The organism is Streptococcus mitis, from assembly GCF_000722705.1.
Lineage (GTDB): Bacteria > Bacillota > Bacilli > Lactobacillales > Streptococcaceae > Streptococcus > Streptococcus mitis_P.
The window spans coordinates 1-57,201 of record NZ_JPFW01000007.1 but is presented as its reverse complement, the minus strand read 5'-3'; the positions used below and the strand labels follow the sequence as shown (position 1 = coordinate 57,201).

Genomic DNA, 57,201 nt, shown 5'->3' with positions numbered 1-57,201 from the left:
ACTGGGACAGGTAGTTTATGGAAATGGAAACAACGAAGAAAAGGTCGGCGAAGGGGTTCATTACAAAAATGTCTTTGGTTCCTACTTCCACGGACCTATCCTCTCTCGTAATGCCAATCTGGCCTATCGCCTAGTCACTACTGCTCTCAAGAAGAAATATGGTCAGGACATCCAACTCCCTGCCTATGAGGACATTCTCAGTCAAGAAATCGCTGAAGAATACAGCGACGTGAAAAGCAAGGCTGACTTTTCTTAAACCAAGTAAAACTCTATCAAAAAACTCCGCTATCTTGTCGGAGTTTTTTTGTCTTTTCTTTTACCCTTCTCCCTTGCATTTTCTCTCTTTTTTTGCCAAAATAGAGGGGTAGAAAGAAGGTAGCATATGTCTAAATTACAACAAATCGTAACATATCTTGAATCAGAAAAACTAGACGTCGCTGTCGTATCTGACCCCGTCACAATCAATTACCTCACTGGCTTTTACAGTGACCCCCATGAACGCCAAATGTTCCTTTTTGTCCTAACGGATCAGGAACCCCTCCTCTTTGTCCCAGCCCTTGAAGTAGAACGTGCAAGCAGCACTGTCTCTTTCCAAGTTGTAGGCTATGTGGATTCTGAAAATCCATGGCAAAAAATGAAACATGCTCTTCCACAGCTTGACTTCAAACGCGTTGCTGTTGAGTTTGACAATCTCATCTTGACCAAATACCATGGCTTGAAAACTGTCTTTGAAACTGCTGAGTTTGAAAACCTCACTCCTCGTATCCAACGTATGCGCCTCATCAAATCAGCTGATGAAGTGCAAAAAATGATGGTTGCAGGTCTCTATGCGGACAAGGCTGTCAATGTTGGTTTTGACAATATTTCTCTTGATAAGACAGAGACAGATATCATCGCCCAAATCGACTTTGCTATGAAACGTGAAGGCTATGAAATGAGCTTTGATACCATGGTCTTGACTGGCGATAATGCTGCAAATCCACACGGCATTCCAGCAGCGAATAAGGTTGAAAATGATGCTCTTCTCCTCTTTGACCTTGGTGTTCTAGTCAACGGTTATGCATCAGACATGACTCGTACAGTCGCTGTCGGCAAACCTGACCAATTCAAGAAAGACATTTACAACTTGACTCTTGAAGCCCAACAAGCTGCTCTTGACTTTATCAAGCCAGGTGTGACTGCCCATGAAGTGGACCGCGCTGCCCGTGAAGTCATCGAAAAAGCTGGTTACGGCGAATACTTCAACCACCGTCTCGGTCATGGTATCGGTATGGATGTCCACGAATTCCCATCTATCATGGAAGGAAACGACTTGGTCATCGAAGAAGGCATGTGCTTCTCTGTTGAACCAGGTATCTATATCCCTGGTAAAGTCGGTGTCCGTATCGAAGACTGCGGTGTTGTTACCAAGAATAGCTTTGACCTCTTTACAAGCACCAGCAAAGACTTGCTTTATTTTGATTAATATTCATCTAATACTCAATGAAAATCAAAGAGCAAACTAGGAAACTAGCTGCAGGTTGCTCAAAACACTGTTTTGAGATTGTAGATAAGACTGATGAAATCAGTAACCATATCTACAGCAAGGCGACGTTGACGCGGTTTGAAGAGATTTTCGAAGAGTATAAAATCTTCCCACAATAAAACGCATAATATCAAGGGTTTTATATCAACACCTGATACTATGCGTTTTTTCTGATTTTTAAGACTTTTGACTCAGCATCTTTACTTAATCTTTTTAATACTTTGACTAAGAATAAATCCTACAATCATCCCTACAATATTTTGCATAAAATTTGGTAGGATTTCTGGTAGAGCTGCTGCCCAGCCATTCATCAAAGTAGAACCCAAGGCATAGCCCCCTACCATGGCAATAGTTGCCAAAATAAGGCCTAACCACTGAGTTTTTCCTTTAAATCCTGCAAAAAATCCCTGCAAGCCATGGTTGACCAAGCTAAAGAACATCCATTGAGGGTAGCCTGATAAGAGGTCAATCAAGAAACCTGCTAGTCCTCCGACTACAGCCCCTTCACGACTACCAAAGTAGAAGGCCGCAAAGAAGACACCAGCATCTAAAAGAGTTAAAATGCCTGTTGGTGTTGGAATTTTTAGGAAATAACCTAGAACCACAGAAAGGGCGGTTAAGAAGGATACAAGGGCGATTTTAGTTGTTTTGGTTTGCTTCATATTGTCTTACTCCATACTGATCTGCTTGTGCAATGGCACGGTAAACGAAAGCCTTAGAGCTTTCTACTGCTGGTAAAAGTTCATCACCTTTAACCAAGTGACTGGCAATGCTAGAGGCAAAGGTACAACCTGCACCAGCATTTTGGCCTTGGATAACGGGATTTTCTAGGACTGTAACGGTTTGTCCGTCATAAAAGACATCTACAGCCTTGTCCTGACTAAGGCGATTGCCTCCCTTGATAATGACTGCTGGCGCGCCTAAGTCATGCAATTTCTGCGCTGCAGTTTTCATGTCTTCCAAGGTTTTGATCTCTTGACCAGCCAATAATTCTGCTTCTGGGAGATTAGGCGTAATCACACTGACATGAGGGAAAAAGCGAATCAACTCTTGGCAGAGTTCACTGACAGCCACGTCGTGCGTTTCCTTGCAGACCAAGACAGGATCCAGAACCACAGGCACTCCTGGGCGTTGCTTAATAAAATCCAATGCCTTCTCAGCCACACTAACAGTAGGAAGAAGACCAATCTTAATCCCTGCAAATTTCACATCACGCAAGCTATCTAATTCATGTTGAAAAATGGCATCGTCAGTTGGAAAGACTTCAAAGCCCTTCTCTGTCAAGGCTGTCAAACAAGTCACTGCTACAAAGCCATGCAAGCCGTTCAAAGTATAAGTGGCTAAATCAGCCGATAATCCACCGCCACTAAAAATATCATTTCCAGAAAGTGCTAAAATACGATTATTCTTCATAACGAATCTCCTTTAAATACAAGCCATTAGGTGCTGCTGTTGGACCCGCTAGTTGCCTGTCCTTCTTCTCCAAAATCAAGTCAATCTGCCCTACTGGCATACGATTATTTCCGATTTTGAGCAGCGTCCCCACCATATTGCGGATCTGTTTATACAAGAAACCATTTCCTGAAAAGGTGAAGGTCAAAAATTGTCCTGTCTCATCAACCCTGAGACTAGCTTCTGTAATGGTACGAACCTTATCCTCCACACTGGTTCCAGAGGCTGTAAAACCTGTAAAATCATGGGTTCCCTCAAGCTTTTTGATTGCCATCTGCATCCGTTCCACGTCAAGCGAATAAGGAAAGTGAGTAGCATAGTGACGGCGCATCGGATTTTTAGGACGGCCTCTATCCACGATAAACTCATAGGTCTTGCTGTGCTTGGCATAACGACAATGAAAATCATCCGCCACAAGCTCAATTGAAATCACATCAATATCTTCAGGAGACTGGGTATCCAGAGCAAAGCGAAGTTTTTCCTCATCCATTTGATAGGGGAGGTCAAAATGAATCACCTGTCCCAAAGCATGAACCCCACTATCAGTCCTACCAGCACCGTGAACAGTGATTGCTTGGCCCTTATTCAATCTAGTCAAGGTTTTTTCAATTTCTTCCTGAACGCTGCGCGCATGAGGCTGGCGCTGAAAACCAGCAAAGGCATAACCATCATAGGAAATAGTTGCTTTATATCTTGTCATAATTTCTATTTTACCAAGAAAATAATCCAGTAACAAGCTATAAAACCCAAAACTGTCCGGGTACAATGTTTCCAAAAAGAAAAACTTAGGAATCAATCCTAAGCTCTCCTTTGAAGTAGGTACATGACAAAGATAGAGGTTACAATCAACCATGATCCTAAAATGGTGAAGACCAACATTCCATTGTGAGTTAGTAACCCAATCGTAGCTAGAACGAATGGAGTCGTAAAGGCTCCGAAACTACAGCCTAAAACTGCAAATGAAGTTGCTTGATTGAGGAGTTTAGCTGGAATTCTTTCAGAGACAAGTTGAAAGACCGTCGTCAAGGCTACACTGTAGGCAAAGCCAGCCAGAACGATTCCTGCCACCACCACCCACAAGGACGGAGACAGGGCAATCACAATTTGACCTAAGCCAAAGGTAATACCCGACCAGAGGAGCAATTTTTCCTTAAAAATCGAAATCAAGAAAGAAAAACTCACACCAGCCACAATCCCGATCAACTGCATAACACTAAGGACAAAACTAGATAACTGGGCATCCCCAAGCCCTCTTTCCACCATCAAACTTGGAATACGAATAGTAATAGCCGTATTGGTACAAACTACAACTGCCGCTTCAATAGCTAGGGTAAAAATCAAGCCTTTCATTTCTCGACTTAAACGACTTGCATCCTTCGCTTTTTTCTTGACTTCTTTCTTTGATTTTCCATAAGGGACAAAGAGTAGATAAAGAGTCAGCACCAAAAATCCAGCACTATAGGCTAAGAAAGTAGCTGTCCAACCAAAGGCCAACAACTGACCGACGGCCAAGGTAATGAGAGAAGCTCCAACGACCTCTGCAGAGCCACGTAGCCCTAACATCTGAATTCGCGTTTTCCCTTGATAACGTTCACTGATAATGGAAATGGCCTTGGCATTGATCATCCCAACACCCAAACCAAAGAGAATCCGTGTTCCAAATACAAAAGGATAGGCTTGATACCAGAAGGGAGCCGTCCCGCTCAGGGATAAAATCAACAAGCCCAAACTAATCTGTAAGCGCTCAGGAAATATTTTTTCTAAGAAACCATTTAGTAATAACATAATCATGATTCCAAAGGATGGCAAGCTCGCCAAAAGTTCAATTTGTTCCTTAGGATAGCCTTGATAATAGTCAAACATGGCTGGTAGGGCACTCGAGATGGAAAAGGAGGTAATCAAAACGAGGGAGAGAGCCAAAATACTGGCCCGTTCTAAAAATTGTTTCATGAAATCTCTTTCTATATTTCTCTTAATCTTCTATTTTTTTGATAGTTATCAAAAAAGTAAGAAAAGAAGAAGTCTCATTGGTTTGTAGACTCCTTCTTAAACTAGAAAATGAATCCCTTGTATCTTAGGATGATTTTCTCTTGATTTGCTTAATAAAGTAGAAGATAAATCCTGCCACCATATAGGCAACAAAGATAATCAGACACCACTTGAACACGACATCCCAACCCTTATTCACATTCAAAAAGAAGTAAGGGAAAGGACTGACCTTAGAATTGGGGATGTCTAATTTCAGTACCAAGCCATTAAAAAGAGCAAAAATCATATACAGCAAGGGTAAAATCGTCCACACAACTGGATCCCAAATCTTGTATTGACCCTGTTTGTCAAAAAAGAGGGTATCCGCTAAAAACCAAAGGGGAACGATATAGTGGCAAAGGAAATTTTCTAGAGTATAGAAATTAGTCGCAATAGGCGCTAAGAGGAAATGGTAAATCACACAGGTAATCATGATACTCATGGTGACCCCACCTTTTAGGCGCAAGAGACTTGGCCTTTGCCAGTTTTCACCTAAATGGCTCATAACCTTTAGGAGATAGAGCGTAAAAATCGCTACTAAAAGATTTGACAGAACCGTATAATAGAGAAGCATCCCAAATCCGCCATGCTTGGCGATTTCAAGATAAACTCCCGTAAAAGCCGCTAGAAACAAGAAGATACGGCTATAAAATACAAGTTTATAGTGCTTTGACATGTTTAAATTTTCTTCACAAACTCTGATTTAAGTTTCATAGCGCCAAAGCCATCGATTTTACAGTCGATATTGTGGTCGCCTTCTACGATGCGGATATTTTTCACGCGCGTCCCTTGTTTCAAATCTTTTGGCGCACCTTTTACTTTCAAGTCCTTGATGAGGGTTACTGTATCACCATCAGCCAATTTATTTCCGTTGGCATCGATAGCGACAAGGCCTTCTTCTACTTCTGCAACTTCAGCAGGATTCCACTCATGAGCACACTCTGGGCAAACCAGTAGGGCACCGTCTTCGTAGACATACTCTGAGTTACATTTTAGGCAATTTGGTAGGTTGTTCATGTTTTCTCCTTATCATCATTCACTATTCTTTGAAAATCAAAATTTCTCGAACAGCAACTATTATACCTTAAAATTAGTATTTTGACAAATTTAGAAAAAACCGATATCCATCTATCGGCTTTTCTACATTTACATTCTTTTTTCAGCTTCTGCTTTGATTTTTTCAACTACTTCTTGAATGTTCAAGCCTGTTGTATCAAGGTAGACAGCATCCTCTGCTTGTTTGAGAGGTGAAGTCTCACGATGACTATCCTTGTAGTCACGCGCAGCAATTTCCTCTTTTAGTGTTTCAAGGTCTGTTTCAATTCCCTTGGCAACATTTTCCTTGTAACGACGCTCTGCTCTCTCATCAACAGAAGCTACTAGGAAAATTTTCAATTCTGCTTGTGGCAATACGACAGTCCCAATATCGCGACCATCCATGACAATACCGCCTTGCTGGGCAATTGCTTGTTGGAGGGAAACTAGTTTCTCACGAACTTGAGGAATTGCTGCAATAGCAGAAACATGATTGGTCACTTCATTTTCACGGATAGGATGAGTAATATCCACATCTCCTACAAAGACAAGCTGTTCTCCAGTTTCTGAACGTCCAAAACTGATTGGATGCTGATCCAATAAGGCGAGAAGTGCTTCGACTTGTTCAACTCCTAACTGGTTTTGGAGAGCCATATAAGTCGCTGCACGATACATAGCACCTGTATCTAGGTAGGTGTATCCAAAATCCTTAGCAATAATTTTTGCGACCGTACTCTTACCACTTGAAGCAGGACCATCAATAGCAATTTGAATTGTTTTCATATCAACTCCTATTTGATTTTAACAACATCACCTGGATTAGCAAACCAAGATCCTGTAGCCATGTGCCCAGGATTCAAGGCCTCTAACTGAGCAATCGAAATCCCCGCGCGAGCTGCAATAGCTGCTTCTCCTTCTCCAGCCAAGACTTTTGTCGTCCCTTCTGGATCTGTTGAATGTTCTGAGCTACTAGATGACTCTTCCTTTCCCTCTGAACTAGAAGATGCCTGCTCTGAACTACTAGAAGATGAAACCTGTACTACATTTGCATCAGAATCGTGAAAATCTTTCAAGGCTGCCGTGCGATTGCTCCCACCCGATGAAAGATAGATAAGAACAATGATCATCACGACTACAATCACAAAGAAAATACTTGCTAAGATAGTTAAGATACGGTTAGCAACGACTCCTCCGCCTTGTTCTCTCTTACGACGTTGTATTCTTGTTTCTTCTTGATTCTCATAAATATCTTCTTGCCACGGTTCTTTTGCCATACCTTACTCCTTGTTTTTTTTACTTTTCTTATTACAATATAAATATGAAAATCACACTTATACCTGAACGTTGCATTGCCTGTGGGCTTTGCCAAACTTATTCTGATTTATTTGACTATCACGATAATGGAATCGTGCGTTTTTACGATGACCCTGATCAACTAGAAAAAGAAATTTCTCCTAGCCAGGACGTCATAGAAGCTGTGAAAAACTGTCCGACACGTGCCTTGATTAAAGATTAACTCTAATACCGACAGGAACGTTCCACTCCTTCTAGTTTAGCATATTTCCATGCAAAATTATAGTCTTTTCACTTTATTTTTTTCTGTAAAATCAGGAAGGTCACTTTTTTCTTTGATAAGATAAAGTGGTCTTTTTTTAGTCTCTAGATAAATCTTACTAATATACTTGCCGAGAATCCCAATGGTCAAGAGTTGAATGCCTCCGAGAAAGAGAATGACAGCCATCAGAGAGGTCCAGCCAGATGTCGGATTGCCCAGAATGAGGGTCCGAACCACAACAAAAAAGGTCATTAGTAGAGAAATAAAACAAGATAGGAGACCAGCCACAAAGGCTATAATCAGGGGAAAATCTGAAAAATTGACAATCCCTTCAATGGAGTAGAAAAAGAGTTGCCTAAAACTCCAACTGGTCTTGCCAGCCTGTCTTTCTACATTAGGATAATCCAGATAATGGGTTTTAAAACCAACCCAGGCAAAGAGCCCCTTTGAAAAACGATTGGACTCAGTCAAACTTAAAATGGCATCTACTACAGATCTTCTCATCATCCGAAAATCACGGATACCTGACGGCAGGGCTACTGGACTGATTTTTTGCATAAGGCGATAAAAAAGATTAGCACAAAAACTGCGAAAGAAGGGTTCTCCCTCCCGACTAGTTCTCCTGGTTCCTACGCAGTCCAAGTCTGTATTTTGTTCCAGTAAAGCTTTCATCTCAAGTAACATACTAGGAGGATCTTGGAGGTCTGCATCCATTACCACCACCAGATCTCCTGTCGCATACTGCAAACCTGCATACAAAGCTGCTTCTTTGCCAAAATTTCGAGAGAAAGAAAGATAATGCACTGCCGGATTTTGCTCCCGATAGGTCTTTAAGAGTTCCAAGGTCCCATCACTTGATCCATCGTCGACAAAGACATACTCGATTTCTGTTTCCAAATCTGGAAGTAAAGCTTCCAAAGCCTGATAAAAAAGAGGAAGTACTTCCTCTTCGTTTAAACAGGGGACAATGATTGACATCACCATCTTAGTCTTCAAATCCATTTGGATGCTTACTTTGCCAACGCCATGCGTCTTCACACATTTGGGTGATGCCGAGTTCTGCTTCCCAGCCCAGTTCTGCTTTGGCTTTTGCAGGATCTGAATAGCAGGCTGCGATATCACCTGGGCGACGATCTACAATGCGGTAAGGAATTGGGCGTCCCACTGCTTTTTCCATGTTTTGGATAATTTCAAGAACAGAATAGCCTTTACCTGTTCCAAGGTTATAAACGTTTAGACCTGAGCCTTTTTGGATTTTTTTCAGAGCTGCAACGTGACCTTTAGCCAAATCGACAACGTGGATATAGTCACGAACACCAGTTCCATCTTCCGTATCGTAATCGTCTCCAAACACTTGCACTTGCTCTAATTTCCCAACGGCTACTTGAGTCACATATGGCAAGAGGTTGTTTGGAATACCATTTGGATTTTCTCCTAGGTCTCCACTTTCATGAGCTCCGATTGGGTTAAAGTAACGAAGCAAGACCACATTCCATTCTGAGTCTGCTTTGTAAATATCCGTCAAAATTTCCTCTAGCATGAGCTTGGTACGACCGTATGGATTAGTCACTGAAAGTGGGAAATCTTCCAAGATAGGCACTGTATGAGGATCTCCGTAAACTGTCGCAGAAGAACTGAAAATAATGTTTTTACAGTTAGCTTCTTCCATAGCTTTCAAAAGGCTAACAGTTCCTGCTATATTGTTGTCATAGTAGGCAAGAGGGATACGTGTTGATTCGCCAACAGCCTTCAAACCAGCAAAGTGAATGACACCAGTTGGTTCTTCTTGCTTGAAAATATCTCTGAGAGTGTCAGTATCACGGATATCTGCCTCATAGAAAGGAATTTCAACTCCTGTAATTCTTTCAACAACTTCTAAACTTTTACGGTTACTATTAACAAGGTTATCCACCACAACAACCTGATGACCTGCTTGGATTAACTCAATAACAGTATGGGTTCCGATAAAACCTGCTCCACCTGTTACCAAAATCTTTTCTTGCATCTTCTTTCCTCGATTCTCGGATTATTTTTTTCTTATTTTACCATTTTTGATAGGGAATGTCATTTGCCATCCTAGAGGGTAGGATAAAATTTCAGTAAAATGCTTATACTCTTTAAAAATCTCGTCAAACCACGTCAACGTCGCCTTGCCATGGGTATGGTTACTGACTTCGTCAGTTCTATCCACAACCTCAAAGCAGTGCTTTGAGCAGCCCGCGGCTAGTTTGTTCTTTGATTTTCATTGAGTATTATTCGCTTTTTAGTCGTTTGACATAGTTTTCAATTGGATAGTTTAGAGGGTCCAAGGTCAACTCTTTGTCTTGGATCAGTTGAGCTAGATGGTAACCAATGATAGGACCAGTTGTGAGGCCTGATGAACCTAGTCCACTAGCCGCATAGACACCAGTTAAACCAGGTACTTGCCCAAAGAAAGGCGAGAAATCACTTGTATAGGCACGGATTCCCACACGTTCACCTGATGATTTCGCTTCTGCTAAGGTTGGGTAGTGAGACAAGGCTGCCTCCTCCATTTGTTGAAGCAAGGTTTCATCTACTGTCAAATCAAATCCCATGTCATTTTCATGGGTAGCACCTAAGGACAATTTCCCACCTGCAAAAGGAATCAAATCCCACTCTCCTTCGGGCATAACAACAGGATAGACTTCCATGTCTTGGGCAAGCTGATAGTCTCGGAGTTGTCCTTTTTGAGGACGAACATCCACAGCATAACCCAAGGGTTCTAACAAGTCCCCCAACCAAGCTCCCGTCGCCAAAATGACCTGTTCAAACACCTCTTCACCAATCTGGTAACCTGATGATAAAGGTGTCAGACTCACTTTTTCTTTGACCAGCTTGACCTGACTGGCTTCTAGCAAACGAGTAACTAAGAGTTGGCCATCTACTCTCGCTCCACCAGAAGCATAGAGCAGGCGGTCAAATCCCTGCAAGCCAGGGAATAATTTATTAGCTGAGGCTTGATCAAGAATGGCTAACTGCCCTATCAAGGGAGACTCTTCTCTGCGCTGGAGAGCTAGTTCATAGAGTTCTTCTAGCTTGGATTCGTCCTTCTTTAAGAGAAAAACTCCCGAACGCTGGTAAAAGTCGATTTCTTGCCCTGACTTCTCTAAATCAGACAACAAATCTACATAAAAGTCAGCCCCCAAGCGCGCCATCTTATACCAGGCTTTATTACGGCGTTTTGAAAACCAAGGACTAATAATTCCTGCTGCAGCCTTGGTGGCCTGACCTTCTCCATGGTCAAAAACGGTCACCTCTAGGTCACTTTCTTTCGAGAGGTAGTAAGCTGCTGTTGCTCCCACAATTCCTGTTCCTATAATGGCTACTTTTTTCATTGTTTTCACTTTCTAACTAGATATGGTGGAAAGGATTGGTTGATGCTTGACTAGGTACAATATCAATAGTCCAGCCACTTTCTACTTTCCATTGATTAAGAAGCTCTGCGATTTTTTCCACAAACAGCACTTCGATATAGTGTCCTGGATCCAATGCTAGCAAGCCATCAGACAGCATATCCTGAGCAGTGTGGTAATAAATGTCACCAGTGATATAGACATCAGCCCCCTTAGCTAAGGCATCCTTATAGAATGACTGCCCGCTACCACCACAGATAGCCACTCTTGAAATAGGCTTCTGCAAATCAGTCTCTTGATAATGCACCATTCGAAGACTATCTAGGCCAAAGACTTGCTTAACATGCTGGGCCAATTCTCCAAATGTCTGAGGCTGAATATTCCCAATACGTCCAAGTCCACGTTCAGGACCTGTCTCCTGTAGATAAGTCGTCTCCTCGATACCTAGCATCTGGCAGAACCAGTCATTGAGACCATTTTCAACGATGTCAATATTGGTATGGCTGACATAAACTGCGATGTCATGCTTGATGAGGGCGATGTAAATTTGATTTTGTGGACGGCTAGCTACCAAGTCCTTGATCGGACGGAAAATCGGCGCGTGCTTGACGATAATCAAATCCACACCCTTTTCAATGGCTTCAGCCACCGTTTCTTCACGAATATCCAGAGCAACCATGACCCTTTGGATATCCTTGTCCAAAGTGCCAATTTGCAGGCCACGACTGTCTCCCTCCATGGAAAATTCCTGAGGGCAAAAGGCTTCATAAGCTCTGATTACTTCACTTGCTAGCATGGAGAACCTCCTTGATGGCTTGAATCTTATCTACTAGAACTTGACGTTCCTCCAGATTTTTTTCTGGGACTTGTCCGAGGGCGAACTCTAGCTTATCTGCTTCTTTTTGCCATTTTTGGACAAAGACTGGGCTGATTTCTTTGGACAAGAAGGGACCAAAGCGGACATCACTGGCTGACAACTTCATTTGTCCCGCTTCCACAACTAGAATTTCATAAAACTTGCCAGCTTCTTCTAGGATGCTTTCTGCTACAATCTGGAATCCGTGTTCCTGCAACCAGATACGCAAGTCGTCTTCACGATTATTGGGTTGGAGAATCAAACGCTCTACATGCGCTAGCTTGTCCAAGCCTTCTTCTAAAATCCTAGCAATCAAACGACCACCCATACCTGCAATGGTAATAACCGATACTTGGTCTGCCTCTTCAAAAGCTGCCAGGCCATTGGCTAAACGAACTTGGATTTTCTCCTTTAGACCGTGCGCCTCAACATTTTTAACCGCTGACTGGTAGGGACCTTCCACCACCTCACCTGCAATGGCGCTTTTGATTTGGCCTCTCTCGACTAACTCGATTGGCAGATAAGCATGGTCACTCCCCACATCTAGTAAAATGGCTCCCTGTGACACAAAGGAAGCCACTAATTCTAATCTCTTTGAAATCATCTTCTCTCACTTTCCAAAACTCTATTACCTCTTATTATACCACATTTCAGCTGGCAATCTTGCACCTAAAAAAACCGCAATCCACAGATTGCAGTCTTTCTTTATTTTCTGGCTTGATAGCGACTAGTTATAATGAAAATCACGGTAAAGACCAACATCATGACACCATAGACAGGCAATGTTTGTCCTGTTAATGTCGAAATTTCAAGCAGTTTTTGAATTCTTGGGAAGAGAGCTGTAGCTAGGAAGCCACCTACTGACCAGACAATCAAGAGGGCTCTCCAGAGGGTAAATGGCAGACAGGCTCTAAATACGGATAAGAAACCGATAGACCCAAGTAGATAATAGAGGAGAGTTGAGATTTCTAACTCAGACCAACCTTGGCTACTTCCAAATATTTTCACAAAAAGAACGCTGAACACAACCATGAGAGCGCTTGGTAGGGCACGAAGCATAGATTTTCTGAGGAAGTTTGGCTCAACAGGTTTGATATTTCGCTCAAAAGTCAGAACGAATGGTGGGAAACCTTCCACAAACTGGTCAATCATGGTAATCTGGATTGGAATGAAGGGGAAAATCAAGATCCACTCAGACCAACCTAGTAAAGCACTGGCGATACAAATCACCGCGAGCAAGAAGGAATAGATGGTCTTAATCAAGAAAATCGGTGCAATATGGGCGATATTATTGACCACCCGACGACCTTCAAAGAGAATCTCAGGAACATCATTGAAGTCTGAGTTCAAGAGAACCAGATTGGCAATCTGACGAGTCGCTGGATCTCCCTCAGCCATTACAATCGAACAATCCGCCTCACGAAGAGCCAGGATATCATTGACTCCGTCCCCTGTCATAGCTGTTGTATGCCCTGCTTTTTTCAGCGTTTGGATGATGAGTTTCTTTTGATGAGGGGAAACACGTCCGAAAATAGCTGTTTCCTCAGCCATGACAACCAATTCCTCATCCGTGATTTTTGAGCAATCCACATAGCTGTGGTAGTCCGCAAAACCAGCCTTCTGGGCAATGCTGGATACCGTAACTGGATTGTCACCAGAGATAATCTTGAGTCCCACTTCTTGAGAACGGAGATAGTCCAGCGTCTCTGCTGCTCCTTCTCGAATGGGGTCCAAAATCTCCAGCAAGGCCAGGGCCTGAATATCAGATGGTTTCTGTGGTTTGTGATGGTCTAGTTTTTCCTCACTGAGTGCCAAGACCAAGACACGTGACCCTCTCTCCAAAGCCTCTCTGGCTTCTGGGACTTCAGAGTCCAATAACATCTCAGGTGCCCCTAAGAAAACTGTCCCCAGACCTTCCAATTCCATAGCTCCCCACTTGCGGTCGCTTGAGAAAGGAAGATTGGAAAGCATAGGATAGGCTACTTGGCCTTGGAAACGCTGGCGAATAGCTTGAGCTGTTGGATTCTTATCCTCACTATGGGCTATGTAGCTGGTCAAAATGCTGGCAATAGCCTTGTCATCGTAGGCTTGAGTTAGCGGAAGAACCGCCTCCACCTGCATCTTTCCTTGGGTAATGGTGCCCGTTTTGTCCAGACAGAGCATATCTACGCGCGCCAAGGTCTCAACAGAGTACATCTCCTGCACCAAGACCTTTTTCAAGCCCAGCTTAATCACCGCAGTCAAGAGCGAAGTAATGGTCAAAAGGGCAATCCCCTTAGGCAACATTCCCAAAAGAGCTGTCGACGAATTTACAACGGATGACTTGAGAGGCAGGCCTTTCAACATCAAGGCTTCTAACAAGAGAGCTAGACCAAAGGGAATGATAATCTTCCCAGTAAAACCAGCTAACCTGTCCAGCGATTTCATGATACGGGAGTTGATCGGTTTCACGGTCTTGGCTTCCAGCATGAGTTTGGCTGCATAATTGTCTGCTCCTACATGGTGGACTTGAGCCAAAACTGACCCACTGGCTAGGAAGCTTCCTGACAAAAGCAAGGCGTCAACTTCCTTTTGCACCAAATCACTCTCACCCGTCAACATGGCTTCATTGACTTCCGCAAAGCCTTCCAAAACCAAGGCATCACTGGGAATCTGCTCTCCAGCAGACAGACGAATGATATCTCCTAACACCAATTCTTCAGGATTGAGGGCAACTTCCTGACCATCACGAATAGTTTTAACCTTTTCCTTGGTCATAAGATTGAGCTTGTCCACCATGTGTTTAGCCCGCAGCTCAGTCACAATACCAGAAAAGGCGTTAAAGCAGATAACAGCAAAGAAGACCAGATTGCTCCAAGCCTGCACAAAAGCTAACGCCAAAGCAATGGCAAAGTTCAAAGCGTTAAAAAGGGTAAAGACATTTCGTTTAACGATTTGCCAAGTACTGGTACTGGCCGAAGCAGTAAAATCATTGACCAAGCCCTTAGCCTGTCTTTCCTTGACTTCTCTTTGGGTTAATCCCATAATCTTATTTTTATCCATAAATTCTATCATATCATTTTTTCTAAAAGAATTCTAATCTCATCCCAAATATGCACCTAGTCAAGGGAAAAAGTTTGCCAGCCCTCCTTTGATAAGGTATAATATTAACAAGAAAACAATCGAAGGAGATCGCATGTTTTATACTTATTTACGTGGATTGGTTGTCTTGCTCCTATGGTCCATCAATGGCAATGCCCACTATCATAATACTGATAAAATTCCTAATCAAGATGAAAATTATATCCTAGTGGCGCCTCATCGCACCTGGTGGGATCCTGTTTATATGGCCTTTGCGACCAAGCCAAAACAATTCATCTTTATGGCCAAAAAAGAGCTCTTTACCAACCGTATCTTTGGCTGGTGGATTCGTATGTGTGGCGCCTTTCCTATTGACCGTGAAAATCCAAGTGCTTCAGCCATCAAATATCCTATCAATGTTCTTAAAAAAAGTGACCGCTCTCTCATCATGTTTCCAAGTGGAAGCCGTCACTCAAACGATGTTAAAGGTGGCGTAGCCCTGATTGCCAAGATGGCCAAGGTCCGAATCATGCCGGTTACCTACACAGGTCCTATGACTTTGAAGGGCTTGGTTAGCCGTGAGCGTGTCGATATGAACTTTGGAAATCCAATCGATATTTCAGATATCAAGAAAATGAATGATGAAAGCATTGAAACAGTCGCCAATCGTATCCAAGCAGAATTCCAACGTTTGGACGAAGAAACCAAACAATGGCACAATAATAAAAAACCGAACCCACTCTGGTGGTTTATCCGCATCCCTGCCCTCATCCTTGCCATTATCCTTGCTATCTTAACCATCATCTTTAGCTTTATCGCAAGCTTCATCTGGAATCCAGATAAGAAAAAAGAGGCTCTTGGTTAAAAAATACAACAATCCCTTGGCAAAAGCCAAGGGATAATTCTTTTACTTGATTTTCCATTTTTGGGCCAACCAGCTAGAAAAGGCTAGAAATCGTTCATCCACTTGCTCATGGTGACCATAAGGATCAAAGACAAACTGGCCTTTCGGATAGCGTTTTTGAAGACTGGTATGGATCTGCTCAGCATAGACTGGTGCTTGAGCCAGGCGATTGCTATGATGGGCTCCTTCTGTTTGACCATTCTGTAAATACAGCAAACAGTCTAGATTTTTCACTGTCTCTGCCTTGCAGTAAGTCACAAAATCAGGATACCAAAAGGAACCGCAGATCGAAAAGACACAGGAAACCTTGTCAAAGCTGAAAAGACTGGAGACTGCCGCCAAACCACCTAGTGAATAACCCCCATAAGCAAGTCGATCTTCGTCCAGGCGATAAAGCGACTGCAACTTATCTAAAAGACCTCCAAATAAATGGCCATGATAGGCAGTTGCCTGACCGCCAAAATCTGGAGCTCCATCTCTCAGAGCAGATGCCTTCCATGGAGTGTAGTCGTCTAGACGATTTTTAGAGGTCAAGCCCACTAAAATCACAGATTCTGAAAGGGATGATAGGAAATCCAAATTTCCATCATTCAAGAGAATCGCTGGATAGCTTTGATTGGAGTCATAGGTCGAAGGCAGGCTGACCTTGACTTGGATTCCTTCCCAATCAAACTCATTATTTATTGATAAAGTCATTGATTTTCTCAAGGGATTCAATCACTGCTGGACCATAATCCATCAACTCATCGTAAGAAATAGTCATGATTTTTTGATTCTTAATAGCAGGAACACCTTCCAAAACAGCATTTGCCTTCATCAACTCTACTGCTTTTTCATCCAATTTTTTATTGCGGTCGCTGGTTACATAGATAATCAATTCAGGATCCATTGACACGAGATTTTCCAAGGTCAAGCCTGATGTCCCCGTAGCAACGTTGGTATAACCAAGTTGGTTCAGCAAACTTTCTTGCAAAGCAGACTTGTAGGCACCGAAGGTCTCATCATTATAAGCAACCATAATCAAAGCCTTTTTCTTTTCACCTTGGCTTGCTGGATTTGCTTTCTTAACAGCGTCAATTTTAGTTTGTAATTGGGCTGCGTATTCATTGGCCTTGTCCTGAACATTAAAAATCATTCCAAGATTTTTAACATCTTCTACGATATTCCCCAAATCTTGCTGAATCGTTGAGAGAGAAGCTTTTTGCGTATAAACTGGGATTTTGTTTTCATTCCAAGTGCTAACTGTCCCCAAGGATTTTTCAGAAAACATCATGTTTCGACCCATCACAGCTTCTGGCTCATAAGAAAGGACTGTCTCTTGTGAGACTGTTTTTTTATCCCCAATTTGAGGAATAGTCGCAATCGCATCCTTGTATTTGTCCGTCACAGCATTGTCCGGGTTAAGCATGCCAGCAATTTTATCCTTCAACCCCAACTCCAATAAGATTTCAGTGGTTGAAAGATTGTTGGTGATAACTTTTTCAGGTGCCTTTTCAAAAACTTGTTCGACTTCATTTCCTTTAGCATCATAGGTCTTAACAGTTAACGGATAAGTCGTCTCTGCGTTAGCCTTTTGACTTGTCTCTGTGCTAGATTGTGTGGTAGCTTTTTCTGTAGTAGTGTTACCACAAGCTGCCAAAGTTAAGGTAGCTACTGTTACCAGTAAAATGCTTAGTGTTTTTTTCATCTTATTTTCCTTTTCATTTTTATAAATAGTGAATCATGGCTTGCTGATCCTCGGTCCAAGTAATCTGACTTTGAACTCCATATACAGTTTGCAATGACTCAGGGGTGATGGTCTCCTTTGGAGTCCCTTGGTACAGGATTTCCCCCTCTTTCATCAGATAGAGATAATCCGAATAGCGACAAGCAAGTTGAATATCATGCAGGACAGCTAGAACATTGATATTTAGATTTTTCACAATGGCCAACAAGTCTAACTGATACTTGATATCCAGGTGATTGGTTGGTTCGTCAAGGAGCAAGAGAGTCGGTTCTTGCACCAAGGCGCGGGCTAGTAAGACTCGCTGTTTCTCTCCCCCTGACAGAGAAGAATAGAGACGAGTTTTCTTCTCAAGCATATCCACCTTGACAAGGGCATCTTGAACGAGCGTAAAATCTCTTTCCCTTTCCTTCTGTAAAAAAGAGAGGTGGGGAGTTCTTCCCAGCAAGACGATTTCTTCAACTGTACAATCAAACTGCAATTGATTAAACTGAGTCACAACTGCCATTTGCTTGGCTGTTTCTTTGAGTGACCAATGTTCCAGTGGCTTTCCATCTAGGCTTATCAAGCCTTTGTCCGCCTTTTCCTGACGATAGAGGAGTTTAAGTAGACTGGTTTTCCCGCTTCCATTTGGTCCTAGTATCGTGTGAAATTGATGCTCCTCAACCTTAAGAGAGACTCCTTTGAGGATTTTTTTCTCTCCTAGTCCAAAGTGGATATCCTGACAAATCAAGTCCATATCAGACCCTCACCTCCCTTCGCCGACCTCCAACAATGTAGATGAAGAAGGGAGCACCTACTAAGGCTGTGAAAATACCAATAGGAAGCTCTGCGTTTGGAATGATGATACGAGAGAGTACGTCTGCCCAGATGACAAAGAGGGCACCTAGCAAGGTTGCAACAGGAAAAAGCCTCTTGTAATTCGTTCCTACTAACCCTCGAGCTAAATGTGGAGTAATCAGACCGACAAATCCAATAATCCCACAGGTTGCCACTAAGACTGCTGTCAGCACAGCCACCATTGTCACATAAAGATACCAATAAAAGCGTAAGGGAATCCCCAAAGTTAAAGCAGCCTCATCTCCCATCATCATCGCATTGAAAACACGATACTGAGTAGAGAAAAATAGAAAGGTCATTCCTACTACTATAGTTGGCAGGATCAAGTCTGCCCAGGTAGTCCCAGCAAGCGAGCCCATTGTCCAAAACTTAATGGTCATCACACTATCCGCATTAGCTCCGACTGAGATAATAAAGTTGGAAAAAGCCAGAAAGAGAGCGTTGACCACCGTTCCTGATAAAATCAGACTAGAAGTCGTCATTCTTCCCTGCATAAAGGCAATGATGAGAACAACAATTGTTGCCAAAATAGCTCCAAGAAAAGCTCCAAGGCTAATCATCACTTTTAAACCAAGAATGATGCTCAAGGTTGCCCCTAGAGTTGCACCCGCAGATATTCCTAAGACATAAGGCTCTGCGATGGGATTGTTCACTGTAGACTGCATCACGCTACCACACATAGAAAGACCAGCCCCCACTATCAAACCTAACAATACTCGGGGGAATCTCATGTTCCATACAATGGCAAGAGTAGACTTGGAAACCTCTCCTATCTCAAGAGAAAATCCCAACCTGCTCAAAATAATCCGATAGGTATCTCCTAAATCAATCGCAACAGATCCCATTGAAACTGCTAGAAAGAGAGAAATCCCTAAAATACCTAGCAAAACAACTAAAAGTAACACAAATTGTTGGTCTTGTCGGCTTCCAGAAAATTTGGAAAGCATGCAAACCTCCTTTGATAGAATCTTAAAAATTTAGAAAATTCTCATGAAAAGTATACCATATTTTTAACTATGGAACAAGATGAGAAAAAATGAATATAGTTGGTTTTATAGTGCTAGGAACCGTAAGTAAAGATAATACTTGAGTATATCGAGGTAAGGTGACAACGTAAAAAGCCCTCTGAAAATCAGAGAGCTGATTTGAGCTCGGGCTAAAATCCTAGTGAAACAAAAAAATCTACACGGTCAGAAAAGTCTCTATCGTGCCATTTTCATACATGATGTATAGTCCAAGTAGAATGAATACTAAGGGCACAATGATTCGCTCGTATTTTTCAATTGTCTCGAATATTAACGGAATAGAGGATAACACCCGACTAATCTCGCATAAGATAATTATGCCGATTACAAACACAAGCAAGGCCACGAGGGTCTGTGACCAATCTAACGAAGCAAAATAAGGTATATAGATACCTAAATTATCTCCGCCAGACGCAATTGTCAGCAATGTAACTGTCCAAAACAGTTGATTTGCCTTGCTTTGTTCTAATCTTTCAATAATTTCTTCCTCTTCTTCCTCTTCTTCCTCACCTTCTCCAATAATTGCAAAGCGAATCCCTAAATAGATAGGGATTAAACCAAGCAATCCAACCATCCATTCTTCAGGCACGAAATTAACGACATAAGCAGCAACTAAACTCGCCCCTACAAGTAAGCCTGTGCCTAGATATTGCCCCGCATAAATATGCCATTTTTGTTTGTTCTGTGATAGCTGTGCAAATAAAATAAATAAAATAATTAAATAATCGATACTGGTGGAAATATAAACACCAATAGCAGATATGATTGTCTGTACCATAAAAAACTCCTGTATTAGTCAGTAATAAATCAGCAGATTTTAGGGAAGCACAGACACATTAATTTAGCTATCGCTAGTGGGTAATGTCGAACGTAGGAAAGCATTTTACTCCTCCTCAAAATGTAGTTACAAAGTAATTTCTAACTGGAATTCGGTGACTACTTCCATGTAAAGTATAACATACTATACTTTACTTCGTAAAGTGTGGGCTCTCCGAGGGGGCTTTCAGACAGCTACTCAGCTTGAAAAGCCGAGTAGCTGCGCACCTTTATGGTGTAATTAGCTGATACCATTTGAGGTTTTTGTAGTCTCCAAAATTGTGACCGATAAAACAGCTTAGACTTAATGCAATGCAGCAAACCAGTTTTTGTAGTCTCCAAAATTGTGATCGATAAAACCTCAATAAAAAAGCCCTCTGAAGTCAGAGAGCTGATTTGAGCCCGGGCTAAAATCCTAGTGAAAAAGATGAAACTCCTTGTGTTCATCGAACACGGTGTCCTTTCCCTATTTTCATACGGATTTTTGACGCCCTTAGCATCATAATTCTTGCTGGATAAATCGTTTATAGACTAGGCGACAAGGCGAAGATTGTACAAAAACTTTAGTGAAACAAAAATATCTCACAGAAGGGAGAATATCTGGTTTATTTTACCTTACAGTGCTAGGAACCGTAACCTAAGATTATACTTGAGCATACCAAGGTAAGGTGACAACGTAAAAAGCTACCCATTTTAGAGTAGCTTCATTATCAAGATATGCTCAATTGAACACGGTCCAAGCATAGAAAAAAGCTCCCCAAAATCAGAGAGCTCCAGTCTTGCTGGATAAACCGTTTATAGACTAGGCGGTAAGCCGAAGATTGTACAAAAACTTTAGTGAAACAAAAATATCTCACAGAAGGGAGAATATCTGGTTTATTTTACCTTACAGTGCTAGGAACCGTAACCTAAGATTATACTTGAGCATACCAAGGTAAGGTGACAACGTAAAAAGCTACCCATTTTAGAGTAGCTTCATTATCAAGATATGCTCAATTGAACACGGCCTAAGCACTTGGCAAAAAAGATAAAATCTCCTAGAAACTGAAGTTTCTTCGTCAATTTTCCTATTTTTGCTTTGTGCTTTTGACGGCCTTTGTATCTTGAATTAGCGACGAAGTCCTAGAGAGTTGATTAACTCACGGTAACGGTTAACGTCGTTTTTACGCAAGTATGCAAGCAAGTTACGACGGCGACCGATTTTCTTCATCAATCCACGGTAAGTAGCGTGGTCTTTTTTGTGTTGTTTGATGTGTTCGTTAAGGTGGTTGATTTCCCAAGTAAGGACAGCAACTTGAACCTCTACTGAACCTGTATCACCTTCGTGACGTGCATATTGTGCGATGATTTCATTTTTTTTCTCTTTTGAGATTGCCATGATGTTTCTCCTTTTTATTTGGCTTCATCCGAGTGACAGGTTGGCATGCCTGTAACCAAGAAGAAGTTATTTGTCTTTACGACAATCCCTATTCTACCAATAACTAACTTCTTTGTCAACAGATTTACTTTCTTGTTTTAAACATGCTATAATAATCATAGCAAGAAATCTAAGTTGTCTGTTTTTTAAAACGAGGTGATTATCATGCGTAGATTCTATTCCCATCTCCCCTACTATCTGGTCATACTTTTCTTTTATTGGCCACTTTATCAGTTGTTATCACTAATTATTTCTGACCCCCTTTTGCTCAAGAGTCTCTACGTAAATAATATTCTCTTCTTTACACCTCTGGTAATCTTGATTATATCGCTACTCTATAGCTACCGTTTCCGTTTCTCACTTTGGTGGTTAATTGGTAACGGACTGCTCTTTTGCTTTACTATCATAACTTTTGGTGAGTTTATACTAATTTACTTGCTAATCTATGAAACCTTGGCTCTGGTGGGCATGGCTTCCGGTATTTGTATCAAGCATATTCTACAAAAAATGAAAAACAAAAAACTTTCACAAAGTCCTTGAAAAATCTCACAATCATGCTATAATAATCCATAGAGACAAGTCACTTAGTCCCTTTCTACTAGAGAGTGCGTGGTTGCTGGAAACGCATAGGAAGCCTAAATTGATACTACTCTACTGACTTTTATGAAAACATAAAACGGTGGCCACGTTAGAGCCAATCGGAGGTGTCCCTCTCTTTTGAGGTACATAAATGAAGGTGGAACCACGTTGCGACGTCCTTTCGAGGATGTCGCAATTTTTTATGAGGAGGCTAACTATGGAGTTGCAAGAATTAGTGGAGCGCTGTGGGGCAATCCGACAAGCTTATTACGATCTGGAAGTTAAGCATCATGATTCCAGGTGGACGGTAGAAGAAGACCTCTTGGCTTTATCTAATGATATTGGAAATTTCCAACGATTAGTGATGACCAAGCAAGGACGCTACTACGATGAAACACCTTACACACTGGAACAAAAACTTTCAGAAAATATCTGGTGGCTAGTAGAACTTTCTCAACGTCTGGATATAGACATTCTGACGGAAATGGAAAACTTCCTCTCTGATAAAGAAAAGCAATTGAACATTAAGACTAGGAAGTAGTCTGCAAAAAAGTCAATGCTTAGAAACTGTGAAATAATAAAAAGGAGAACATCATGATTAACATTACTTTCCCAGATGGCGCTGTTCGTGAATTCGAATCTGGCGTTACTACTTTTGAAATTGCCCAATCGATCAGCAATTCCCTAGCTAAAAAAGCCTTGGCTGGTAAATTCAACGGCAAACTCATCGACACTACTCGTGCTATCACTGAAGATGGAAACATCGAAATTGTGACACCTGATCACGAAGATGCCCTTCCAATCTTGCGTCACTCAGCTGCTCACTTGTTCGCCCAAGCAGCTCGTCGTCTGTTCCCAGACATTCACTTGGGAGTTGGCCCAGCCATCGAAGACGGCTTCTACTACGATACTGACAACACAGCTGGTCAAATCTCTAACGAAGACCTACCTCGTATCGAAGAAGAAATGCAAAAAATTGTCAAAGAAAACTTCCCATCTATTCGCGAAGAGGTGACTAAAGACGAGGCGCGTGAAATCTTCAAAAATGACCCTTACAAATTAGAATTGATTGAAGAACACTCAGAAGACGAAGGTGGTTTGACTATCTATCGTCAAGGTGAGTATGTAGACCTTTGCCGTGGCCCTCACGTCCCATCAACAGGCCGCATCCAAATCTTCCACCTTCTCCATGTAGCAGGTGCTTACTGGCGTGGAAATAGCGACAACGCTATGATGCAACGTATCTACGGTACAGCTTGGTTTGACAAGAAAGACTTGAAAAACTACCTTCAAATGCGTGAAGAAGCCAAGGAACGTGACCACCGTAAACTTGGTAAAGAGCTTGACCTCTTTATGATTTCACAAGAGGTTGGTCAAGGGCTTCCATTCTGGTTACCAAATGGTGCGACTATCCGTCGTGAATTGGAACGCTACATTGTCGACAAGGAATTGGCTTCTGGCTACCAACACGTTTATACTCCACCACTTGCTTCTGTTGAGCTTTACAAGACTTCTGGTCACTGGGATCATTACCAAGAAGATATGTTCCCAACTATGGACATGGGTGATGGGGAAGAATTTGTCCTTCGTCCAATGAACTGTCCACACCACATCCAAGTCTTCAAACACCATGTTCACTCATACCGTGAATTGCCAATCCGTATCGCTGAAATCGGTATGATGCACCGTTACGAAAAATCTGGTGCCCTCACTGGTCTGCAACGTGTGCGTGAAATGTCACTCAACGACGGTCACCTCTTTGTCACTCCAGAACAAATCCAAGAAGAATTCCAACGTGCCCTTCAGTTGATTATCGATGTTTATGAAGATTTCAACTTGACTGAATACCGCTTCCGTCTCTCTCTTCGTGACCCTCAAGATACTCACAAGTACTTTGACAACGATGAAATGTGGGAAAATGCCCAAACTATGCTTCGTGCAGCTCTTGATGAAATGGGCGTGGACTACTTTGAAGCCGAAGGCGAAGCAGCCTTCTACGGACCAAAATTGGATATCCAAGTTAAGACTGCCCTTGGTAAAGAAGAAACACTTTCAACAATCCAACTTGACTTCTTGCTTCCAGAACGCTTCGACCTCAAATACATCGGAGCTGATGGTGAGGAACACCGTCCAGTCATGATTCACCGTGGTGTAATCTCGACTATGGAGCGCTTCACAGCTATCTTGATTGAAAACTACAAAGGTGCCTTCCCAACTTGGCTAGCACCTCACCAAGTAACCCTCATCCCAGTTTCTAACGAAAAACACGTGGACTACGCTTGGGAAGTAGCTAAAAAACTCCGTGACCGTGGTGTCCGTGCAGATGTCGATGAGCGCAATGAAAAAATGCAGTTCAAGATCCGTGCGTCACAAACCAGCAAGATTCCTTACCAATTGATCGTTGGGGACAAGGAAATGGAAGACGAAACAGTCAACGTTCGTCGCTACGGACAAAAAGAAACACAAACTGTCTCAGTAGATGATTTTGTTCAAGCTATCCTAGCTGATATCGCCAACAAATCACGCGTTGAGAAATAAGAGATAAAACCTGGGATAAAATCCTAGCTACCTAAAAAGCAACAACTATTTCAGCTGTTGCTTTTTATATTTTTACTCAATGAAAATCAAAAAGCAAACTAGGAAGCTAGCCGCAAGCTGTACTTGAGTACGGTAAGGCGACGCTGATGTGGTTTGAAGAGATTTTCGAAGAGTATTATTTAATCCGAGCTAGTAGTGATTGACCAAACTACCACACAAAATTTGCTTTCATGAGTTAGATAAGGTCAATATCCTCATTCCTTGTCTGCTTCATTTTCTTTTACGAGATCTTTTTGTGAATCCTTTTCAGAGAGTTTTTGATCGATATACTTGTTAATGGTTTCATAAAATTCCTTGGTCGTCTCACCGTCTAATTTTGTCGAATTATGAACTTGATTGACTTTCAATTGAACAGATTGAATACCGTAAGAGGCTTGTTTTTGGTGGAGCGTTTCTAATTCTTCTTCTGAAATCGGATCTCCAACAACCGTCAAGACCAATTCATTGTTCCTTGACTTGTAGACTTGATTGATGACCGTATGATTGGCGAACTCTTTTCCTACAAACTGTTTGATTCCTTCTTTTCGCGCTTGATCTATCGTCAGAGTGACTGCTGAATAGCTGGCTGGAAGAATCAATAATACAATCAAGGATATCAAGCCAATTCTCATTTTAATATTTAACTCTTTAAATGAACTTAAGGGAGATTTTCTCATCAAAATTCTTGTTCCAACAATGTTTGTTAGCATGATAAAAACACAGTTGATCAAGAAAAGATAGAGAGCTCCAAATAAAAATCGTACATTTCCATTAGCTAAACCGTAACCTGCAGTGCAGATAGGTGGCATCAGAGCTGTTGCAATGGCTACTCCTGGTACGATATTGTTTGCTTCTTTTTTCCTTGAACCAATGAAACCTGCTATCCCACCAGCAATAGCAATGAGAACATCCCAAATGGTTGGAGAGGTTCGTGCAATCAATTCGCTACTTGCATAAGATAAGGGAGAAATCCAGAAATACAGAGCCGAGACAAGCAAGCTGACCAATACTTGAGTAAATAAAACCTCTAGAGATTGCTTGATTAAACGCGTATCAAAAATAGCTAAACCAAACCCCAGTCCAACAATCGGTGTCATAAGAGGGGAAATCAGCATGGCTCCAATAATGACAGCTGTTGAATTCATATTTAGGCCGATAGAGGCAATAAAAATCGCACACATCAAAATCACTGTATCTCTTAATCGAACATGAAGATCATCATATAATTTCTCACGGTATTCACGTGTTGAATAGTTTCCGGTCATTGGTTACTCCTTTTATTTCATATAATCTTGCTTCTGCATGGATGATGGTAGAGAGACTTCTGTCCAATCTTACATATTTTTCTTCTCACCTGTTATTCTTTTGAAAATTATCCTTTAAGTATCCGTCAGTCCATTCTTAACATTATATCAAAAATTTTACAGTCTTTCTCTGACGAAATCTATCAATTGAATAGATAGATGAAGCAAGAAATTTTAGATTCCTTATTAGAAAAAGAAAAACCGGTATCTCCTCTGAACTCCTGATACTATGCGTTTTATTCTTTATAATTTAGCTATTTCAAAATTACAAGTTCTCCATTCTTAATTTCCCAAACTTGGTCAAACTTACTTAATAATTCGTTTTGGCGATGTAAAGTAACAATGACGGCACTTGGTAGTTCCAGAACTCTTTCCAATTCCATTTTAAACTGATTAGTATCCAAGGCAGAGAAAGGTTCGTCTAGGATAAGCAATGGATTTTTACGATTTTTCTCACGATTTAAATACATTCGTTGTTGCTGACCACCTGACAGGGATTGTGGTGGAATTTTTTCAAAATCTTCTTCTCTGAATTTTTCATTGAAACTATTGAATAGCGTTACATTATTTTCATAACTCGAAATAAATGTATGTTCTTGTTGCAGAATCATACCGAATCTTCCCCAAAGATGGTCCAAAACAAGCCCATCTAGCACAATTTGTCCTTCAAAATCTTCATCTGTTCCATTTAAAATGTTGAGAAGACTACTTTTTCCAGCCCCATTCTTACCAATAAGCGCAATTTTATCTCCTTTTTGAATCGTAGCGGAAGTAATTATCAATTTTGATTCTCCCAGTTGTTTGGAAATGTTTTTCAAAGTAATCGTATCAAAAGAATGTTGAGGTGCTTGAACTGAAACGGGTCTCCCAACAATGTTTTGAAAACTCTTGATTACAGGCTTTACGGACTCTAACATTTGTAAATCATAAAGGATTTCCTGTATTGGTTCAGAAAAAGCATTAATATATCCAAAACTCGCCACCACCTCAGGAATACCGAGTTGCTGGTGAGATAGAGAGTAGGCTAAATAAATAAACAGAACAAGACTAATGAATTCAAAAGAAACACCTGTCAATAAGATGCCTGTAATTTTTGTCAAACCATACTTAAAATACTTATCCTGCAAATTCTTTAGAGAACTCTTTTGTTGATTCAAAAAATGCGACATAGTTAGTTTATTTACCAAATGATGTCCCATGAGCAAATCCTCCAAAGTTCGATAGTAATCTCCTTGTTTTTTCAAGTAAACCTGTCTACGATTAGCGGTCAACTTCCCAACGATTTTAGGAATTTGAATACTAATTCCAGTGGAAAAGATTAAAATCAGTGATACAATAGGATTAATTGTTCTGCTAATAATGAAAGCGTAAATGATGATACGTAAAATTTGTTTGATAAAACTCATCAATGGAGGAAGGTAATCCTTTTCCAACGAATCTAGGTCATTAGATTGATAGGAAATATACTCTGCTACTGTTTTCTGCTTGAAATCGTGGTGACTGAGTCCCAGAAGTGAACGAAACCACTCATTTTTCAAAGTAGTCGAAAAGATAATCCCCTGCTTCCAATCAAGTATCATTTGGATATAGTTACAACTCAAATAGCCTGCCACTGACATAGAGTAACCATATAGAGCTACTTGATAATCCCCTTTGATTAATGCCTGCGTGAAATACGGTAACAAAGCTGTGCAGATATTCGATACTACACCAAAAAGAAAATTAAAGAAGAGATACCATCTAATAGTTTTAAGATATGGTAGCATATACAATACTCCTTGCTAATGCGTTTTTTTACATATCGCAGAACAATCTCTACTATTCCCTATTTCAGATAGTGCGATACTCGGACATTGAGTGCAATAATTGTAAATCACACAAGTACTGCCGTTTTTACTATCATTCAAAATATAATTTGCTATTTTGTAAAATATAGGTCTATCCCATGTTTCTTTGATAGATGTAAAATGAATATTTTCAATACTTCTATTATAAAGAGAACAAGGCTGAACTGCACCTAGATATGTTGTAAAAAGAGATAACTGTACTGAACTACAAGTTAGAAAAATTCCTGATTTATCAATAAAATTAACATCATTAATTCAATATCTTTTTGTAAAGACAGTATATCACTTTATAAATTCAATTATTTTTCGTCCCACATCTGCACTATATACCATTATTTAAATATGACTCTAATATTTTTCTTAAATGCTCATCGTATCGGTTAGCAAGTTTTTCACATTCTGCTACACGCATAAAACCAATTATTTTTCTCATTTTTAATATTGACTGTGTTGTCTGATTTTTCTTAAATTCGTAAAAAGCACATGCATATTTAAAAATTAACCGTTCATAAATCTCAGATTCATCAAAATAAAACTGAGAAATTTTTTTCTCAAAGTATTTTGCATCCACAAGATGATCTCTTTCAATACAAATAATAAGTGCATTTAGAACCATACTAGCAATCACTCTTCTATAGCTTGGTATATCGTGATAAAACTCTGTTCTATGCAACATCTCTTTTGATAATAGTAGAAAAGTAGCATGATTAAAAATATACATGATATTTCCAAATAACAAAATTTCAAACACACCCCAATAATCCACACCGAACAAATAATCAGTTATTCTTTTTATATCCGTGTCATTGAAACAGTCTTCTTTTGATAATTCTTGAAGTTTGATTTTTAAAAAAACTATTTCCATCTCAGAAAAAAGAGATGAATTATTATTTTCTATACGTTTAATCAATAATTTATGTAATTTTGCCACATTTCGATTAAGGAAACATTGTTTAACTTCATCTATTGTTTGGTAGAAACGATCTCTTTTAAAATCATTAGTTGCATACATGAATTCTTCAATAGGGACATTTATTTGTTCAAGTGCTATCAGAAATTTTGTAATAGTCAGATCTGTCTCTCCTTTTTCAAATCGAGATAACTGTGAACGTGATATCCCTTTGTTTTCTATATCTCTAAGAGAAATTTTTCTTGATTCTCTAAATACCTTATATGTCTCTCCGAATTTCTTTAACATAGTACACCTCCTTTAGCAAATATGGGACAACTGCAAAATAAACTTTCCTATGTGATAAAATGTAATTAAATTATACCATATAATTAAGTTAAGCGATGTTTTGTTCAAGGAGATTTCACATAAATATTCCAGTAAAAAATTCATGATGGCTTTACTGGAAATCATTATAATTATTACCTTATATTTACCGCTTTGCTGTATCCAACTAAAAAAGTAACTGAAAATCTTGGACAGTTACTTTTTTAGTTTATGAGTACTTTATATATAAGAGCTAACTTTATCATCCCTTTCCCCACAATATCGACATAGAATACATTGAATTTCTGACAAATGGTATCTATCAATTCCGTTAAAATTGGATTCCTAGCAACTAAGGTTATTGTATGAAATACCTACAATACGTATAAATTCTTGGAAGCAGTTCTATATCAGTTACACAAATATATATGCACCCATCTCATTCAAAACAAAAGAAAACCGCAGTTCTTTTAATCCTGTATCAGCGATTCATTCTGAAATCGAATAGGAGATATTTCCCAAGACTACAATTCACTTCATCTCAAATTAATTTTTGTAATTCCACCTTAGTTTATAGATTTTATACTCAACAAAAGTATAAAATCTATAAAACTTCACTTTGAAGCAGTATTTATACTATATCCGTATTAAAAATACTATTATTGGTTTTGTAAAAAAACGTCTTCAGATATCCTGAAATATAGCAAAAAGAGATTGGGTAAAAACTCATTGTCTCTGCTCACTCAAGGACTAGGTTCACTTGAGCAAACTGAATCCGCACTATCGTTCCTTTTCCGACCTCAGACTCGATGCGAATCTGGTGCCCCAGTTCTTCAGAAATTTTCTTAGATAGGTAGAGGCCAAGTCCAGATGACTGCTGGGTTAGGCGTCCATTATATCCTGAGAAACCACGTTCAAAGACTCGGAGGACATCACTGTTTTTTATCCCGATTCCCGTATCCTTGATACAAAGCTCTTGCCCGTCCATATAAATCTCCAGACCACCTTCCTTAGTGTACTTGAGACTGTTAGAGATGATTTGTTCAATGACCACTAGCAGCCACTTTTTATCCGTCACAATTTCTTTATCAAGGTCATGCAGATTGACACTTAAGCCTTTTTGAATAAAGAATAGAGCGTATTTACGCAGTATTTCCTTGACCAAGTCCTCAATTTGAACCTGCTTTAAGACCAAATCATCATGGAAACTTTCTAAACGCAGGTACTGCAAGACTAGATTAGTATAGGAGTCTATCTTGAAAATTTCCTGTTCTAGCTGCTGCTTCAGTTGGCGATTGGCTACTTCTGCAACTAAGAGTTGACTAGCTGCAATGGGAGTCTTAATCTGATGAACCCACAAGGTATAGTAATCCAGCAAATCCGTCAGTTTTCTTTCTGCATCTGACCTCTGCTGGTAGAGTTCCATCTCACGCGCTTCTAATTTTTCTGCCAAAGCTCTTTCCAAAGGAGACTTGGCTTCCCTCTCCCCATAGAGAATTTCCTGACGATAGACCTGCATTTCCACCAATATGTCCCAAGTGAAAAATAAGATGGTTACAAAGCAACACAAGAGGAAAAAGTAGAGAAAGTAAATTCCTAAACTAGCAAATAAAAACTGAAAGAGCAAAACTAGAAACGCTAAAGCAAGCAGATAGACAAACAGACGACTACGAGAGCGCAGATAGGCTAGAAAAAATTGTTTCCAATCAAGCATGCTTCAGTCCGTACCCTATCCCTTTCTTGGTCTCGATAAATCCTACCAAGCCCTGCTCTTCCAATTTTTTACGCAAACGAGCCACATTGACAGAGAGGGTATTGTCATCAATGAAAAAGTCACTGTTCCAAAGTTCCCGCATCAAGTCATCACGCGCTACGATATTGCCTGCATGCTCAAACAAAACGCGTAAAATCTGGAATTCGTTCTTGGTCAAGTTCAACACTTGCCCTTGATAATGTAAATCCATGGATTTTGTATTGAGGATCACACCAGCATATTCCAGTAAACTCTCATCACGCCCAAACTCATATGAACGGCGCAACAAACCCTGAACCTTAGCTAAAAGAACCTGCTGGTCAAAAGGTTTGGTCACAAAGTCATCCGCCCCCATATTAATCGCCATAACAATATCCATAGCCTGGTCTCTGGAAGACAGAAACATAATCGGCACCTTGGAAATCTTGCGAATCTCCTGGCACCAGTGATAGCCATTAAACAAGGGCAAGCCAATATCCATGAGGACCAGATGAGGTTCCGACTGGACAAAAAGACTCAAAACTTCCATAAAGTCTTCTACCAAGACCACTTCAAATCCCCATTCAGAGAGCATTTTCCCGACCTGTTGACGAATAACCTGATCATCTTCTACTAGTAAAATCTTGTGCATGCGCTCCTCCTTTTCTATTATTATAACAGATTTTTCCAGGCTAGAAGGTCTGAAACTGAATTTGAAATAGCTTGTTTTTAGCCAACAAAGTGAGGCAACCCTAGTAGCTAATTTAAGGGAAATTTGATAAGATAAATAAAAAGAAAGGAGCACCTATGGCCAATATTTTTGACTATCTGAAAGATGTCGCATACGATTCCTTTTACGACCTACCTTTAAATGAATTAGACATTCTAGCCTTAACAGAAACTACTTACTTACCCTTTGATAATCTGGTATCAACAAGTCTTCAGCGACTTTTAGACCTGGCACCTCAGGTTCCAAGAGAGCCTAACATGCTGACCAGCAAAAATCTCCTCCAGCTATTAGATGAACTAGCTCAACACAAACGCTTCAAAAATTGCAAACTCTCCCATTTTATCAACGAAATCGACCCTGAACTGCAAAAGCAGTTTGCGGCTATGACCTACCTCCTCACTCTCGATACCTATCTGATTGTCTTTCGTGGGACTGATGACAGTATCATTGGCTGGAAGGAAGATTTCCACATGACCTATATGAAGGAAATTCCTGCTCAAAAGCACGCCCTATGCTATTTAGAGAACTTTTTTGTCCACCACCCTAGGAAAAAAGTCATTCTAGCTGGGCATTCCAAGGGAGGAAATCTAGCCATTTATGCTGCTAGCCAAATTGAGCAAAGCTTGCAAAATCAGATTACAGAAGTCTATACTTTTGATGCGCCTGGTCTCCATCAAGAATTGACACAGACCGAAGGTTATCAAAGGATAATGGATAGAACCAAGGTCTTCATTCCACAAGGTTCCATTATCGGTAGGATGCTGGAAATTCCTGCCCACCAAATCATCGTTCATAGCACTGCCTTGGGTGGCATCGCTCAGCACGATACCTTTAGTTGGCAGATTGAGGATAGACACTTCGTCCAACTGGATAAGACCAACAGTGATAGCCAACAAGTAGACACAACCTTCAAGGAATGGATGGCCACAGTCCCTGACGAGGAACTCCAGCTCTACTTCGACCTCTTCTTTGGCACCATTCTAGATGCTGGGATTAGCTCCATCAATGACCTGTCTTCCTTTAAGGCTATTGAACACATTCATCATCTCTTTGTCCAAGCGCAATCCCTCACTCCAGAAGAAAGGGAAACCATGGGACGCCTTACCCAATTATTGGTTGATACCCGTTACCAAGCCTGGAAAAATAGATAAAAAAGCTTATGAAAAGGCAAAAACCTTCTCATAAGCTTTTTTGTTTTGTTTAAAGAAGAAATCAATCCTTCATCCGACTCTCTGCATCAGTCACGACTTGTTCTAGACTGGTCTGACCAAGTTCAGCCTCCATAGCCAGCTGGATTCTCTCCAATTTTTGATCCAAAACCTCATGAATATGAGCTCCGACTGGGCAATTTGGATTTGGATTGTCATGGAAACTAAAAAGTTGACCTGTCTTACCTAGGCATTCGACCGCCTGATAAACATCTAAAAGACTAATATCTTTGAGATCTTTGACAATCTCTGTTCCGCCCGTTCCACGCGCTACTGAAATCAGCTCTGCCTTCTTCAACTGGGACAAGGTTTTTCTGATAATGACAGGATTAACCCCGACACTAGCAGCCAGAAAGTCACTGGTCACCTTGCTTTCCTTCCCCTTGAGAGCGATAATAATCAGCATATGAGTCGCAATGGTAAATCTACTTGGAATTTGCATCCTCTTCTCCTTTTTACGAGGCTAGCCTGCCTCTACTCTTCTTTTTCTTTTATTATAACCTTTTTAGTTGTAATGTCAATCGTTACCACTTTTCAACCAAGCATCTAATTCCCTATCATAGCCCTCTTTCTGGGCCAATTCTCTCAGAAATTCCTGATGATGAGTATGGTGGATACCATTGACCAGACTTTCATAATAAACCTCAAAATAAGGGAGTTTCAGATTTTTAGCTAGCTGCAATTCAGCTGCCACATCGTAGTCCACCCGTCGGAAGTCCATATCTACCAAGCCCTGGTCATCAAACTCCAAAATCATATACTGGGCCCGCAAGTCCTTCCGCAACTGGGCATCCAAAAAGAAAGGTTGCCCAATCGAACCTGGATTGACAATCAATTGCCCACCAGTCCCGTAACGAAGTAACTGCTGGTGAATATGGCCATAAACAGCAATATCACAAGCGGGATTGGTCACCAAGCGGTCAAAATCCTCTTGCGCCCCAGTATGAATCAACTCTCGCCCCCAGTTCTTATCAGGCAAATGATGGCTAATTCCCACCGTCAAATCCCCAAACTGACGATGAATCTGGAGAGGTTGATTGTGGAGCAGTTCAATTTCTTCTAGGGAAATTTCCTCTAAAACATACTGGCACTGGCGCAAGAGATAGCGTTGGCTGGGACGAGTACTATCCAATTCCTTACGGACACCATGCCACAGACTGTCTTCCCAGTTTCCCAAAACTCTAGCCGTAATCGGTAGTTGATCCAACAAGTCCAAAATCCTTCTACGCCCTGTTCCTGGCATGAGAATATCTCCCAAAAGCCAGTATTCATCTACTCCTAGCTGCCGAGCATCTGCCAAAACAGCCTCCAAGGCGGTGGTATTTCCATGAATATCTGAAAGAAGAGCTATTTTTGTCATATTCATCTCCTCGTTTTTTCTCTTGCAATAAGTATAACATAAAAAGTCACAGCTAGAGAAATCTAGCTTTTTTTGATATACTAGATAAAGATATTAGACAAGAGGAAGCGAATGACCCCGAATAAAGAAGATTATCTAAAATGTATTTATGAAATCGGCATAAACCTGCATAAAATCACCAACAAAGAAATTGCTACACGCATGCAAGTCTCTCCCCCTGCCGTAACTGAAATGATTAAACGGATGAAAAGTGAAAATCTCATCCTCAAAGACAAGGAATGTGGCTATCTACTGACTGACCTCGGCCTCAGACTGGTCTCTGAGCTCTATCGTAAACACCGCTTGATTGAAGTTTTTCTAGTTCATCATTTAGACTATACGAGTGACCAGATTCACGAGGAAGCTGAAGTCTTGGAACACACTGTCTCTGACCTCTTCGTGGAAAGACTGGATAAACTACTAGGATTCCCCAAAACCTGCCCTCACGGAGGAACTATTCCTGCCAAGGGAGAACTCCTAGTTGAAATCAATAACTTGCCACTAGCTGACATCAAGGAAGCTGGCGCCTACCGCCTGACTCGGGTGCACGATAGTTTTGACATTCTCAGTTATTTGGATAAGCACTCACTTCACATCGGTGATCCGCTCCAAGTCCAGCAGTTTGATGGCTTCAGCAATACCTTCACTATCCTCAGTAAAGACGAGGATTTACAAGTTAGTATGGACATTGCCAAACAACTCTATGTCGAGAAAATCAACTAATTTCTCAAGTCCCCCACCAACCCTGAAAGTTTTATTTTCAGGGTTTTATTTCTATCATTTGATTTTACTTTCATTTAGTTGTAGAATATTTGTAAAAAAGAAGAAAGATATTTTAACATATGAAAAAATCACTAAAAATTTTTGCGACATCCAAATGGTTTGACCTCTTCGGGGTTGCTTTGGTCGTTGGGATTGCGATTGCATCTGGTTACCTCAACTCACGCCTCGATAAATTTGTAGACTGGGGACCATGGACAGCTCTTGTACCCTTTGGATTGATTTCCGTAACCAATGTTGGGATTTCCATGTTGTCCACTCGTTTCACGGGAAAATTAAGCAAATGGGGAAATTACTTTGGTATTATTAATACCATTTTGTCTGGCACCATTGATTATATCCTTGGAAATAAGGCGGCCATCATCACCTATCCCGTCACCTTCCTCATTTATACCTTTGCTATTAAGAAATGGGAAGTTTCGCAAGAAGGCAGACCCAACCAAATGAGCCAAAAACATCTAAAATTGGCGGCTATCATCATTTCAATTATCGCCTTCCTCTTTGCCTTTGTGAGCAACTATATCGGCTATGGGGGCAAGATGAATCTCCTTGCTTACGTAACAACTATTGCCTTCGCACTGTCCCTCATTGCCAATGCTTTGAACGCATTGAAACTAACAACTCAATGGGGCTTTTGGTTGATTTACAATTTCGTTCAGCTGACAAAGGCTGGCATTCAAGGAAACTTCGCCAATATCGGAAAATACATCTTTTATATCCTCAATGCAATCGGAGCTTTATTTGTCTGGAATGATGAAGAGGTGGAACAATAGGAGGGAACTCAAATAAAGAAATCTAATAGAATCTCCTTACTAAAATTTTTTATCATTTTACTTGTAACTTCCATTCTTTTGGAGTAGAATGAAGCTAGATAGAAGAGGGAGGTTTTGTCATGAAAAAACTCTTTAGAATCCATTTTACAGCAATTGCAGTCATCGATTTGCTACTACTTGCATTTTTTAGTACTAGACCCGAGACAGCTTTGGACTGGCTCTTGCTCACTGGTTTTATTTTCCTCCTTGCTCAGCTACTCCTGCTATTTCGCTTGCTTGTCCGACTCAAACATCAATTCGCTGAGATTTATCCTCAAATCAATAAAATGATTCGCTTCTACTATTTAGGGGTGCTCACCATTGATTTTCTATTTTTTGTCCTTTTAGCCTTCACTAGTTCTCAGCGATTTTTCACTCTTATACCAATCGTCACTGCTTGTCATTCTACTTTATATTATAGGACGACTGACTACCTAAGAGAAAACTATACTGACTTTTACGACAAACATATTTCTTTGTGGGAGTGCCTCTAAAGAAAAGGAGGTTTTAGCATGAAAAACATCATCTCCATCAAAACCATTCAACTCCTTATCATCGATGGAATCATGCTGGCATTTTTGACATTTAAAGAGGGACTTACGTGGGATTGGATTTTGATTTATAGCGGATGGCTCATTTTCTTTCATCCTGTGCTATTGACCTATCTTTCCAACCAACTTTGTGATCACTTTAGTCAACTCTATTCCCAGATTAGAGCAAGATTCTGGCGTTTTGCCTTACAAATCCTCCTCTGGGATAGTCTGATCATTCTCTCCTTGCTGTTTTTAAGCGGTATCCCACTTTTCCTTCAGGGAACTCTCCTAATCCTAGGACATCTCATCCCTTCCTATCGCATAAGCCAAATCTTAAAACAAGATTTCCCCAAGGCCTATCAGAAAACGATTCCATTTTGGAATATTTTATGATAGATGAGAAAAACCAAGCCGGTCGGGCTTGGTCTTTCTCATCTATTTTTCGTATCAAGGATAATGGTAACTGGTCCGTCATTGACCAGCTCAACCTGCATATCTGCTCCAAAGATGCCTGTCTGAACGGGCACGTCTTGCGCTAATTTTTGATTGAATGCATCATAGAAGTCTGATGCCATATCTGGTTTGGCTGCACCTGTAAAGGCTGGACGATTGCCTTTCTTGGTGTCCGCAAAGAGGGTAAACTGTGAAATAGAAAGGATTTGTCCTTCAATATCTTTGACAGACAGATTCATCTTGCCTTCTGCGTCTGAAAAAATCCTCATATTAACAAGCTTTCTCACAGCATAGTCCAAATCTTCCTCTTGGTCCTCTGGTCCAACACCAACCAGCAACAAGAGTCCCTGATTGATTTTTCCCTGAACCTGACCTTGAATACTGACTTGGGCTTTTTTAACCCGTTGGATAATGATTTTCATAATAGCCTTTCTAGTAAGAGCTAGGCCAATTAGCCGTTGGTCCGTTTGACAGAGTAAACTTCTGGCACACTCTTAATCTTGTCCACAACCGAAGTCAGTGTAGAGAGGTTGGTAATACCGAAGGACACATGGATATTGGCAAATTTCATATCCTTGGTTGGTTGGGCGTTGACTGTTGAGATATTCTTGGTTGTGTTTGAGAGAACTTGCAATACATCGTTCAACAGCCCTGTACGGTTGAGGCCGTAGATATCGATATGGGCCATATACTCTTTATTTGAGCTAGAGTACTGGTCTTCCCACTCCACATCAAGAAGGCGTTGCTCGTAGTTTTCTTGAGCACGCAGGTTCATACAGTCCACACGGTGAATAGCCACACCACGACCCTTGGTAATGTAGCCAACAATATCATCACCAGGCACGGGATTACAGCACTTGGCAATCCGCACAAGGAGTCCAGAAGCACCTTCAATGACCACTCCCCCCTCATGCTTGACTTTGAGGGTTTCTTTATTTTCAACCTTGATCTCGCCACCTTTGACAAGTTCTTCTGCTTCAGCCTTGGCCTTGGCACGTTCTTCCTCACGACGTTCCTTTTCAGTCAGACGATTAAAGACAGTAATAGCACCGATTTCGCCAAAACCAATAGCCGCAAAGAGAGATTCTTCTGTCTTGTAGCTGGTCTTTTGCAGAACTTGGTCCATATGACGCTTGTCCATGAATTTATTGGCCACATAGCCATTTTCTTGGAACTGAGCCATCAACATTTCACGACCCTTGTTAACAGACAATTCCTTGTCTTGGTTTTTAAAGAACTGACGAATCTTGTTGCGCGCCTTGCTGGTCTTGACCATGTTAAGCCAATCACGGCTTGGCCCAAAGGAGTTAGGGTTGGTGACAATTTCAACCTGATCCCCTGTCTTGAGCTTGGTTGTCAGTGGAACCATACGACCATTGACCTTGGCACCAGTTGCTTTTTCCCCAACTTTGGTATGGATTTCATAGGCAAAGTCAATCGGTCCTGAATCTTTTGGAAGGGAACGAACAGCTCCATCTGGGGTAAATACGTAAATCTCCTCTGCCAGATAGTTTTCCTTGACTGAATCAACAAATTCCTTAGCATCATCAGCCTGGTCTTGGAGCTCCATCATCTCCTTGATCCAGTTCATTCCAATGGCTGATTCCTTGCTGTTGACCTGCCCCTTGATGCCTTTCTTATAAGCCCAGTGAGCCGCAACCCCGTACTCAGCTACCTCGTGCATGGCCTTGGTCCGAATCTGGAATTCAATCGGCCCTTTTGGCCCATAAACAGTCGTATGGATAGACTGGTAACCATTGGCCTTACGATTAGCGATATAATCTTTAAAGCGACCAGGCATCGGTTTCCAAAGCTCATGCACATAACCAAGCATGGCATAAACATCACTTTGGGTATCCAAAATACAACGAATGGCAATCAGGTCATAGATTTCCTCAAACCGTTTTCTCTTATCCTGCATTTTGCGGAAAATCGAGTAAATATGTTTGGGACGACCGTAAATCTTCCCTTTCAAGTGACGATCTGTCGTATAGTCTTCTAATTTTGTGACCACCTCATCCACCAAGGCTTCACGCTCTCTGCGCTTTTCCTTCATCATATGGGTAATCTTGTAAAACTCCGTTGGATTGAGATAACGGAAAGATAAGTCTTCCAATTCCCATTTGACACTGGAAATCCCCAAACGATGGGCAAGTGGAGCATAGATTTCCATGGTTTCTTTGGAAATGCGCTCCTGCTTGTCTTTTCGAAGATGTTTCAGGGTTCGCATATTGTGCAAGCGATCAGACAGTTTGACCAAAATAACACGGATGTCCTCAGACATGGCCATGAGCATCTTGCGGTGGTTTTCCGCTAATTGCTCCTCAATTGATTTGTACTCGACCTTACCAAGCTTAGTAACCCCATCGACAATCACGCGCACATCAGGACCAAACTCTCTTTCCAAATCGTCCAAGGTCGCATCTGTATCCTCCACCACATCATGCAAGAAACCGCAAGCTACCGTTACAGCATCCAGCTTGAGCTTGGCTAAAATACCTGCTACTTGGATAGGGTGAATGATATAAGGTTCACCTGATTTACGATATTGACCACTATGGCATTCAACAGCATAGACCAAGGCCTTATGGACAAAAGCGACATCTTCTTTTGATAAATATTTTTGCGTTAAAGCGACAACCTCATCGCCCGTCAAATTCACTTCTTTTGGCATCTCTACTCTCCAATTCTTCCTACCATTTTATCACTTTTTTAAGAATATGAAAACTAGATAGCCACGATTCCCTGTCTTAGTTGTGATTCGAATGTGATAATGTCTTAACTAGTTTGAACACAAAAATATCCCAGTTGATAGACAATACTAGAATTTCATTTTATAGGGGGCGAAGCTGTCATCAAATGAAACATCCTAACACCTCTATTGTATGTGCATTTTATTTTCAGGAACAATAGATGTCTAGATCCATTACAGAACTTTCAACCTCAATTATTCATACTTGACATAAAAACCAAGCAGGATTCTTACATCAGCGTAGATTCTGCTTGATTTAACATCGATTCTGACTAATTTTTATCTTATGTATGAATAATTGGTGTTCAAAGAAACACTGCTTTCCTCAGGTTTGTCTGGGGAAGGCAGTGGTTTTTTGAAATAAGCGCCTAGATTGTTTATCGGAAGAATTATCAAACATCTCTTTCATTTCAGTTTATATATTTCTCGCAAATAGTTAAATAGAAGTTGATGTAATTTTTCCAGTAGGTAAACTCAAGTGAGAGACTATTTAGAGAATTTTCGAAGGCTTGTTTGGATTCTAATAACAATTCTCTAAATAAAGCTTGATCATAGGTTGGTAGTGTTTTATCACTGTATTTCATAAGAAACCTATTTACATAAATATTAAATTGTTTATTTTTATAATCTTGTTGAAAATCTTCAAGATCATCTAATATCTGTCTACCATAAGCAAAATAGTCATGAGATGCATATAATTCTTCTAAAATAGCCTGCTCTTTAGGGAAGTTTGAACTACTTTGAAAGACTTTTAAAGCTATTTTAGCAAATGAATATTTATCGTAAGCGTATTGTCTTTCTTCTTCAAGAGGAAGTATTTGATTGTATCGATAGCAATATTTTTCTTTGTATAGACCTGTTAAGGTCTTACATATGTTTTCTGTAACATCGGGATGAATTTCATTACTTAAAAACATCATGTTCTTTGAATATTGTTCTAACAGGATTAATAAATCAATCGGTTCTTCGACTTTTTGAGAGTCATATATCTTGTCCAATATAAATAAAGATGTAAAGTGATTATGAGAGAATGGAATTAATGCTTTCAGATTTTGATCTGATAATTGAAATTCTTTTCTAAATAATAATGGATACAATGAATAAAGTGATATAGATTGTACATTGTCTATTTGATTGAAGAAAGGCATATGTGAAAGAGTTGATGTCTTAAGGCTAGTGGTAATTAACTCATAATATATATTCCATTCTGAATTTGTAATGTTGAGGATTTGTTGTACATCATTAATTTTCATCATTTTACTCCAATTCATCATTTGTGAGATTAATTTTAAAAATCCAAGGAAATACAAAGAGAAGCAAGAGTAGCACGAGACCTGAGAGACTGAAAATAGAGGCCACGTTCATTGTATCAAATAAGAATCCAAAGAGTAACATGCTTATTGGTAAAAATGCCTGTGTTAAAGCATTTAAGACAGCAAAAACTCTACCTTGAAATTCTTGTGGAATTTTGAGAATTGACCAACTAGAAATTAGTATATTGCATATTGTAATTGATAAACCAATTACAAGAAAATAAATAATGAGAATAGCAATCCAGCTACTTTTGGACAAATGTAAGATTAATAATAATCCCAGTAAGCAGGTTGCAAACGCAACCATAGCAATGGCATATCTAGCAATATTCAAATTACTTTTCGTACTTATTTTCGAAGCAATAACTGATCCTAATAAGAGTCCAAAAGCTAAGACACTGTCGTTCAATGCATAAGATTGATTGGATAAAGCCAACTCTTTAATTTGAAGAAATGGGAGACCAACATTTACTATTCCAAGTATGAAATTAATCATAAGGACAAAAATTAATCCAAAAACAATTTTTTTATATCTAAAAATAAACTGGAAACCTTCTTTAGACATTGTGAGTATGCTTGAGTCATCTTCTGAACTTTCTTTTACCTTATGATGAAATTCAACTTTCCAATAGATTACTAGGACTAAAAATTCTATAAAAAATTCAATTAGCATGATACTAGATAATGAAATTTTGTCGAAAAGAGCAACTGCTATTATTGGAGATAAAATCATACTAGCAGCTTGAATTAATTGTAATTGAGAGCGAAATGATTGAACATTTTCCTCTCCTACTAACCCAATAGTAGCAGCATTTAGGGTAGTTGATAAAAACTGATCTGAAATTTTAAGTAAAATAAGTAAGACTATAATCTGAGTGTAATGGGATGTGATGTGAGTGTCACTTAGTATAAAGAACAGTAGAGCGATACAACTGACGGTCTGAGAAGTTTTTATAATAAAATTTTTATTGTATTTATCTATAATACTTCCTAAAAAAGGAAGGAGTAAAACTGCTACTATAGGTCCAATTATTTGAGAGAGGCTATATAAAAATACAGAATCTAAGTTTCTTAATATATAAAGACCAAGGATAAAGGAAAGTATAGTACTTCCAAATTGTCCCAACGAATTTCCGATGAGCAATTGTGTTTTAAGGTGTTTTTTTCTCACTAATGGCAATCCTTTCTTTTGAATTGATAAAATAAATGGTGTAACCTTGTAAGCTATCAGTTCCGAGCTTTACTTTCCATTGAAAATTAAAGGATCGGATAGATATGTTTTTAACGAAGAGTTTTCCTCCGCTAAATGTAAAAAGTAAGTGGTCTACTTTTGAAATTTTATTCAATGAAAAACCATTTATTCCTAAAACAAAGTTCATGCTCCGTTTTACACTTTTTTCACTGAGTCTAAAATCATCAGAAATAAAGGAGTTATTGGCACCTAAATCTAGCAAGGTGTGGTAAGAATCACCGTTGTAATCTAATAAAATAACTGCTTGTTTTTTTGATATTATCGGAATACTTGCGACAGATTTTGGTGGTTGAATAGAACCTATATAAAAATATTTATTTTTAAAATCAATAGCAAAGTCAAAACGCTGTAGAATATCCCATCCAAGTACACCATCAATGGATAAATAATAAAACATTACATTTCTATACTTAATCAGAAATTCAGTATTTGAGATAATTTCATTATCGATTTTAATTTCTGGTATAAAATATGTATGTTGAATGATTTTATTTTTACCACCCCCTTTTACGAGGATTTTATTTGATAACTCTATTTGAAAGTTTTTTAAGTCTTTATTAGGAGCTAAGAAACTTTTTTCTGATCCGGTGTCAACTAAAAATGTATAGTATTGTTCAGAGATTTTAATTTTAATTGTAACTAATTTATTTTTATAAGAGAATTTCATAATAAACAAATCTAAAAATTTAGAGCTTTGATTATTCAAAGCTCTAAATACTATATTACCACTTGATTTTGATAGTAATTTCACCAAGTGATTCGATTTCAACCACAGAAGAATCAACTGAGAAATCAGTTAAAAGTTCGGCTTTTCCCATTAAATCTTCTTTATTAGATTTCATAATTTTTAACCTACTTAAATTAATAACCTTATTATAAAACACTTTTATTTTTTTGTCAATAATTTTTTGAAAATTTAGACAAAATTATAAACGAATGATTGTTACCTAGTTTCACTTTAAAGTTAGCTTTCAAATTTTAATAACAAAATCTCATAAAAATAATTCAGAATTGCTTGATAATTCTGAATTATTAGTGTATAATATATTACGAAGTTAGATTTTAAACTTAGGTGATAGAAGGAGAGATAGACCAACGGAAACCATATTGTAACCGAAAGACTTTCTGACTTCCCTCAATTTCCCTGAAGATACGAAAGCTAAACAGTGGAACTCGTGTCACATACACTGGTACCTTGACTGGGTTTTGGAATTAAAATCCTCAAGATACTTTCTTCTATCCTTTAGTTTATAAGGAGAACACCTATGAAAAAAACTGCTATTTCTATCTTTGCTCTCCTAGTGTTAGGAGTTAGCTGCCTGTTCCTATTCAGCCAGCAAAGCTATAAAAAAACAGTCGTTCAATACTATGCTAACGACCAGAACCTGCCCAATAGGATAACTTATAGTGAATATAGCGATAAACGAGAAGCCAACTACGGTGGCACTCTAAACATCACATCTATCAAAAAAGCTAATGACGGAGTTTATGCAACCTATGAAGGGCAATTGACACCTCTCCAATATTGATAAATTGATAACCAGCCTGTCTTCATCTAGTCATGCTGGTTTTTAAGTTCATTTTAAATCCTTACCTATTTTCCCCAACTGTGCTATACTTAATTTATACTCAATGAAAATCAAAGAGCAAACTAGGAAACTAGCCGCAGGCTGTACTTGAGTACGGCAAGGCGACGTTGACGCGGTTTGGATTTGATTTTCGAAGAGTATTAGTGCATTCTTTGAGATTGGAGCTAACATGAAAATCCATAAAACCGTGAATCCTGTTGCCTATGAAAACACCTATTACCTAGAAGGTGAAAAGCACCTTATCGTGGTAGATCCTGGCAGCCATTGGGAAGCCATTCATCAGACCATCGAGAAAATCAACAAACCGATCTGTGCTATTCTCTTGACCCATGCCCATTATGACCATATCATGAGTCTGGACTTGGTTCGCGAGACTTTTGGCAATCCTCCTGTCTTTATCGCAGAGAGTGAAGCCAGCTGGCTCTACACTCCTGTCGATAACCTCTCTGGTCTCCCTCGTCATGATGATATGGCAGATGTAGTCGCAAAACCTGCAGAACACACTTTTATCTTTCACGAAGAATACCAACTAGAGGAATTTCGTTTCACTGTCTTGCCAACACCAGGGCATTCTATCGGTGGTGTTTCTATCGTCTTTCCGCAAGCTCATTTGGTCTTGACAGGTGATGCTCTGTTCCGTGAAACTATCGGACGAACAGATCTTCCAACTGGTAGTACGGAGCAACTTCTTCACAGTATCCAGACTCAACTCTTCACCCTACCAAACTACGATGTCTATCCAGGACATGGTCCAGCTACGACTATTGCTCACGAAAAAACCTTCAATCCTTTTTTCTAGTAAAATGATGACAATAGATATCGTAATTTATAATAGATTAAAGCTAGAATAGTACGTCCTGACTTCTAAATCATTATTAGAAATCGATTTGTTCAGATTTTATTTCATCTCACTATATTTATACTATTTTAGAATTATAAAAACGCATAATATCAGGTGTGGAAAAGTTTGATATTATGCGTTTTATCATGAAAAGATTTTTCACAGTCTAAAATAATTGATAGGTAAACTATGAATTGGGGTTATTCTGACTCCTTACGAAAGCTAAATAATCCAGCAGTTAGAGTTAACATTCCAAATAGGGTAGCGAGAATTGAGTCATTTTCTCCAGTATTTGGCAAAGTCTTAGCTACTTGTTTCGAAATAGTTTCAGTCTTAGTTGCTAACGGCTCAGCTTGAGTTTTTGTACTATTTACGTCATTTCCTTTTTGTTCCGTATTACTACTATTTACAACTGGAACAGGAGTTGTACTACCTCCGTTATCACGGCTTGCGGCAACTTTGAAAGTCATAGCATAGATACTAAAGTGATTGGTTTCAAAAGTCACCTTATCGGCATTTTGTTTGAAATCAAGCGCAAACAAGCTGCCGTTTTGATTCACGTAGTAAACATTTTCCACTGGCTGGTTTGCCAACACGCTAACCGTAACCCAGCCGTTTGGCTGAATAGCCTTGCCTCTCGCGTCATACAGATGAATGTCGAAAGCCTTGTATTTTTTTGATTCAAGTGAATTCGACTTGGTTTCTTCTACCCTGATATATCTGACATTTTTGAGTGTTGCTTCTGAACCATATACTTGAACGCTTCCAGCTTCGCTCGAAAGAACACGAGTATTGTTTGGGATGGCTGGATTAAGCGTAGGCGTTACGGGAGTTGTCGGTGTTATTGGAGCAACTGGTGTAACTGGATTTACAGGATTTTCACTTGGCTTGACTTCTGGTTTTGCTTGGTCGGCTGGTTTTTCAGTGTGGTTCTTAAATAAGAAAACGTAAGTTTGATAAACTTCTGCGTATAAACCAAAATCTCCCTCGCTTCTTCCTCTCTCATTTAGCTGATAACGGTGATAAAGTGGTGTTAACTGCCTATTTTTTGAAAATTGATAGACTTCCACGTCATTGTCTTCTTTTTTAGTGCGGAAAACCATGTAACCTTGACCTGTGATGTTAGTGTTTTTGTTTAGTTCAACCTTTCTTGTTTTTTCATCCCAAATAGCTGTATAAATTGTATACGCTTCATAGTTTCTACCTTCCAATTCTGGAATTTTCACTCGAATCGCACGCATAAGTATATGGCTTTCCCTCAATTCTTCAGGAGAAAATTCCCTCCCATTTTCTTCTAACCACCTATTCGTGCCACCCACAAAGTAAGCTAATCTTGGTTTGTTATTGATAAAATCTTTTTCAGCAGTCCATATTCCATTGATAGGAGTTTTCTTCATATCACTGATAGGGAGTGGTGCTACAATATCTTCGTAGGTAACAACAGGGTGTTCATGAACGCTTCCGTCACGTAGATGCCATCTTCTCACTGGTTTTCTGTTATTTTCCTGCGGTTGCTCTGCAGGTTTCACTTCTGGTTTTGCTGGATTAGCAGGTTGTAGTTGCTCTGCTGGTTTAACTTCTGGTTGAGGGGTTTCTGCTGGTTTTGGAGTTGGAACAGATGTTTCAGCAAGTTTATTTTCAACCGGCTTGTTCTCAGCTGGTTTTACTGGCTGAGTAGGCTGTGGTTGCTCTGTAGGTTTAACCTCTGGTTGAGGGGTTTCTGCTGGTTTTGGTGCAGGTGCTGGTTGAGTAGCATTAGGTTGAGCAGCAACATTTGGTTGCGGCGCAACGTTTTCCTCGGCATGCACCAAAGTTGGCACTGCAGCACTAAGAGTGACAGCAGAGAAGGTAACAATACCTAGTTTAGTGAGTTTATTCATAATTTTTCCTCCTCAGGAATATATAATTGCCTTTTTAGGCTTATAAAATGACAAAATCAACTTCCTTTCAAGACCACAAAAGCAAAATTTTGAGTCAACTCATTATCTAAACATTTAATGTTCTTGATAGAAGCCTTAAATGAATCTTCATCCATTAACTGAACAATACAGCTATCATACTATTACATATCTTAATGATTTTTAAGTTTTTTGTTGCCAAAAACTAGCTAGCTCCTTTAGAGATAGGGAACTAAGTGTATCGCATAACGACCGTTAGACGATACACAAAAAATGCCAGTCTAATACAGGTTAAAAACACTGTTAAACTCGCATTTTTTTAAATATTTATATTCTTATTTTGAATGTTTCATCAAACGGTCGTTAATCGAAACAATTTTACGTCTTTATTCTACCATTTTTCCCTGTTTTTAGCAATGATTTTCCGTTTTTTTTGACGATTGTTCGCCACTTTATTACGTTCTAATACTTTATATAGGGTTGATGTAGAAATTTGTTCAGCTTTTGCAATATTACGTATGCTTATATCTGAATGTAGATATTTGTTAAGTATCCGCTCCTCCTTTTCTTTTGAAATCCGTTTAGCCCCTAATCTAACACCATTTTCCTTAGCTTTTCGAAGTCCCTCTTTTGTGCGAAACCTCAGATTTTCCAGCTCATTTTCTGCCACAAAGCCTAAAATGATGCAAAGTAATCTGCCAATAAGAGAACCTGTTTCTAGTTTTTCATGCAAACTGACTAGATGAATATTAGATTCATTAAATAGTTCAATAAGTTCTAGCAGCTTAAACATAGATCGAGTCAGTCTATCTAACTTATAGATAGTGAAAGTAACCTGCTTGCCATCTTTCGAAAAGTCAGAGGCCAGTTTTAAGGCTTTTATGAGTTCAGGACGAGTGTTATTTGCACCAGATTCCTTTTCTATAAAAAGTTTATCGCAATGTTTGAGAGCTTCGATTTGCACTTTCAATCCTAGGTCTTGTTTATGAGTAGATACACGGGCGTAGCCTATGTTGATAGTCTTTTGAGACATAAAAATCCTCCTGTTATCTTGATACAGAGGGATATTTTACTATGAATTTTAAAATAAGAAAAGACTTCAATTTCATAATCCCTATGAACTACCCCCTAAAAGCTAGATTGTTCTATCTAACTTTTTAGGGTGTACATAGATAGGGAAGGTATATTTATAGGAATTTTACTTGCCTCTTTGCATTACCAAATAATCACGCGCTCTTCTGGTGAACGCCACATACCGTCTCCTTCTTTGACATCATATGTTGTAAAGAAATCATCGAAGTTTGGTACTTGCACATTGACACGGAGTTTGGCTGGCGCGTGCACATCGACGCTAGCCAAAAGTTTCATAAATTCTGGACGACCTTTCATGCGCCAGATGCGACCGAAGTTGTAGAAGAACTCTTCTGCTGAGAAGTCTGGTTCTCTCTTAGCTGCTTCAAGCGCTGCAGCGATTCCTCCCAAGTCAGCCACGTTTTCTGATACAGTCAATTTACCGTTAATGGTTGCTCCATAAGAATCCTGTCCATCAAATTGGTCAATGACTTTTTGTGTTTTCTCCTTGAAGGCAGTATAGTCACTCTCTGTCCACCAGTCCTTGAGGCTACCATTTTCATCAAAGGAAGCTCCGTTGGTATCAAAGGCGTGGGAAATTTCATGAGCAATAACTGCACCAATCCCACCGTAGTTAGCAGAAGACGACTGATGCAAGTCATAGAAAGGCGCCTGTAAAATAGCTGCTGGGAAGACAATCAGGTTCTTCTGAGGATTGTAGTAGGCATTGACCATATGAGCAGGCATGCCCCATTCCTTGTAGTCAACAGGCTGATTCCACTTGCTCCAACTGTGTTTGATTTCCACACGCGCAAAGGCTAGAGCATTGTCAAAAAGACTAGCATTTTCATTTACTACTTTGTCCTTATAACGTTCTGGCAATTCTTCTGGGTAACCGATATAAGGCTTGATGACATTGAGTTTGACGATGGCCTTGTCACGAGTTTCAGGAGTCAGCCAGTCATTTTTAGCCAAACGTTCCTTATAGACATCTATCATGGTTGCCACTTTTTTCTCCACGTCTGCCTTGGCTTCTGGGGAGAATTTTTCATGGGCATACCAGAGACCCAAGGCTTGTTTGAATGGACCTTGTGCTAGCTGGTAGGCAGCTTTAACCTTGTCTTTGGCTTCTGGAACTCCAGATAGCGCACGGCTGTAAGCACCTGACAAGACACGGATTTCTTCTGTTAAATAGCTAGTTGAAAGATTCACAACACTTAAAATTAAGGTTGCCTTGAGGAGAGGCCAAGCTTCTTCACTATAGAATTGGTCTGCGGCTTGCCAGAAACGTTCCTCGTCTACAATAACCTTGTCTGGTACTTGTCCAAGAACGACTTGGAAAAAGTCATCCAAAGGTAGGGCAGGCGCGAATTTCTTGAAATCTTCGTAAGCATATGGATGGTAGAGTTTGGCATATTCTGAACTTTCTTCATTAGAGAGAACCACTGCCGCAACTCGACGATCCAATTCTAGTCTTTTCTCTAGCAAGTCTTCAATTTCTTCATCAGAGAAATCATAAGCCTTGAGGAGATTTGCGCTGGTTTCTTTCCAAAGAGTCAAGAGTTCTTCGCGTTGAGGATGGTCTTCTGCATAGTAGGTCGTATCTGGCAGGATCGTGCTTGGAGCGCTAGCCCATAGAACATTGATTCTGGCATCCATAAAGTCTGGCGATACACCAAAAGGAAGGAAATTAGGTTTTCCTGCAAGCTCAAACTCTGCTAGTTTAGCTGTAAAATCCGCAAAAGTCTCCAATTCTTGGAATTCTTTAAGAAGTGGTAAGACAGGTGTGATACCGTCAGCTTCTCTCTTGTCAAAATCACGAACTAGGCGGTGGTATTTGACAAAGTTTGCCAAGATAGCATCCTCAGGCACTTCTTGACCTGCCAACCACTTGTCTGTTGTCGCCAGCATCAGGTCTTCAATTTCCTGGTCTAAATCAACAAAACCTCCCGTTTGAGACTTATCTGCTGGAATTTCAGCTGTCTTCTGCCATTCTCCATTGATTGCATCATAAAAATCGTCTTGATAACGTGTCATCTTGTTCTCGCTTTCATTTGTATTTGTTTTTAGCTTAACAAAAATTACCTGGGAATGCAATTAAAAATAAACGGATGTTTCCTATTGTTTTTCAGTTAATATTTTAATTTTTTGAAAAATTAACTTGACTTAATTTTTTTTTAAGGTATATTAAGAGTCAGGAGGAATATAAGTTTATGATACGTATCGAAAACCTCAGTGTCTCCTACAAAGAAACGTTGGCACTTAAGGATATTTCACTAGTGCTCCAAGGACCAACAATTACTGGAATCATTGGTCCAAACGGTGCTGGAAAATCAACATTATTAAAAGGTATGCTGGGAATTATCCCTCATCAAGGTCAGGCATTTCTCGATGACAAGGAAGTTAAAAAATCCTTACACCGAATTGCCTATGTCGAACAAAAGATCAATATCGACTACAACTTTCCCATCAAGGTCAAGGAATGTGTCTCACTAGGACTATTTCCCTCTATTCCTCTCTTTCGCAGTTTAAATGCTAAACATTGGAAAAAAGTAGAGGAAGCCCTTGAAATCGTCGGCCTAGCTGACTATGCTGATCGTCAAATCAGTCAACTGTCTGGAGGTCAATTCCAGCGGGTCTTGATTGCCAGATGTTTGGTGCAGGAAGCCGACTATATCCTCTTGGATGAACCCTTTGTTGGGATTGACTCAGTCAGTGAGGAAATCATCATGAATACGCTGAGAGATCTGAAAAAAGCTGGGAAGACGGTTCTCATCGTCCACCACGACCTCAGCAAGGTTCCCCACTACTTCGATCAAGTCTTACTTGTTAATCGAGAAGTGATCGCCTTTGGTCCGACCAAAGAAACCTTTACCGAAACCAATCTAAAAGAAGCTTACGGTAATCGACTCTTTTTCAATGGAGGTGACCTATGATTGCAGAATTTATTGATGGATTGCAAAAATTCCATTTCCTACAAAATGCCTTGATAACAGCTATTGTCGTCGGGGTCGTAGCTGGAGCTGTGGGATGTTTCATCATCCTACGCGGGATGTCACTCATGGGAGATGCTATTTCACATGCTGTCTTACCAGGTGTAGCCCTCTCCTTTATCTTGGGCCTTGATTTCTTTATCGGAGCCATTGTCTTTGGATTGCTAGCTGCTATCATCATTACCTACATCAAGGGGAACTCGATTATCAAAAGCGATACCGCCATCGGCATTACCTTTTCTTCTTTCTTAGCCCTCGGTATCATCTTGATTAGTGTCGCTAAAAGTTCAACTGACCTTTTCCATATCCTTTTTGGTAATATTCTGGCCGTCCAAGATACGGATATGTTTATTACTATGGGTGTGGGGGCAGCCATTCTCTTGTTAATCTGGATTTTCTTCAAGCAACTCTTGATTACTTCCTTTGATGAACTCTTGGCTAAAGCCATGGGAATGCCTGTCAATTTCTATCACTACCTTCTCATGGTACTCCTGACTCTGGTGTCTGTGACAGCCATGCAAAGTGTCGGAACTATCCTGATTGTAGCCATGCTGATTACCCCAGCTGCAACTGCTTATCTCTATGCTAATAGCCTGAAAAGCATGATTTTCCTTTCCTCAACCTTTGGAGCGACAGCTTCAGTTTTGGGGCTCTTTATCGGCTATAGCTTTAACGTTGCGGCAGGTTCTAGTATTGTGCTTACAGCCGCTAGTTTCTTTCTCATTAGCTTCTTTATCGCTCCAAAACAACGATATTTGAAACTGAAAAATAAACATTTGTTAAAATAAGGGGCAAAACCCCAATAAATTGGAGGATCTAATGAAAAAATTAGGTACATTACTCGTTCTCTTTCTTTCCGTCATTGCTCTTGTAGCATGTGCTAGCGGAAAAAAAGATGCAGCTTCTGGTCAAAAACTAAAAGTTGTTGCTACAAACTCAATCATCGCTGATATTACTAAAAATATTGCTGGTGACAAGATTGATCTTCACAGTATCGTTCCTGTTGGCCAAGACCCACACGAATACGAACCACTTCCTGAAGATGTCAAGAAAACTTCTCAAGCTGATTTGATTTTCTATAACGGTATCAACCTTGAAACTGGTGGCAATGCTTGGTTTACAAAATTGGTAGAAAATGCTAAGAAAACTGAAAACAAAGACTACTTTGCAGTCAGCGAAGGTGTTGATGTTATCTACCTTGAAGGCCAAAACGAAAAAGGTAAAGAAGACCCACACGCTTGGCTTAACCTTGAAAACGGTATGATTTTTGCTAAAAACATCGCAAAACAGTTGAGTGCTAAAGACCCTAGCAACAAGGAATTCTACGAAAAAAATCTCAAAGAATATACTGAAAAACTAGACAAACTTGACAAGGAAGCTAAAGCTAAATTCGACAACATCCCTGCTGAGAAGAAATTGATCGTAACCAGCGAAGGATGCTTCAAATACTTCTCTAAAGCCTACGGTGTCCCAAGTGCCTACATCTGGGAAATCAACACTGAAGAAGAAGGAACTCCTGACCAAATCAAGACCTTGGTTGAAAAACTTCGCCAAACAAAAACTCCTTCACTCTTTGTAGAATCAAGTGTGGATGACCGTCCAATGAAGACTGTTTCACAAGACACAAACATCCCAATCTACGCTCAAATCTTTACTGACTCTATCGCAGAACAAGGTAAAGAAGGCGACAGCTACTACAACATGATGAAATACAACCTTGACAAGATTGCTGAAGGATTGGCAAAATAATACTCTGAAAAACGTCATTTTTTCCCGAATTGGCGTTTTTTCTATGCCCATATTTTCGGTCAAATCATTGGAAAATTCTTACTGTTTCAGCTACAATGGAAGAAAAAAGATTGGAGTATCTTATGGTAACTTTTCTCGGAAATCCTGTGAGCTTTACAGGTAAACAACTACAAGTCGGCGACAAGGCGCTCGATTTTTCTCTTACTACAACAGACCTTTCTAAAAAATCTCTGGCTGATTTTGATGGAAAGAAAAAAGTCTTGAGTGTCGTGCCTTCTATCGATACAGGTATCTGCTCAACTCAAACGCGTCGCTTTAATGAAGAACTGGCTGGACTGGACAACACGGTCGTATTGACTGTTTCTATGGACCTACCATTTGCCCAAAAACGTTGGTGTGGTGCTGAAGGTATTGAAAATGCCATCATGCTCTCAGACTATTTCGATCATTCCTTTGGACGTGATTATGCTCTCTTAATCAATGAGTGGCACCTATTGGCACGCGCAGTCTTTGTCCTCGATACTGACAATACGATTCGCTACGTTGAATACGTGGACAATATCAATTCTGAACCAAACTTCGAAGCCGCAATTGCAGCTGCTAAAGCCCTATAGAAAAAATCCTCTGTCACAAAGAGTTCCCTACTCTTTGAAACGGAGGATTTTTCTTATTCTTTAATTATTGTTTATTTTGAAATGAATCCTTCAAAATCTTTTAGTTGAAAATTATATTTTTCAGTGAGTAACACATTATCCACTGCAACATCTTCTCCCAATGGGTAAATATTTCTTTTGAAACAGTTGTAGGAGGAAAATCTCTCCTACACTATTATTGATTCTGATAGAAAATTGCAAAATATCATCTACCAAACTTTCAATTATTAAGATTTTTTACAGTTTATCTAAATTAGAATCGCAAGGCTTCTCAATAATATAATTGTCGAATTTTTTCAATCTAACTTCCTCTCCACTATTTCTTCCTTTATCAAGAAAAAGTTACCTCAATATTAATAAAGTACAATTCTAAATTAACTCCAATTATTGATTCATGATAATATTTCAGTAACTCATCGTGCAATTAAAAACAAGGATTTTTATTTCAGACGATCCATCGTGAACACTTCATCAGCCATCTCCCAAATTGCCGGATTATGTGTTGCGATAATGATTAGCCTATTATCATCTCGAAGAGATAGCAAAATCTCCATAATCAACTGAGAGGTTGCTGGGTCTATTGAAGCTGTTGGCTCATCTGCCAGAATAAGGGGTGGATTCTTTAAGATAACTTTTGCCAAGGCAACCCGTTGCGATTCTCCGCCCGATAACTCAAAGATGCGCTTATCTAGGTTAAGATAAGCCAGGCCGACCTGTTCTAAAGCCTGCTTCTGCCTCAACCGCTGTTCCGACCGACTCAACTTTTGACCAATGAGACCTAGCTTAAGGTTTTCTTCAATACTTTGGTTTTCAATTAAGCCAAAGTTCTGGAAGAGGTAGCCCAATTCGTGACGGAAAAAATCACTCGATTTATAATTTGCCAAGTCTTTACCTCGGTAAAAAATCGTCCCATCATAAGATTCTAATTTCCCAATCATGTTCATCAAGGTTGTTTTACCGCTACCACTTGAACCAATTAAGGCATAGACTTTTCCAGCCTCAAATGTCATTGAAAGATTCGAAAATAACTCTCGTTCTCCAAAAGATTTACTCACCTGTTTAAGTTCAATCATATTAACCTCCCTTCAAAACAAGCATGGACATCTTGTTTTCTTTCTGCATTTGGACATGTAACTGTAAAAGAGATAGACCAGTGAAGAGTAACGAGACTAAGAAAGCAACTACTATCTCTACCATAAGAAATACACTCGCAACAAATCCCAGTAAAAACACACCCAGTTGAGCAAAGAGATAAGTGCGATGGATTTCTAAGAACCTGAGACCTGCAATGCGTTTGATAAAAATAGCACGTCTAAATTCTTCAAAGTAGAGCCTATTCATAGTGTTAAACAACAAGATTGAAGTTGCAATCCCAAGCACAGCTCCTGCTAGCATTACCCAACGTTCCCTCTGGATATTATCCAATAATGTGATGTAGTTGTGGTAACCTGTTTGCATTTCTGAGACCCAATTTTCAATGCCTTGTCTCTGGATAAGCTCCTGGGCATCAGACAATTGATTAAAGAGAACGTAGTTCTGTACTGCGTCTACCCAAAACACAATGGACTGTGGACCAGTTGATTGGGGTGTTATAACAATGATGATTGGATCTTTCAAAAACTGCTGGTAAGAAATAGGGGTCGTATTATACACAAAACGATCATGACCTGATTCCAAATAACCTACCGTAGCAGTCATTTGCTGTCGTTCATCTTTACTAGATATGCGACTGGTTAAGTCGTCTTCAAAAACAGATTTATAATGTTCTTCCTCTGAACGGAGGTGTTCAGGCAGTAATAAGACAAACTCCCCTACATCAAGGTGATTCATCTTTTGCTCAATAGTTGTATCTACAGGAATGTTTTGACGCTCCAAGTATTGCGGTGTGACGATAAGGACATTGCCATTCGGGTTGTAATCGTGCCATTCTGTAGAGGTTATCAAGTTTTTGGAGGAAGCCATGCCATTTTGCAAAGTACGGTCAATTAACTGGTGTCTAGATAAGAAAGCCTTTTGTTCTGAAACAGCCAGATCCATCAATTGATACCAAGTTCTGAGTTTCCTTTGAGCTTGTTCAGCAAAACCAGAACTCGTTCCTTCACGGCTGATTGATAGGGTAATCAGTTGCCTTTCCTGGCTCCAAGCCTCTTGTCCAATCCGATGCTGTTGCCAGGCTTGGGAATACTTTAAGCTACTCCCTATTCCCAGCGTTACAATAATAATCGCTAATAGTTGACCGATTAAAATCAAACTAATGATTCCTCTGACAGGCACTTGCCCTTTTATAATCTGCATCAGGTGTATCTTTTTTATCCCAACTGCGAAGAGTTGAGCGAAAAACAGGGAAATCGACAACAAGATGAGATTATAACAGAGCAAGCCTGCTCCTATGGTCATTAGGGATTGCGTTGGAAGCGACAGAATTTTTTGCATAAGAATGGCGAGCACGCCAGCTAAACTGAAACCAACAGCTATCCCTTTCAAATCCTCACCAACTGGTCTAAGGAAAATGGACCACCGTTTCTCTCCTGAAATGAGGCGAATGCCCGACGACCGTAATTGGCTAATTTGACTAATTAAAGTCAGTGCTCCAAAGGTTAAGATGAAAATCAATAGACTGATTAACTGAAATCCGTTACTAAAGATAGCCATTAACGTAGATAGTTTAGATGGAATTGTCAGGTGCATGTTAGTCAAGCCAAGTTGACTTAACTCCTCCCTTAGCAAGTGAATATCTAGGTTTCCATCGAATACAAAATAGTTTGTTTCAACACTACTACTTTGAGCATCTTCTAGATTTTTTTCCTGAAGCCCATCAGGCAACTTTCCGTTCCCAAAGGTCGTATAAGAAAACACTGGAGTACCTTCTGAGTTAGGATCCTGGTGTTGAATCGCAATAAAGCTATCCGTTTCTTCTGCTAGTTTTTCCAAGCGTGTAGCAACATGCTGAAAAGTTGTTTCAGGGGAAGAATCACGTACAACAACGTTGGGGTAATAATAGGAGACATATGTATCAGTCCAAATGGTAAATACCCAAACAAAGAACAAACTAGCAAGCAGGTTGGATATGAGTATAAATAATTTTTTCATAGTGCATTCCTTATTCTAAAACAGAGGGCAGAAATACCCCTGCCCTCTATAAACTAACAAGCTTACTAAACTATTGATAAAAGAATCTTCTTCAATTATTCTTTACCATCCCGCATCAAATGTAAATTTTAACATATTATTACTCATCTAAATGAAATATTATGAAAATGAGCGAAATGCGACTACATATTTTAATTAGAAATCTCAGTCTGAATTATAGTATCCTATTTTTTCCTCCTTTCTAACTGCATGCTCCTTTCTACAGACAGAGACCTAATTTTATAAACCAATCTTAAATACTTTAGACTTTGTAACTCATAATTTTCAACAGTTGGTTAGCTATGAAAGCATTTTATCAAACATCTCCATTCTGATATCTATCTGGTATTGTTACAAGCTCTCATCAGAATACCTTTCTCTAAATAGTTGAATTTTAAAGTAATACGAAATCAATCTGCCTTTCCAACATCAAGTCCATTCGATTTTTTTTGTGCTTGTACTCGAACTTCCAATTGCTTATTCTTCTGAATGAATTGTTGGTAAGGAATTGTATTACTAAACATAAAAACACCTAGTAATGCAAATGTAACTAATTTTTTAATTCCACGTTTTTTTCTCATGCAATGAAACCCCTTTCTGTTTCCTTGTTTTTATTTTAACAGATATATTTTATTTAGCCAAGCATTTTTATGTAATTTTTTAATTTTTTTATTACCATATAGAATTATTTATTTCTTTAACTTGATATTTTGAACTAAAAATTTTATAATGAAATTAAGCAAATAGGAAGGATTATTATCTTTAATGAATACACTCGCAGAGAAATTCAGATTGAAAAGAAAAGAGTTGAGACTCTCCCAACAAACTCTTGCAGAAGGAATTTGTGAACAAAGCCAGATTAGTAAAATTGAGAGAGGGCATTTCATTCCCTCCGCAGACCTTTTGTTCAAACTCTCACAACGACTCGAAGTGCCATTAGATTATTTTTTTAATGAACAAATTGAAATTAAATCTAACCTCTCTAATTTCAAGCAATTATCTGCTCGCCTATTAGATGACAGAAATTATGACAATTTGGAATATATTTATAGAATAGAGATTGAACGAAGTACTTTTCTAACACTAGAAGACCGAACTTACCTTGAATGGATTAAAGCTATTATTGACTTCTATCAATATGACAGTAAGTGTGAGGCAATTTCTTCATTGGAAAATATATT

At 39.7% G+C, this 57,201-nt stretch carries 59 protein-coding genes and 3 pseudogenes (1 of these 62 only partly in view); 22 read left to right on the top strand and 40 right to left on the bottom strand.

Features of this window, described 5'->3' with window-relative positions:
* From gatD to SK642_RS10890, 3 genes are all read left to right on the top strand, one after another.
* On the top strand, window positions 1–256 hold the 3' end of the coding sequence (gatD, locus tag SK642_RS03065; RefSeq protein ID WP_033683323.1) for a lipid II isoglutaminyl synthase subunit GatD. The gene continues 527 nt to the left of window position 1, outside the view; 256 of the gene's 783 nt are visible here — the last part of the coding sequence; the start codon falls outside the window, past its left edge; it ends in the stop codon at window positions 254–256.
* Window positions 257–382: 126 nt separating this feature from the next.
* Entirely contained in the window at window positions 383–1,465 is a 1,083-nt protein-coding gene (locus SK642_RS03060) for a M24 family metallopeptidase (RefSeq protein ID WP_033683322.1), read from the top strand.
* Between the two features lie 17 nt (window positions 1,466–1,482).
* Window positions 1,483–1,644 (top strand): hypothetical protein, encoded by a 162-nt coding sequence (locus SK642_RS10890; protein WP_033683321.1) that lies wholly within the window; start codon window positions 1,483–1,485, stop codon window positions 1,642–1,644.
* An 81-nt stretch (window positions 1,645–1,725) separates the two neighbouring features.
* Here SK642_RS10890 and SK642_RS03050 read toward each other — a convergent pair whose 3' ends face one another.
* From SK642_RS03050 to SK642_RS03015, 8 genes are all read right to left on the bottom strand, one after another.
* The gene (locus SK642_RS03050) at window positions 1,726–2,187 is read right to left on the bottom strand and encodes an ECF transporter S component (RefSeq protein WP_033683320.1); all 462 of its coding nucleotides are present in this window, start codon (window positions 2,185–2,187) and stop codon (window positions 1,726–1,728) included.
* Window positions 2,165–2,938, bottom strand: coding sequence for a bifunctional hydroxymethylpyrimidine kinase/phosphomethylpyrimidine kinase (locus tag SK642_RS03045; RefSeq protein ID WP_033683319.1), 774 nt, complete (start codon window positions 2,936–2,938; stop codon window positions 2,165–2,167). The genes SK642_RS03050 and SK642_RS03045 overlap by 23 nt, the downstream gene beginning before the upstream one ends.
* Window positions 2,928–3,677 carry a tRNA pseudouridine(38-40) synthase TruA gene (truA, locus tag SK642_RS03040; protein ID WP_033683661.1) on the bottom strand — a complete coding sequence of 250 codons (750 nt, stop codon included), beginning with the start codon at window positions 3,675–3,677 and terminating at the stop codon, window positions 2,928–2,930. The genes SK642_RS03045 and truA overlap by 11 nt, the downstream gene beginning before the upstream one ends.
* A 98-nt stretch (window positions 3,678–3,775) precedes the next feature.
* A complete protein-coding gene (locus SK642_RS03035; RefSeq protein ID WP_033683318.1) occupies window positions 3,776–4,927 on the bottom strand; it encodes an MFS transporter in 1,152 nt (383 codons plus the stop codon).
* A gap of 124 nt (window positions 4,928–5,051) precedes the next feature.
* Window positions 5,052–5,681 carry a Pr6Pr family membrane protein gene (locus SK642_RS03030; protein WP_033683317.1) on the bottom strand — a complete coding sequence of 210 codons (630 nt, stop codon included), beginning with the start codon at window positions 5,679–5,681 and terminating at the stop codon, window positions 5,052–5,054.
* A gap of 2 nt (window positions 5,682–5,683) precedes the next feature.
* Entirely contained in the window at window positions 5,684–6,022 is a 339-nt protein-coding gene (locus tag SK642_RS03025) for a zinc ribbon domain-containing protein YjdM (RefSeq protein WP_033683316.1), read from the bottom strand.
* Between the two features lie 129 nt (window positions 6,023–6,151).
* Window positions 6,152–6,823 carry a (d)CMP kinase gene (cmk, locus tag SK642_RS03020; RefSeq protein WP_033683315.1) on the bottom strand — a complete coding sequence of 224 codons (672 nt, stop codon included), beginning with the start codon at window positions 6,821–6,823 and terminating at the stop codon, window positions 6,152–6,154.
* A gap of 8 nt (window positions 6,824–6,831) precedes the next feature.
* Window positions 6,832–7,314, bottom strand: coding sequence for an SAG1386/EF1546 family surface-associated protein (locus SK642_RS03015; protein ID WP_033683314.1), 483 nt, complete (start codon window positions 7,312–7,314; stop codon window positions 6,832–6,834).
* 44 nt (window positions 7,315–7,358) lie between these two features.
* Between SK642_RS03015 and SK642_RS09935 the strand changes: the two genes are divergently transcribed.
* Window positions 7,359–7,556, top strand: a complete 198-nt coding sequence (locus SK642_RS09935; RefSeq protein ID WP_161681760.1) for a ferredoxin — start codon at window positions 7,359–7,361, stop codon at window positions 7,554–7,556.
* A 57-nt stretch (window positions 7,557–7,613) separates the two neighbouring features.
* On the opposite strand, the gene SK642_RS03010 is transcribed toward SK642_RS09935, so the two are convergent.
* From SK642_RS03010 to SK642_RS02980, 6 genes are all read right to left on the bottom strand, one after another.
* A complete protein-coding gene (locus SK642_RS03010) occupies window positions 7,614–8,579 on the bottom strand; it encodes a glycosyltransferase family 2 protein (RefSeq protein ID WP_033683313.1) in 966 nt (321 codons plus the stop codon).
* Between the two features lies 1 nt (window position 8,580).
* Window positions 8,581–9,600, bottom strand: coding sequence for a UDP-glucose 4-epimerase GalE (galE, locus tag SK642_RS03005; protein ID WP_033683312.1), 1,020 nt, complete (start codon window positions 9,598–9,600; stop codon window positions 8,581–8,583).
* Window positions 9,601–9,847: 247 nt separating this feature from the next.
* The gene (locus SK642_RS02995) at window positions 9,848–10,951 is read right to left on the bottom strand and encodes an NAD(P)/FAD-dependent oxidoreductase (RefSeq protein ID WP_033683311.1); all 1,104 of its coding nucleotides are present in this window, start codon (window positions 10,949–10,951) and stop codon (window positions 9,848–9,850) included.
* A 16-nt stretch (window positions 10,952–10,967) separates the two neighbouring features.
* Window positions 10,968–11,765 (bottom strand): Nif3-like dinuclear metal center hexameric protein, encoded by a 798-nt coding sequence (locus SK642_RS02990; protein WP_033683310.1) that lies wholly within the window; start codon window positions 11,763–11,765, stop codon window positions 10,968–10,970.
* Window positions 11,752–12,429 (bottom strand): tRNA (adenine(22)-N(1))-methyltransferase, encoded by a 678-nt coding sequence (locus SK642_RS02985; RefSeq protein WP_033683309.1) that lies wholly within the window; start codon window positions 12,427–12,429, stop codon window positions 11,752–11,754. Before SK642_RS02985 ends, SK642_RS02990 begins: the two co-directional genes overlap by 14 nt.
* Before the next feature lie 101 nt (window positions 12,430–12,530).
* Window positions 12,531–14,867 carry a cation-translocating P-type ATPase gene (locus SK642_RS02980; protein WP_033683660.1) on the bottom strand — a complete coding sequence of 779 codons (2,337 nt, stop codon included), beginning with the start codon at window positions 14,865–14,867 and terminating at the stop codon, window positions 12,531–12,533.
* A gap of 133 nt (window positions 14,868–15,000) precedes the next feature.
* Here SK642_RS02980 and SK642_RS02975 point away from each other — a divergent pair, with 133 nt between their 5' ends.
* On the top strand, window positions 15,001–15,750 hold the full coding sequence (locus SK642_RS02975) for a lysophospholipid acyltransferase family protein (protein WP_033683308.1): 750 nt from the start codon (window positions 15,001–15,003) through the stop codon (window positions 15,748–15,750).
* A gap of 42 nt (window positions 15,751–15,792) precedes the next feature.
* Here SK642_RS02975 and SK642_RS02970 read toward each other — a convergent pair whose 3' ends face one another.
* From SK642_RS02970 to rpsO, 6 genes are all read right to left on the bottom strand, one after another.
* Window positions 15,793–16,485, bottom strand: a complete 693-nt coding sequence (locus SK642_RS02970; protein WP_033683307.1) for an alpha/beta hydrolase-fold protein — start codon at window positions 16,483–16,485, stop codon at window positions 15,793–15,795.
* On the bottom strand, window positions 16,466–17,476 hold the full coding sequence (locus tag SK642_RS02965; RefSeq protein WP_033683306.1) for an ABC transporter substrate-binding protein: 1,011 nt from the start codon (window positions 17,474–17,476) through the stop codon (window positions 16,466–16,468). Before SK642_RS02965 ends, SK642_RS02970 begins: the two co-directional genes overlap by 20 nt.
* Window positions 17,477–17,495: 19 nt before the next feature.
* Window positions 17,496–18,251, bottom strand: a complete 756-nt coding sequence (locus tag SK642_RS02960; RefSeq protein WP_033683305.1) for an ABC transporter ATP-binding protein — start codon at window positions 18,249–18,251, stop codon at window positions 17,496–17,498.
* A 1-nt stretch (window position 18,252) separates the two neighbouring features.
* Entirely contained in the window at window positions 18,253–19,299 is a 1,047-nt protein-coding gene (locus tag SK642_RS02955; RefSeq protein ID WP_033683304.1) for a FecCD family ABC transporter permease, read from the bottom strand.
* Window positions 19,300–19,534: 235 nt separating this feature from the next.
* Window positions 19,535–20,155, bottom strand: coding sequence for a CadD family cadmium resistance transporter (locus SK642_RS02950; RefSeq protein ID WP_033683303.1), 621 nt, complete (start codon window positions 20,153–20,155; stop codon window positions 19,535–19,537).
* Between the two features lie 1,146 nt (window positions 20,156–21,301).
* Complete coding sequence (gene rpsO, locus SK642_RS02945) at window positions 21,302–21,571, bottom strand: 30S ribosomal protein S15 (protein ID WP_001018251.1); 270 nt, start codon at window positions 21,569–21,571, stop codon at window positions 21,302–21,304.
* A gap of 204 nt (window positions 21,572–21,775) precedes the next feature.
* Between rpsO and SK642_RS10885 the strand changes: the two genes are divergently transcribed.
* From SK642_RS10885 to thrS, 3 genes are all read left to right on the top strand, one after another.
* Entirely contained in the window at window positions 21,776–22,150 is a 375-nt protein-coding gene (locus SK642_RS10885; RefSeq protein ID WP_033683302.1) for a hypothetical protein, read from the top strand.
* 256 nt (window positions 22,151–22,406) lie between these two features.
* Window positions 22,407–22,730, top strand: coding sequence for a MazG-like protein (locus SK642_RS02935; protein ID WP_033683301.1), 324 nt, complete (start codon window positions 22,407–22,409; stop codon window positions 22,728–22,730).
* 53 nt (window positions 22,731–22,783) lie between these two features.
* A complete protein-coding gene (gene thrS / locus SK642_RS02930; RefSeq protein ID WP_033683300.1) occupies window positions 22,784–24,727 on the top strand; it encodes a threonine--tRNA ligase in 1,944 nt (647 codons plus the stop codon).
* 254 nt (window positions 24,728–24,981) lie between these two features.
* On the opposite strand, the gene SK642_RS02925 is transcribed toward thrS, so the two are convergent.
* From SK642_RS02925 to SK642_RS10880, 4 genes and pseudogenes are all read right to left on the bottom strand, one after another.
* Window positions 24,982–26,031, bottom strand: coding sequence for a DUF389 domain-containing protein (locus SK642_RS02925; RefSeq protein ID WP_033683299.1), 1,050 nt, complete (start codon window positions 26,029–26,031; stop codon window positions 24,982–24,984).
* A 293-nt stretch (window positions 26,032–26,324) separates the two neighbouring features.
* Window positions 26,325–27,836: an ATP-binding cassette domain-containing protein gene (locus SK642_RS02920; RefSeq protein ID WP_033683298.1), complete on the bottom strand. Its 1,512-nt coding sequence runs from the start codon at window positions 27,834–27,836 to the stop codon at window positions 26,325–26,327.
* Window positions 27,837–28,239: 403 nt separating this feature from the next.
* Window positions 28,240–29,115: an Rgg/GadR/MutR family transcriptional regulator gene (locus SK642_RS02915; protein WP_033683297.1), complete on the bottom strand. Its 876-nt coding sequence runs from the start codon at window positions 29,113–29,115 to the stop codon at window positions 28,240–28,242.
* Between the two features lie 287 nt (window positions 29,116–29,402).
* Window positions 29,403–29,520: pseudogene (locus SK642_RS10880) on the bottom strand (XRE family transcriptional regulator); the annotation flags it as partial.
* 2 nt (window positions 29,521–29,522) lie between these two features.
* Between SK642_RS10880 and SK642_RS11185 the strand changes: the two are divergent.
* A pseudogene (locus SK642_RS11185) lies at window positions 29,523–29,641 on the top strand (integrase); the annotation flags it as partial.
* Window positions 29,642–29,872: 231 nt separating this feature from the next.
* On the opposite strand, the gene SK642_RS02910 reads toward SK642_RS11185, so the two are convergent.
* Complete coding sequence (locus tag SK642_RS02910; protein ID WP_033683296.1) at window positions 29,873–30,847, bottom strand: sensor histidine kinase; 975 nt, start codon at window positions 30,845–30,847, stop codon at window positions 29,873–29,875.
* Window positions 30,840–31,517: a response regulator transcription factor gene (locus SK642_RS02905; protein WP_000548991.1), complete on the bottom strand. Its 678-nt coding sequence runs from the start codon at window positions 31,515–31,517 to the stop codon at window positions 30,840–30,842. The genes SK642_RS02910 and SK642_RS02905 overlap by 8 nt, the downstream gene beginning before the upstream one ends.
* A 155-nt stretch (window positions 31,518–31,672) precedes the next feature.
* Here SK642_RS02905 and SK642_RS02900 point away from each other — a divergent pair, with 155 nt between their 5' ends.
* The gene (locus SK642_RS02900; protein ID WP_033683295.1) at window positions 31,673–32,746 is read left to right on the top strand and encodes a DUF2974 domain-containing protein; all 1,074 of its coding nucleotides are present in this window, start codon (window positions 31,673–31,675) and stop codon (window positions 32,744–32,746) included.
* Between the two features lie 61 nt (window positions 32,747–32,807).
* On the opposite strand, the gene SK642_RS02895 is transcribed toward SK642_RS02900, so the two are convergent.
* Together SK642_RS02895 and SK642_RS02890 are read right to left on the bottom strand one after the other, a co-directional pair.
* On the bottom strand, window positions 32,808–33,245 hold the full coding sequence (locus SK642_RS02895) for an Rrf2 family transcriptional regulator (protein ID WP_033683294.1): 438 nt from the start codon (window positions 33,243–33,245) through the stop codon (window positions 32,808–32,810).
* Window positions 33,246–33,320: 75 nt separating this feature from the next.
* Window positions 33,321–34,163 carry a metallophosphoesterase family protein gene (locus SK642_RS02890; protein WP_033683293.1) on the bottom strand — a complete coding sequence of 281 codons (843 nt, stop codon included), beginning with the start codon at window positions 34,161–34,163 and terminating at the stop codon, window positions 33,321–33,323.
* Between the two features lie 111 nt (window positions 34,164–34,274).
* On the opposite strand from SK642_RS02890, the gene SK642_RS02885 reads away from it, so the two are divergent.
* From SK642_RS02885 to SK642_RS09915, 5 genes are all read left to right on the top strand, one after another.
* Complete coding sequence (locus SK642_RS02885; RefSeq protein ID WP_033683292.1) at window positions 34,275–34,925, top strand: metal-dependent transcriptional regulator; 651 nt, start codon at window positions 34,275–34,277, stop codon at window positions 34,923–34,925.
* Window positions 34,906–35,088: a hypothetical protein gene (locus tag SK642_RS11130; RefSeq protein ID WP_033683291.1), complete on the top strand. Its 183-nt coding sequence runs from the start codon at window positions 34,906–34,908 to the stop codon at window positions 35,086–35,088. The genes SK642_RS02885 and SK642_RS11130 overlap by 20 nt, the downstream gene beginning before the upstream one ends.
* On the top strand, window positions 35,045–35,755 hold the full coding sequence (locus SK642_RS02875; RefSeq protein WP_200872270.1) for a nicotinamide mononucleotide transporter: 711 nt from the start codon (window positions 35,045–35,047) through the stop codon (window positions 35,753–35,755). Before SK642_RS11130 ends, SK642_RS02875 begins: the two co-directional genes overlap by 44 nt.
* Before the next feature lie 119 nt (window positions 35,756–35,874).
* Complete coding sequence (locus tag SK642_RS02870; protein ID WP_033683290.1) at window positions 35,875–36,288, top strand: hypothetical protein; 414 nt, start codon at window positions 35,875–35,877, stop codon at window positions 36,286–36,288.
* 18 nt (window positions 36,289–36,306) lie between these two features.
* Complete coding sequence (locus SK642_RS09915) at window positions 36,307–36,720, top strand: hypothetical protein (protein ID WP_080708915.1); 414 nt, start codon at window positions 36,307–36,309, stop codon at window positions 36,718–36,720.
* 38 nt (window positions 36,721–36,758) lie between these two features.
* On the opposite strand, the gene dtd is transcribed toward SK642_RS09915, so the two are convergent.
* The 5 genes from dtd to SK642_RS02835 form a co-directional block, all read right to left on the bottom strand.
* Entirely contained in the window at window positions 36,759–37,202 is a 444-nt protein-coding gene (gene dtd / locus SK642_RS02855; RefSeq protein ID WP_033683289.1) for a D-aminoacyl-tRNA deacylase, read from the bottom strand.
* A 29-nt stretch (window positions 37,203–37,231) separates the two neighbouring features.
* Window positions 37,232–39,454: a RelA/SpoT family protein gene (locus SK642_RS02850; RefSeq protein WP_033683288.1), complete on the bottom strand. Its 2,223-nt coding sequence runs from the start codon at window positions 39,452–39,454 to the stop codon at window positions 37,232–37,234.
* A gap of 488 nt (window positions 39,455–39,942) precedes the next feature.
* Window positions 39,943–40,785 carry a hypothetical protein gene (locus tag SK642_RS02845; RefSeq protein ID WP_152548298.1) on the bottom strand — a complete coding sequence of 281 codons (843 nt, stop codon included), beginning with the start codon at window positions 40,783–40,785 and terminating at the stop codon, window positions 39,943–39,945.
* Window positions 40,786–40,789: 4 nt separating this feature from the next.
* A complete protein-coding gene (locus SK642_RS02840) occupies window positions 40,790–42,016 on the bottom strand; it encodes an MFS transporter (RefSeq protein ID WP_033683286.1) in 1,227 nt (408 codons plus the stop codon).
* On the bottom strand, window positions 41,997–42,848 hold the full coding sequence (locus tag SK642_RS02835; RefSeq protein WP_152548297.1) for a retropepsin-like aspartic protease: 852 nt from the start codon (window positions 42,846–42,848) through the stop codon (window positions 41,997–41,999). Before SK642_RS02835 ends, SK642_RS02840 begins: the two co-directional genes overlap by 20 nt.
* Before the next feature lie 550 nt (window positions 42,849–43,398).
* Between SK642_RS02835 and SK642_RS02825 the strand changes: the two genes are divergently transcribed.
* Entirely contained in the window at window positions 43,399–43,626 is a 228-nt protein-coding gene (locus SK642_RS02825) for a hypothetical protein (RefSeq protein WP_350353756.1), read from the top strand.
* A 229-nt stretch (window positions 43,627–43,855) separates the two neighbouring features.
* A complete protein-coding gene (locus tag SK642_RS02820) occupies window positions 43,856–44,485 on the top strand; it encodes an MBL fold metallo-hydrolase (RefSeq protein ID WP_033683283.1) in 630 nt (209 codons plus the stop codon).
* 242 nt (window positions 44,486–44,727) lie between these two features.
* Here SK642_RS02820 and SK642_RS02815 read toward each other — a convergent pair whose 3' ends face one another.
* From SK642_RS02815 to pepO, 3 genes are all read right to left on the bottom strand, one after another.
* Window positions 44,728–46,407, bottom strand: coding sequence for an LPXTG cell wall anchor domain-containing protein (locus tag SK642_RS02815; protein ID WP_051734064.1), 1,680 nt, complete (start codon window positions 46,405–46,407; stop codon window positions 44,728–44,730).
* 409 nt (window positions 46,408–46,816) lie between these two features.
* Window positions 46,817–47,458, bottom strand: coding sequence for a recombinase family protein (locus tag SK642_RS02810; RefSeq protein ID WP_033683282.1), 642 nt, complete (start codon window positions 47,456–47,458; stop codon window positions 46,817–46,819).
* A gap of 182 nt (window positions 47,459–47,640) precedes the next feature.
* Window positions 47,641–49,533 (bottom strand): endopeptidase PepO, encoded by a 1,893-nt coding sequence (gene pepO, locus SK642_RS02805; protein WP_033683655.1) that lies wholly within the window; start codon window positions 49,531–49,533, stop codon window positions 47,641–47,643.
* 176 nt (window positions 49,534–49,709) lie between these two features.
* Here pepO and SK642_RS02800 point away from each other — a divergent pair, with 176 nt between their 5' ends.
* The 4 genes from SK642_RS02800 to tpx all read left to right on the top strand — a co-directional run bounded on the left by SK642_RS02800 (window position 49,710) and on the right by tpx (window position 52,852).
* Window positions 49,710–50,432: a metal ABC transporter ATP-binding protein gene (locus SK642_RS02800; protein ID WP_033683281.1), complete on the top strand. Its 723-nt coding sequence runs from the start codon at window positions 49,710–49,712 to the stop codon at window positions 50,430–50,432.
* Window positions 50,429–51,277, top strand: coding sequence for a metal ABC transporter permease (locus SK642_RS02795; protein ID WP_000559786.1), 849 nt, complete (start codon window positions 50,429–50,431; stop codon window positions 51,275–51,277). The genes SK642_RS02800 and SK642_RS02795 overlap by 4 nt, the downstream gene beginning before the upstream one ends.
* A 31-nt stretch (window positions 51,278–51,308) precedes the next feature.
* Window positions 51,309–52,238, top strand: coding sequence for a metal ABC transporter substrate-binding protein (locus SK642_RS02790; protein WP_033683280.1), 930 nt, complete (start codon window positions 51,309–51,311; stop codon window positions 52,236–52,238).
* Between the two features lie 122 nt (window positions 52,239–52,360).
* Window positions 52,361–52,852 carry a thiol peroxidase gene (gene tpx, locus SK642_RS02785; RefSeq protein WP_000256026.1) on the top strand — a complete coding sequence of 164 codons (492 nt, stop codon included), beginning with the start codon at window positions 52,361–52,363 and terminating at the stop codon, window positions 52,850–52,852.
* Window positions 52,853–53,032: 180 nt separating this feature from the next.
* On the opposite strand, the pseudogene SK642_RS02780 reads toward tpx, so the two are convergent.
* From SK642_RS02780 to SK642_RS10705, 4 genes and pseudogenes are all read right to left on the bottom strand, one after another.
* Window positions 53,033–53,191 (bottom strand): annotated as a pseudogene (locus SK642_RS02780) (competence protein ComA); the annotation flags it as partial.
* 140 nt (window positions 53,192–53,331) lie between these two features.
* Window positions 53,332–53,964: an ABC transporter ATP-binding protein gene (locus tag SK642_RS02775; RefSeq protein ID WP_033683279.1), complete on the bottom strand. Its 633-nt coding sequence runs from the start codon at window positions 53,962–53,964 to the stop codon at window positions 53,332–53,334.
* A 1-nt stretch (window position 53,965) separates the two neighbouring features.
* A complete protein-coding gene (locus SK642_RS02770) occupies window positions 53,966–55,981 on the bottom strand; it encodes a DUF1430 domain-containing protein (protein WP_033683278.1) in 2,016 nt (671 codons plus the stop codon).
* A 449-nt stretch (window positions 55,982–56,430) separates the two neighbouring features.
* Entirely contained in the window at window positions 56,431–56,601 is a 171-nt protein-coding gene (locus SK642_RS10705; protein ID WP_033683277.1) for a PhrA family quorum-sensing system peptide, read from the bottom strand.
* A 184-nt stretch (window positions 56,602–56,785) separates the two neighbouring features.
* Here SK642_RS10705 and SK642_RS02760 point away from each other — a divergent pair.
* Window positions 56,786–57,201: helix-turn-helix domain-containing protein (locus SK642_RS02760; protein ID WP_033683654.1), on the top strand; the 416-nt coding region annotated here is incomplete at its 3' end.

What these genes read in the sequence shown, in the direction of transcription:
- SK642_RS02890 (WP_033683293.1), bottom strand. Translation starts at nt 34,163, where the DNA reads ATGACAAAAATAGCTCTTCTTTCAGATATTCATGGAAATACCACCGCC.
- SK642_RS02910 (WP_033683296.1), bottom strand. Translation starts at nt 30,847, where the DNA reads ATGCTTGATTGGAAACAATTTTTTCTAGCCTATCTGCGCTCTCGTAGT.
- SK642_RS11130 (WP_033683291.1), top strand. Translation starts at nt 34,906, where the DNA reads ATGTCGAGAAAATCAACTAATTTCTCAAGTCCCCCACCAACCCTGAAA.
- thrS (WP_033683300.1), top strand. Translation starts at nt 22,784, where the DNA reads ATGATTAACATTACTTTCCCAGATGGCGCTGTTCGTGAATTCGAATCT.
- SK642_RS02790 (WP_033683280.1), top strand. Translation starts at nt 51,309, where the DNA reads ATGAAAAAATTAGGTACATTACTCGTTCTCTTTCTTTCCGTCATTGCT.
- SK642_RS02845 (WP_152548298.1), bottom strand. Translation starts at nt 40,785, where the DNA reads ATGAAAATTAATGATGTACAACAAATCCTCAACATTACAAATTCAGAA.
- SK642_RS03045 (WP_033683319.1), bottom strand. Translation starts at nt 2,938, where the DNA reads ATGAAGAATAATCGTATTTTAGCACTTTCTGGAAATGATATTTTTAGT.
- SK642_RS02815 (WP_051734064.1), bottom strand. Translation starts at nt 46,407, where the DNA reads ATGAATAAACTCACTAAACTAGGTATTGTTACCTTCTCTGCTGTCACT.
- SK642_RS09935 (WP_161681760.1), top strand. Translation starts at nt 7,359, where the DNA reads ATGAAAATCACACTTATACCTGAACGTTGCATTGCCTGTGGGCTTTGC.
- SK642_RS02875 (WP_200872270.1), top strand. Translation starts at nt 35,045, where the DNA reads ATGAAAAAATCACTAAAAATTTTTGCGACATCCAAATGGTTTGACCTC.
- SK642_RS02920 (WP_033683298.1), bottom strand. Translation starts at nt 27,836, where the DNA reads ATGCTACCATATCTTAAAACTATTAGATGGTATCTCTTCTTTAATTTT.
- SK642_RS02905 (WP_000548991.1), bottom strand. Translation starts at nt 31,517, where the DNA reads ATGCACAAGATTTTACTAGTAGAAGATGATCAGGTTATTCGTCAACAG.
- SK642_RS02800 (WP_033683281.1), top strand. Translation starts at nt 49,710, where the DNA reads ATGATACGTATCGAAAACCTCAGTGTCTCCTACAAAGAAACGTTGGCA.
- SK642_RS03025 (WP_033683316.1), bottom strand. Translation starts at nt 6,022, where the DNA reads ATGAACAACCTACCAAATTGCCTAAAATGTAACTCAGAGTATGTCTAC.
- SK642_RS02885 (WP_033683292.1), top strand. Translation starts at nt 34,275, where the DNA reads ATGACCCCGAATAAAGAAGATTATCTAAAATGTATTTATGAAATCGGC.
- SK642_RS03050 (WP_033683320.1), bottom strand. Translation starts at nt 2,187, where the DNA reads ATGAAGCAAACCAAAACAACTAAAATCGCCCTTGTATCCTTCTTAACC.
- SK642_RS02775 (WP_033683279.1), bottom strand. Translation starts at nt 53,964, where the DNA reads ATGATTGAACTTAAACAGGTGAGTAAATCTTTTGGAGAACGAGAGTTA.
- SK642_RS02985 (WP_033683309.1), bottom strand. Translation starts at nt 12,429, where the DNA reads ATGATTTCAAAGAGATTAGAATTAGTGGCTTCCTTTGTGTCACAGGGA.
- SK642_RS02820 (WP_033683283.1), top strand. Translation starts at nt 43,856, where the DNA reads ATGAAAATCCATAAAACCGTGAATCCTGTTGCCTATGAAAACACCTAT.
- SK642_RS03060 (WP_033683322.1), top strand. Translation starts at nt 383, where the DNA reads ATGTCTAAATTACAACAAATCGTAACATATCTTGAATCAGAAAAACTA.
- galE (WP_033683312.1), bottom strand. Translation starts at nt 9,600, where the DNA reads ATGCAAGAAAAGATTTTGGTAACAGGTGGAGCAGGTTTTATCGGAACC.
- SK642_RS10885 (WP_033683302.1), top strand. Translation starts at nt 21,776, where the DNA reads ATGCGTAGATTCTATTCCCATCTCCCCTACTATCTGGTCATACTTTTC.
- SK642_RS02975 (WP_033683308.1), top strand. Translation starts at nt 15,001, where the DNA reads ATGTTTTATACTTATTTACGTGGATTGGTTGTCTTGCTCCTATGGTCC.
- SK642_RS02795 (WP_000559786.1), top strand. Translation starts at nt 50,429, where the DNA reads ATGATTGCAGAATTTATTGATGGATTGCAAAAATTCCATTTCCTACAA.
- SK642_RS10705 (WP_033683277.1), bottom strand. Translation starts at nt 56,601, where the DNA reads ATGAGAAAAAAACGTGGAATTAAAAAATTAGTTACATTTGCATTACTA.
- SK642_RS02965 (WP_033683306.1), bottom strand. Translation starts at nt 17,476, where the DNA reads ATGAAAAAAACACTAAGCATTTTACTGGTAACAGTAGCTACCTTAACT.
- SK642_RS03015 (WP_033683314.1), bottom strand. Translation starts at nt 7,314, where the DNA reads ATGGCAAAAGAACCGTGGCAAGAAGATATTTATGAGAATCAAGAAGAA.
- SK642_RS02990 (WP_033683310.1), bottom strand. Translation starts at nt 11,765, where the DNA reads ATGCTAGCAAGTGAAGTAATCAGAGCTTATGAAGCCTTTTGCCCTCAG.
- SK642_RS02980 (WP_033683660.1), bottom strand. Translation starts at nt 14,867, where the DNA reads ATGGATAAAAATAAGATTATGGGATTAACCCAAAGAGAAGTCAAGGAA.
- SK642_RS02895 (WP_033683294.1), bottom strand. Translation starts at nt 33,245, where the DNA reads ATGCAAATTCCAAGTAGATTTACCATTGCGACTCATATGCTGATTATT.
- SK642_RS02770 (WP_033683278.1), bottom strand. Translation starts at nt 55,981, where the DNA reads ATGAAAAAATTATTTATACTCATATCCAACCTGCTTGCTAGTTTGTTC.
- SK642_RS02810 (WP_033683282.1), bottom strand. Translation starts at nt 47,458, where the DNA reads ATGTCTCAAAAGACTATCAACATAGGCTACGCCCGTGTATCTACTCAT.
- SK642_RS02915 (WP_033683297.1), bottom strand. Translation starts at nt 29,115, where the DNA reads ATGTTAAAGAAATTCGGAGAGACATATAAGGTATTTAGAGAATCAAGA.
- truA (WP_033683661.1), bottom strand. Translation starts at nt 3,677, where the DNA reads ATGACAAGATATAAAGCAACTATTTCCTATGATGGTTATGCCTTTGCT.
- SK642_RS02995 (WP_033683311.1), bottom strand. Translation starts at nt 10,951, where the DNA reads ATGAAAAAAGTAGCCATTATAGGAACAGGAATTGTGGGAGCAACAGCA.
- SK642_RS02870 (WP_033683290.1), top strand. Translation starts at nt 35,875, where the DNA reads ATGAAAAAACTCTTTAGAATCCATTTTACAGCAATTGCAGTCATCGAT.
- SK642_RS10890 (WP_033683321.1), top strand. Translation starts at nt 1,483, where the DNA reads ATGAAAATCAAAGAGCAAACTAGGAAACTAGCTGCAGGTTGCTCAAAA.
- SK642_RS03035 (WP_033683318.1), bottom strand. Translation starts at nt 4,927, where the DNA reads ATGAAACAATTTTTAGAACGGGCCAGTATTTTGGCTCTCTCCCTCGTT.
- SK642_RS02925 (WP_033683299.1), bottom strand. Translation starts at nt 26,031, where the DNA reads ATGACCGGAAACTATTCAACACGTGAATACCGTGAGAAATTATATGAT.
- SK642_RS02960 (WP_033683305.1), bottom strand. Translation starts at nt 18,251, where the DNA reads ATGGACTTGATTTGTCAGGATATCCACTTTGGACTAGGAGAGAAAAAA.
- dtd (WP_033683289.1), bottom strand. Translation starts at nt 37,202, where the DNA reads ATGAAAATCATTATCCAACGGGTTAAAAAAGCCCAAGTCAGTATTCAA.
- pepO (WP_033683655.1), bottom strand. Translation starts at nt 49,533, where the DNA reads ATGACACGTTATCAAGACGATTTTTATGATGCAATCAATGGAGAATGG.
- SK642_RS02935 (WP_033683301.1), top strand. Translation starts at nt 22,407, where the DNA reads ATGGAGTTGCAAGAATTAGTGGAGCGCTGTGGGGCAATCCGACAAGCT.
- SK642_RS02950 (WP_033683303.1), bottom strand. Translation starts at nt 20,155, where the DNA reads ATGGTACAGACAATCATATCTGCTATTGGTGTTTATATTTCCACCAGT.
- SK642_RS02970 (WP_033683307.1), bottom strand. Translation starts at nt 16,485, where the DNA reads ATGACTTTATCAATAAATAATGAGTTTGATTGGGAAGGAATCCAAGTC.
- SK642_RS03030 (WP_033683317.1), bottom strand. Translation starts at nt 5,681, where the DNA reads ATGTCAAAGCACTATAAACTTGTATTTTATAGCCGTATCTTCTTGTTT.
- rpsO (WP_001018251.1), bottom strand. Translation starts at nt 21,571, where the DNA reads ATGGCAATCTCAAAAGAGAAAAAAAATGAAATCATCGCACAATATGCA.
- SK642_RS09915 (WP_080708915.1), top strand. Translation starts at nt 36,307, where the DNA reads ATGAAAAACATCATCTCCATCAAAACCATTCAACTCCTTATCATCGAT.
- SK642_RS02955 (WP_033683304.1), bottom strand. Translation starts at nt 19,299, where the DNA reads ATGCTTTCCAAATTTTCTGGAAGCCGACAAGACCAACAATTTGTGTTA.
- SK642_RS03010 (WP_033683313.1), bottom strand. Translation starts at nt 8,579, where the DNA reads ATGGTGATGTCAATCATTGTCCCCTGTTTAAACGAAGAGGAAGTACTT.
- cmk (WP_033683315.1), bottom strand. Translation starts at nt 6,823, where the DNA reads ATGAAAACAATTCAAATTGCTATTGATGGTCCTGCTTCAAGTGGTAAG.
- tpx (WP_000256026.1), top strand. Translation starts at nt 52,361, where the DNA reads ATGGTAACTTTTCTCGGAAATCCTGTGAGCTTTACAGGTAAACAACTA.
- SK642_RS02900 (WP_033683295.1), top strand. Translation starts at nt 31,673, where the DNA reads ATGGCCAATATTTTTGACTATCTGAAAGATGTCGCATACGATTCCTTT.
- SK642_RS02850 (WP_033683288.1), bottom strand. Translation starts at nt 39,454, where the DNA reads ATGCCAAAAGAAGTGAATTTGACGGGCGATGAGGTTGTCGCTTTAACG.